The organism is Streptomyces sp. NPDC001770, from assembly GCF_053596135.1.
Genome location: NZ_JBSFFN010000032.1, coordinates 1 through 57,012, shown reverse-complemented (window position 1 = coordinate 57,012; position 57,012 = coordinate 1). Strand labels below are relative to the sequence as shown.

Sequence of the window (57,012 nt, the reverse complement as noted above, 5' to 3'; positions counted from 1 at the left end):
CCCGCACGCCCCGGGACCCAGGGCCCGCGTCCGTATCTCTCCGCGAGGTTCCGGGGCGCGGCGGCGCGACCGCCTCCCGGGCCGCCCCAGAAGAAAGCCCGAGGCCCGGTCATGACGCCCCCTCCCGTTCCGTCTCCTGTGCCCGTCACCGTCATCGGTGAGGCCGTCGCCGACGCCTTCCTCGGGACGACCGCACCGGACGGATCGACCCCGATGACCGTCCACGCGGGCGGCGGCCCGGCCAACACCGCCGTCGCGCTCGCCCGGCTCGGCACCCCCACCCGCTTCGCAGGCCGCCTCTCGAAGGGCCCGCTCGGCACCCTGCTGCGCGAGCGGCTCGCCTCCTCCGGCGTCGACCTCGCCCCCTCGGTCACCAGCGCCCGCCCCGCGACCCTCGCCCTCGCCCGGATCGACGAGTCCGGAGGCGCCTCCTACGACTTCTACGCCGAGGCCACCGCGGACTGGCAGTGGACGCCCGCCGAGCTCACCGCGGCCCTGGCGGCCGAACCGCTCTCCGCCTGCGTCCACACCGGCAGCCTCGCCCTCGCGCTCCCCCCGGGCGCCGCCGCGATCGAAGCCGCCCTCGAACACGCCCGGCACACGTCCACCGTCTGCGTCGACCCCAATGTGCGCCCCACCCTGGTCGACGTGGAGCGGCTGCGCTCCCGGCTGCCGCACTGGTGCGCCCTGGCCGACATCGTCCGCGTCAGCGCCGACGACGTGGAGCTGCTGATGCCGGGGGCCGGGCCGGACGAGGCCGCCGGCCGGCTGCTCGCGGCGGGCGCCGGGCTCGCGGTGGTGACCCTCGGCGGCGACGGCGCCCTCGCCCGCACCCGTGACCTCGACGTCCGGGTGTCCGCGCCCGTGGTGGACGTGGTCGACACGATCGGCGCCGGGGACGCCTTCACCGCCGGGCTGCTGCACCGCCTCGCGGCGGACGGGCTGCTGGGCGGGCGGCTCGACGGCCTGACCGCACCCGCGCTGCGGAGCGCGATGGAGTTCGCCGCCGAGGTCGCCGCCCGCACCTGCGCGGTGGCGGGTGCCCAGCCGCCGTACGCCGCCGAGCTGGCGCACCCCGGCTGAGCCGCCGCCCCGCGCGGTGCTCTCAGGGGGCCGGGTCGCCCCGCAGGATGCGTTGCGGACCGGTGCCCCGGGGGACGGCCCGGTTCAGCGAGAGCGCGTTGGGCTCGCGGTGCGGGGCGCACTCGGCGTCCCGCGCGGGTACCCGGCCCGTCAGCAGGTAGGTCTCCAGGTGGGCGTTGACGCACGCGTTGTCGGCTCCGCCGATGCCGTGCGAGCCCGCGTCCCGCTCGGTGACCAGTACCGCCCCGCTCAGCCGCCGCCGCAGTTCCACCGCGCCCGCGTACGGCGTCACCCCGTCGCGCTCCGCCGCGAGGACCAGCACCGGCGGGAGTCGGCCGCGCCCGGTCCGTACGTCGGGCGGGTCCTGCCGGGGTCCCGGCCAGGAGGCGCACGGCAGGTTCGCCCAGGCGCCCGCCCAGGCGGCGAACGGGGCCCGGAGGGCCGCCCTGGTGTGGTCGCGGTCCCAGACGCGCCAGTCGGCGGGCCACACCCCGTCGTTGCACTCCACCGCCGTGCGGACCGCGTCGGCGTTCTCGTCGCCCTTCGCCGTGTACGGCCGGGGGGACGCCTGCGTGACCAGCGGCTCCGGGTCGCCCTTCGCGTACGCGGCCAGGGCCGACGCCCGCATCGCCCAGTAGTCGTCGTAGTACGCGGCGTTCAGGAAGGCCGCCTGGAGCCGGGCGGTCCCGACCGTGCCGCCCGCCGGGTTCCGCGACACCTCGGTCCGCAGCCGGTCGTACCGCCCGCGCACCGCGTCGGCGGTCGTGCCCAGGCCGTACACGTCGTCGTGGCGGGCGACCCAGGACAGGAAGTCCCCGAAGCGGGACTCCAGGGCCCGCGAGCGGGCCAGCCCCGCCCGGTAGCCGACCCGCCGGGGGTCCGGGTCGAGCGGCGAGTCGAAGACCATCCGGCGTACGTGCGAGGGGAACAGTGTCGCGTACAGCGCCCCGGCGTACGCGCCCTGGTCCGTGCCCATGAAGGTCAGCCGCGGCTCGCCCAGCGCGGCCCGCAGCACGTCCAGGTCGCGGGCGCCGTCGAGGGAGGAGTAGTGGCCAAGCGCCGGACCGGCGGCGCGCACGCACCCGTGGGTGTAGGCCGTAGCGAGGACGATCCGTTCCCGCTTGTACGCGTACGAGGGCTGCTGCGGCGAGTCCGTGGGCGTCCCGGCCGCCTCTTCGGGGCGGCGGCAGGAGAGCGCGGGCGACGGGGCGACGCCGCGCGGGGCATAACCGACCAGGTCGTAGGCGCGGGCGGTCTTCCGCCAGGCCGCCCACTCGCCGACCAGCGGGAACGTGATGCTCGCGGCCCCCGGGCCGCCCGGGTCGTAGACCAGCGCGCCCTGGCGCTCGGCCGCGTCGCCGGTGGCGGCCCGCCGGCTGACGGCGAGTTCGATCTGCGGCCCGAAGGGGTGCGCGTAGTCGACCGGCACGGTGAAGGTCCCGCACCGCAGCGACTCGGGGAGCATCTCGTCCTCCGGGCAGTCGCCGAAGGCGATCCCCCGTTTCCCCGCCCGTCCGGCGGCGATCACCGTCCCCCACGGCTCGGGCACCGTGACGTCCGCCCGGGCCGACGCCCCGGTGACCGAGGGCGCGGTCGTGGCGGATGCGGCGGCGGGCAGCGAGGCGAGGACCATCGCCCCGGCCGTCGCGTACCGCGTGAATGCTCTCACCGGTCGGTCCCTTCGTCCTTGCCCCGCGAGGTGTCCTGAGGGGCGGAAGAGGATCGTCGGGCGCGCGCGGCGGTGGAGTAAAGGACCGGCGGACGGCGTGCGGGAGCGTGTCCCGCGTGACGGACCGGCGCACCCGGTGTCAGTGGGCGTGCCCCGGGCCTCTCGTACGACGGCCCGTCAGCGCGGCGCGGAGCAGGGGGTCCTGCACGGCGCGCAGGCCGCGCACGGCGACGGCGGCCGGCAGGTGGCGCTGAGCGCCGCGCCCAGGGCCGGACGCCCGCATCGAGTCGAGCCACATCTGCCCGGCGGGGGAGGCCCACGGACTGTACGGATGGTTCTCGATCCGCACGATGAGCAGGCAGCCCGCCACGAGCACCAGCGGCAGCGCGAACCAGACGATCGCCGGCCCACCCGGCGAGTGCGCCCGGCCCGGCAGCAGCACGGAGGCGGCCGCCAGCACCACGATCAGCACCGCCGCGCGCCTGACCTCGCCCAGCGCCGCCGCCGTCGCGCCGCGCAGCGCGTGCGGCAGCGCGAGACCGGCCGCCACCAGGCGGTCGGCCAGCGCGCGTACCGGCTCCGCCGCCGCGGCGGCGGCCCGCACCGGCGCGATCCTCGACTGGCCGTCGGGCCCGATGGCCCGGATCACGGTGCGCTCGACCTCGTCCCGGCCCTGGGGGTCCACCACCGTGGCCCAGCCGGTGTGGGCCAGCAGCAGACTCCGCCGCAGGTGCATGGAGACCAGCGCCAGATCGGCGACCCGCTCCGGACCGCCGGCCAGAAAGGCCGTCTCGTACAGGCTCAGGTCGTACGGCGCCGGGTCCGGCCTGCGGGAGGAGGCGGCCGGCGGCTGGGCGGCCCTGGCGGCGGCGAGGCAGAGCCGCAGGCAGGAGAGGGCCGCCGCAGCCCATGCGATCAACAGACATATCAACCAGACCATGGGTGATTTCTATGCGAGCGGGGGAGAGGGCACCCCGGTTCGTTCACCATACGGACACGGATGAGGGGACGAAGTGGACGTCCGCGGTGGTCGTTTCCCGTCCGCGGCCGCGTGGGCCGACGTAGCCTGGGCCGATGATCGTATGGCTCAACGGAACCCACGGTGCGGGCAAGACGACGACCAGCGCCCTCGTGCAGCGGCTGATCCCGGACTCACGGGTGCTCGACGCCGAGAAGGTCGGCGAGACCCTCATGGACATCAAGCCCGGACTGCCCGGGCTGGACAACTTCCAGCACTGGCCGCCGTGGCGCCCGCTCGTGGTCGAGACCGCCCGTCACGTACTCGACTACACCGGCGGCACGCTGGTGATGCCGATGACCGTGCTGGTCGAGGAGTACTGGCGCGAGATCAGCGCGGGGCTCGCCCGCCACGCCATCCCCGTACGCCACTTCGTCCTCCACGCCGACCAGGAGACCCTGCGCGGGCGCATCGAGGGTGACACCGTCATGGGACCCTCCGAGTTCCGGCTGAAGTACCTGGAGCCGTACGCCGAGGCGTCCCGCACCTGGCTGCACCGCGAGGCCGAGGTCATCGACACCACCCACCTCACGCCCGACGAGTCGGCCCGGCGCGTCGCGGAGGCGGTGCGGGGCTGAGGCGCGGTGCGGAGCCGAGCAGCCGGCCCAGGAGCTGGGGCTCCGGTCCGGAGCTGGGAGGCGGTTCGGAGCCGAGCGGCCGACTCGGATCGGGAGGGGCCGGTTCGCCCCACGCTCAACTGCTCCCGCCCCCGCAGCTCGAACCGCCGCCCCCGCAACTGGAGCTGCTGCCGCCGCAACTGGAGCTGCTCCCGCCGCAGCTGGAACCGCTCGATCCGCAGCTGGACCCACCGCCGCAACTGGAGCCGCCTCCACCGCAGCTGGAACCTCCGCCGCCGCAGCTGGACCCGCCGCCCGCACCGCAGCTCGAACCGGGCCCCGAGCCGGACCCCGAACCGCAGCCGCCGCCCGGGCCCGCCCCCGCGCACCACACCACCGGCACCATCGCGGCCCCCGTCACGCCCGTGGCGTGGCCCCCGTAGTGGCGGGCCGAGGATGACCCGCCCCTGCGGCCCGGCCCGGGTGATCCGTACCGCGCGGCGGCCGTCAACTGGTCCCGCAGCGCCGGGTCCGCCGACGCCCGGAGACCGTAGGCCGCCACCAGCTGGGCGGGCGTCCCGCCCGCGGCGCGGGCCGCACGGTACGCCCCCACCGCGGTCATTCCCGCCTTGGTGATCCGCGCCCGGGCGCCCACCGCCGCCACCAGACCGGTCACCCCGCCGAAGAAGATCGCGGGCAGCATCTTGACGACGAACGGGAACGGCATCTCGGCGTAGCCGTCGAGCGTCGCGTACTGGACGAAGGTCGCGATCAGCGAGACGGGGAAGAGCACGAGGCAGACCACGCTCTGGAGGCCGCCCCAGCGGCGGCGCCTGCGGAGCTCCTCCGGCCGGGCCAGCAGTCCCCGGGCCGCCAGCCCGTCGCCGATCTCCTGCACGGCGGGGTGGCGCATGACCGCGAGGCGCAGGAGGTGCAGCGCTCCGTTCGGGGCGAGCGCCAGCTCGTGCAGGACGGCGCGCTCCACCGGGTCCTGGGCATACGGCCGCAGCACGGAGAGGATGCCCGGTCCGCCGATCACGACGCGCCCATCGGTGTGCAGGGCGGTGAGGGCGGTGTCCACGACCCTTGCCGGACCCCCGCCGAGGAAGGCCGCCTCGTGGTCGTCGTACACCGCGGCGCGGGAAGCGGCGTCCCGCGGGCCGCTCCGGGCACGCGCCGAGAGGAGCAGGATGCCGGAGACCACGATTGCGAGTGTCACCAGCAGGGCGATCAGGTTCATGGTCATCGGTTCCCCCCGGAAGATGCTCTGAGTGCGGTGGTGGACGTGACGAGCGCGGCTCGCGCCGCACGGACGAACCGGGTCGTGCGCCGGGGCGGCCGCGCTCCCGCACGCTCCTGCCACCAGTGGGTCAGTCGCAGCCGGGCCGCGTCGTCGGCGGGCTCGCCCGCGACCAGCAGGTACTCGGCGAAGGCGAGCGCGTCACGGCGGTAGCCGGAGGCCGGCGGACGGCCCTCGGCATAGCGGAGGAACGCCGCCCGGTATCCGGTTTTGAGGATTTCCGGCAGCTCCGGCGCCACCTTCGCGACGATGCCCGCCCGTTTGGCGGCCAGCGCCCGGCTCTGTACGCCCAGCCGCTCCGCGTCGAAGCCGGCGGGGACGGGCGCACCGGCGACCAGCGAGGCGAGCAGCCCGGCCTGGGCCCCGGCCAGGCGCTCACGGGCCCCGGCCGCCGTCGCCCTGGTCCCGGCCGCCGCCGTCCGCACCGGAGCGCCGGCACGGGGACGGTGCGCCGCCTCCAACGTCTTACGGATCAAAGCGAGTTCGCCGGCCAGCTCCCCGGCGGGCGGGAAGTCGTCGTCGCGTTCCAGCAGCACCCCGGGCGGGTCCACCCGGGAGCGCAGCTCCGACAGGACGTCCAGCACCGGGGCCGTCACCGGATGGGCGTGCGTGTCGTGCCAGACGCCGTCCTTCTCGACGCCGCCCGCCACATGGACGTACGCGATGGCCTCCACCGGCAGTTCGTCCAGCGCCGCGGCGGGGTCCTCGCCCCGGTTGACGTGGTTGGTGTGGAGATTGGCCACGTCGATCAGCAGCCGGACCCCCGTCCGCTCGACCAGCTCGGCCAGGAACTGGCCCTCCGTCAGCTCCTCGTCCGGCCAGTTGACCAGCGCCGCGATGTTCTCCAGCGCCAGCGGCACCGGCAGCGCGTCCTGGGCTATCCGCACGTTCTCGCACAGCACGTCCAGGGCGTCCCAGGTCCTGGGCACGGGCAGCAGATGGCCCGCCTCCAGCGCGGGTGAACCGGCGGCAGGCCCCCCGGCCCGTACGAACGCGACGTGCTCCGTCACCAGCGGCGCACCGAGCAGCTCCACCCGCGCCGCCAGGTCCGCCAGCCGCCGAGGATCGGGGCGCTCCGCACCGCCGAGCCCCAACGCCACCCCGTGCGGCACGACCGTGACGCCCCGCGCCCGGAGCCGTACCAACGAGTCGGGCAGATGGTCCGCGCAGAGGTTCTCCGCGACGGCCTCCACCCACTCGACGCCCTCCAGCGCCTCCACCGCGTCCGCGATCTCCGGACGCCAGCCGATTCCGACCCCGAGCCTCATCGTGCTCCCCCTCTCCGGGCGATCCGTTCGCTGCCCGTGGAGAGGTGATGACCCCGGCGCACGGTGGCGAACCCGGATGGGGAGACGTTCAGAGGAGGATTTGAGGTTGCGGCGGGAGGGGGCGGGACGGTCGCGCGGTACGGTTCCGCCCGCCCGCGCCGGGCGGCGCCGCCCGGTCAGCCCGTCAGGCGCGCCCGCAGCGCAGGGTGGTCCGCGATCACCGTGCAGGAGCCCGGGGCGATCTCGGTGAAACCGGCGTCCCGCACCACGGGCAGTCCGCTCACGGTGAGACGCCGCCAGGTCTCCGGGTCCGGGGTGGCCACCGAGAGCGGGAAGCCCGCCTCCTGCCACGTCTTGCGCTCCGTGTCCGTCAGCTCCCACCAGGCGAGCTGGGCGCCGTGGCCGGCCTGCGCCATCGTCTTGCCGGCCGACATGCCGAGCTCCGGGTTGAGCCAGAGGACCGGGCCGGCGGTGTCCGGCGCGGCCGGTGGTTCGGGGTCGTCCAGGTCCGTGCCGGAGACCTGGAGCTTCGCCAGCTCCTTGGGCCAGCCGTCCAGCGGGACCGGCGGGTAGACGCGCACCTCGGCGGCGTCCCCGGTGACCGTGATCCCGGGCAGCGCGCACGCCTTGCGCCACTCCGCGCCGCGGGCCCGTCGCACCACCTTGCGTATCCGGGCGTCCTGCCAGTCCCGCATCGCCTGCGCCCACTCGCCCTCGCCGAGCGCGCGGTCGTCGGCCAGGATGGTGAGCACCGCACGGGCCGCCGTCCGCAGCGCGTCCGTGCGGGCGGGCGGGTCGGTCTTCTCGATGTGCACCACCAGCGGCAGTACGAACTGCGGCGCCTCGTCGCGCGGGGTCGGCTCGGTCCGGAACGGGCTGTCCGCCGGAAGCGGTTCGGCGGGCTCGACCGGAGAGGCCGGAGAGGCCGGAACCGGAGAGGTCGGGGCCGTCGCGGGGATGTCGTCGCTGCTCACGGAACCAGTCTGCCAGGCGCCCCGGACACGCCGGGCATCCGTCCGTGCGGTGGGCCCCTTGGCTTCGTGGGCCGTTCCCCGCGAGGATGCGGCGCATGAAGAGCGATCTGTTTTCCAGTGAGCACATGGCGCAGCAGGCCACCGTCCCCGGTATGACGCTGCAGAACGCCAAGTCGGTCAAGTACGCGGTCAACGGGGAGATGCACGCCCGCCAGGGCTCGATGATCGCTTTCCGCGGCAACCTGCAGTTCGAGCGGAAGGGCCAGGGGATAGGCGGCATGCTCAAGCGGGCCGTCACCGGTGAGGGGCTGCCGCTGATGGCGGTCCGGGGGCAGGGCGAGGCGTGGTTCGCGCACGAAGCGCAGAACTGTTTCATCGTGGAGATCGAGCAGGGCGACGTGCTCACCATCAACGGCCGCAACGTCCTCTGTTTCGACTCCACGCTCGCGTACGAGATCAAGACGGTGAAGGGCGCCGGGATGACCGGTGGCGGCCTCTTCAACAGCGTCTTCAGCGGGTACGGGAAGCTGGGCCTGATCTGCGAGGGCAACCCGATCGTGATACCCGTCACACCCCAGGCGCCGGTCTGCGTCGACACGGACGCCGTCGTCGGCTGGAGCGCTCAGCTCACCACCTCGCTGCACCGCTCCCAGAGCTTCGGCTCGATGGTGCGCGGCGGCTCCGGCGAGGCGGTCCAGCTCCGGCTGGACGGCGAGGGCTTCGTCATCGTGCGCCCGAGCGAGCTGAAGCCGGAGAAGACCCCGTCCAGCTGAGCCGGGCGGCCTCCGGGGGCCGTGGCAGGGGGGCGCGGGGCCGTCGTACGCTCGGCACCATGGACGACGACGCGTACTGTGCGACCCCCGCCCCGGCCCTCGGGCCCGCCGTACCGGCCGACACGGGCGAGCCGTACGCCGCGTGCGTGCTCTGCCAGAAACCGACGGAGTACCCGGAGTCGACGAAGGGTGCCACTCTCTGCCCGGTCTGCGCCTGGCAGGAGGCCGGGCGGACCGCCTGCTCCGGCTGATCGGAGCCGGATGGGCGGGGGAAGCCTGGATGGGCGGGGGAAGCCCGGATGGGCGGGGGAAGCCCGGATGGGCGGGGGAAGGCCGACGAGCGCGGGCGGCCCGGCCCGGGGAGAACCCGGACCCGGCCGCCCGTCGGTCGTACTCCGCCCCGTCAGTTCCCCGGGTCGGCCGCCGTCCGCATCAGCTCCGACACCTTCACGAACCGGTAGCCACGTGCCCGGAGTTCGGGGACGATCCGGCGTACCGCCTCCTCCGTGGCCGGGGCGGCGCTGCGGGTGCAGTGCAGGACCACCAGCGAGCCGGGAGTCACGCCGTCCAGCACCTGCTGGGCCACCGCGTCCGAGTCGGTCGCGAACGCGTCGCCCCCGACCACGTCCCACTGGACCGCCGTCACCTTCTCGGGGGCCAGCGCGCGCAGCGCGTCGTCGTCGTAACAGCCGCCGGGGAAGCGGAAGTACGGGACGACGTTGCGCGCCCCCGCCGTGCGGAAGGCGGCGAACGCACGCTCCACCTCGTCCTTCATGCCCTCCTTCGCCACGGTCGGCAGGCCGTAGCAGGGGGAGGTGAAGGCGTAGTGGCTGTACGAGTGGTTGGCGATCTCGAACGTCGGGTCGGTGCCGATCGCCCGGGCCTGGTCGGGGTACTCCTCCGCCCAGCGGCCGGTCATGAAGACGGTCGACTCGACCTTGAGACGGTGCAGCAGCGAGATCAGCGGCGGGTTGTCGAACGATTCGCCCGCCGCCGCCCGGTCCCCCTCGTCGGCCGTCATGTCGGCGTCGAAGGTGAGCGCCACGACCTTCTCGTCCGTCAGGGGCCCGCCCTTCGGACGCCGTTCGAAGACCGGGGTGCGGCCTTCGGGGCCCGGTGCGAGGGTGGGCGGCTTGGCGGGCGGGGCCGGGCTCGCGGACGCGGAGGCGCCGTGCCGTGGCCGCGCGGGGGTGGGGTGCCCGCCCGGACTCTCGCATCCGGCGAGCACCCCACTCAGAACAGCCAGGCCGGCGAGACAGGCAAGGCCGGCCGGAGGCGAAATTTTCCGTGCTGGGACTTTCCGTGGTGAGGTATTCACGCACGGAAAATATAGGACAATATGATTTATATGGGTCAGGTGATCTGCGCGGCGCTCGGAGCGCCCCGATCGGCCGACGTGGCCCCCTCCGCGACCGGCTCGGCTTCCTTCGCGGGTGCGGGCGGTGTGCCTTCCGTCCCGGAGGGCGTACGCCCCCAGGGCGTGTGGTGGAACAGCAGGTTCAGCAGGAAGGCGGTGAACGCCGCCGCCGTGATGCCGCTGCCGAACACGATCTGGACCCAGGACGGGAACTTCGCGTAGATGCCCTCGGACATCTCCGGCAGCAGCCCGATCCCCAGCGCCACCGCCGCGATCGTCAGGTTCTGGCCCCGGTCCAGGTCCACCCGGCGCAGGGTGTTCACGCCGACCATGGTCACCGTGGCGAACAGCACCAGGGCTGCGGCCCCCACCACGGGGCCGGGCAGCGCGGCGACCAGTTCGCCGAGCCTCGGGACCAGGCCGAGTGCGACCAGGAGGCCGCCCGCGACCGCCGTGACGTACCGGCTGGAGACCCGGGTGAGGCGGATGAGCCCGACGTTCTGCGAGAAGAGGGTGTCCGGGAAGGAGTTCATCGCCCCGCCGAGCACGCCCGAGAGGCCGTCAGCCGCGAGGCCGCGGGCCAGGTCCTTGTCCGTGAGGGGCCGTCCGGTCGCCTCGCCCACCGCCAGCATGGTCGCGGTCGACTCGGTGAAGATCACCAGCATCACCACGCACATCGAGACCACGGCGGACACCGGGAACTCCGGGGAGCCGAAGTGGAAGGGGGTCGCCAGCCCCAGCCAGTCCGCGTCGGAGACGCCGGAGAAGTCGGTGAGGTCCAGCGGGACGGCGACGGCCGTGCCGACCACCAGGGCGATCAGGATGCCTATCTGCCCGGCGAACCCCTTGACGAAGCGGCTGAAGAGCACGATGAAGACGATCACCCCGGCGGCCAGCCCGAGCCGGGTCCCCGACGCGTAGTCGGCGGCCTCCGGGTCGTTGCCGGTGATCAGCCCGGCGGCCACGCCGATCAGCGAGAGGCCGATGACGGTGATCACCACGCCGCTCACCAGAGGCGGGAAGTAGCGGACCAGCCGCGCGAACGGCACGGCCATCAGCAGCCCGAAGAGCCCGGCCGCCAGCATCGACCCGTACACGGCCCGCATGCCGTACTCGCCCTGGATCAGGATCATCGGGGTCACCGACGCGAACGTGGCGCCCGTGACGACCGGCAGCCGTACGCCGAGTACCTTGCCGATGCCGAGGGACTGGATCAGCGTGATCACGCCGGCCACCAGCAGGTCCGCGTTGATCAGCAGGCCGATGGTCGAGATGTCGAGCCCGGCGGCGCCGCCGAAGACCAGCGGCACGGTCACGCAGCCGGTGTACATGACGAGCACGTGCTGGAAACCGAAGGCGGCGAGCCTGCCCGGGGAAGGGCGCCGGTCGACCGGATGGACGTCCCGTTCCCTCGGCGGGACCGGTGCGGGGTCTGATACGTCCATGTCATGCCCTCCTGTGCAGGTCGCTGCGTTGGAGTGCATTGAGCCAGCCGTTCTTTGAGAACGTGCGGCCGTGCGATGACGCGGGTGTTACGGAGGCGGGGGCCGGCCTGGGGCCGGGAGTGGCCGACGGTGTGCGACCGGTGGCCCGACGGCCGACGTGGGAGTGACCGGCCGCGCGGGCCGCCGCCACCCCCTAAAAGCCGGGGGCGGCGGCGGCCCGGGGCCGGACGGCCGGTCAGGCGAGGGTGGCCGTCAGGGTGATCGTCGTACCGGACAGCGCCTGGCTGACCGGGCAGTTGGCCTTGGCGTCCTCGGCGGCCTTGACGAAGCCCGCCTCGTCCAGGCCGGGAACCTGGCCCTCGACCGTGAGGTGGATGCCGGTGATGCCGGTGCCGGGCTGGAACGTCACCTCGGCCTTTGTGTTCAGGCTGGTGGGCGGGGTGCCCGCGCCGGCCAGACCGTTGGAGAGGGCCATCGAGAAGCAGCTGGAGTGCGCGGCGGCGATGAGCTCCTCCGGGCTGGTCTTGCCGTTGGCCTGCTCGGCGCGCGAGGGCCAGGAGACGGGGAACTCGCCGACACCGGACGAGTCGAGGGTGACGACACCCTTGCCCTCCAGCAGGTTGCCTTCCCAGACCGTGTGCGCCTGACGCGTGGTAGCCATGGTGAATCCCTTCGGAAAACGGTGTGCGCGGTCGCGCGGTTCCGCGGTACCTCATGTGCCGCGGAACCGGTGAACGACGCGGCCACCCGGAGGAGTCGCGCCGTCACCCCCACGAACCTACTGCGCCACCAGGCCGTGTCCGACCATGCGCGTCGGATCGGCGGCCACCGTCCGCACGGCGGGAATCGTCAGGTGCGGACCAGCCCCTTGGCGTCCCGGGCCAGTGCCGTCAGCCGGGAGATGGCCCGGAAGTACTTCTTCCGGTACCCGCCGTTCAGCATCTCCTCGCTGAACAGCCGGTCGAAAGGTATGCCCGAGGCGAGGACCGGGATCTCACGGTCGTACAGCCGGTCGGCGAGCACCACCAGACGCAGCGCCGTCGACTGGTCGGGCACCGGCACCACGCCGGTGAGGCAGACCGCGCTCACGTCGTCCGTCAGGGCGCCGTACCGGCTGGGGTGCACCTCGGCCAGGTGGCCGAGGAGCGCGGGGAAGTCGTCCAACGCGGCTCCGGCGGTGGCGTATGCGGCCCTGGTGACCTGCTCGTCGTCGAACGGTGGCGGGGCCTCGGGAAGGCCCCGGTGCCGGTAGTCCTGGCCGTCGATCCGCAGCGGACGGAAGTGCGCGGAGAGCCCCTGGATCTCGCGGAGGAAGTCGGCGGCGGCGAACCGGCCCTCACCGAGCTTGCCCGGCAGCGTGTTGGAGGTCGCCGCCAGCGCGACGCCCGCCTCCACCAGCCTGCTGAGCAGCGAGGAGACCAGCACCGTGTCGCCCGGGTCGTCGAGCTCGAACTCGTCGATGCAGAGCAGCCGGTGCCCGCTCAGGGTCCGTACGGTCTGCTGGAAACCCAGCGCGCCGACGAGGTTCGTCAGCTCCACGAACGTGCCGAACGCCTTCAGCGCCGGTTCGGCGGGGGTGGCGTGCCAGAGGGAGGCGAGCATATGGGTCTTGCCGACGCCGTAGCCGCCGTCGAGGTAGACCCCGCGCGGACCGGTCGGGGCGGCGGGCTTCTTCGCGAACCACCTCCGCCTGCCCTCTCCCGACGCGTACGCCCCGCCGAGACCGGCGGCGAAGGAGCCGAGCACCGTGACGGCCTCGCTCTGGCTCGGCTGGGTCGGATCGGGGACGTACGTGGCGAAACGCACCGAATCGAAGCGCGGCGGCGGCACCATCTCGGCGACCAGACGATCGGCGGGGACGTGCGGCCGGCGGGCGCACAAGGACAGCGGAGCCGCGCCGGAGAGGGAGTTTTCCCCCGGAGCGGTGGTGGAGGACGACACAACTGTCAACCTTAAGGGCCGTGCCACACTGCCTGACATGCGAAGCCTGTTCCCTGTGACGGACCTGACAGTCACCGCCGCCCCCGCCCCGGCCGGCGCCGACGACCGCGAGTGGAGTCTCGACGAGCTCGCCGAGGCGTACGCCTACCCGGCCGGCCCGGGGCCCTGGCTGCGCGCCAACATGGTCACCACCCTGGACGGCGCAGCCCAGCACGACGGCCGCTCGCAGGCCATCTCGTCCCCCTCGGACATGCGGATCTTCGGCACCCTGCGGGGCCTCGCCGACGTCGTGATCGCCGGCGCCGAAACGGTACGTACGGAGGGGTACCGGCCCGCCCGCGCCCGTGAGGCGTTCGCCGCGCGGCGAACGGCGGCCGGGCAGTCGCCCGCGCCCGCCGTCGCCGTGGTCAGTGGAAGCCTCGACCTGGACTTCTCGGCTCCGCTCTACACCGAGCCGCTGGTCCCGACGCTGGTGCTCACCGGGTCGGCCGCGCCGGCCGAGCGGGTCGCCGCGGCGGGGAAGGCGGGGGCCCGGGTGGTGGTCGCCGGTGAGGGCACCCGGGTCGACCCCGCGCGAGCCGTCCGGGAACTGGCCGCCCTCGGCCTGACCCGGCAGCTGACGGAGGGCGGGCCCCGGCTGCTGGGCCAGTTCGTCGCCGCGGGTGTCCTCGACGAGCTCTGCCTGACCGTCTCGCCGGTACTGACGGCGGGCGACGCGCAGCGGATCGCGGGCGGCCCGTCCGTACCGGTCCCGGAACGCTTCGCCCTGGCGGGGCTGCTGGAGGAGGACGGGTTCCTCTTCACCCGGTACCGCCGCCCCTGAGGCGGTACCGGACGTGTCCCCGGGCAGCCGGGACATCCGCCGACTCTTAACGGAATTTACCGTTCCGCTTGTCTTCCGCTGGGCACACTTACCTCTGCAATCTCCGTGCGATCACGGGGAAGGATGGTTTCAGCAGCGGCCTCCACGAGGCCGGCCGGATGAAGAAGCGGAAGGGCGCCCGTCGTGTTCACAAGCGTTTTGATGATCGAGAAGCCGCTCACCCCCGAGGACGTCGACTTCGTCACGACCCTCCACGGCGACGAGCGGATCTCGTTCATCGTGCTCATGCAGCCGCGCGGCGACCAGGCCGACGTGCTGCTCCGCGCGATCGACGACGTGGCGCTCGGCGAGCTGCGGGACGCCGCCCGGGAGGGCGAGGAGCCCGAGGGGAAGGACGCGCTCGAACCCGCGCGCCTCGCCCTCGAACACTCACTGCGCACCCTGCGGACGGCAGGCTCCGAAGCGGTCGGCCAGGTCGTGGAGGACCACCCGCTGGACACCCTCAAGACCGTGGTGGACGACGCGGAGGCCGACGAGGTCATCGTGCTGACCGCCCCGCACTACGTGGAGGAGTTCTTCCACCGCGACTGGGCCTCCCGCGCCCGCCACAAGGTCGGCGTCCCGGTGCTCAAGCTCTTCGCGCACAGCGAATAGGCTGGGCACCGGTGCCGGGCCGACCCGGCACCACGACCGACTTCAGGGAGAGAACACGCATGGCACCCGGTATTCCTGCCGCCATGGAACGGCCGCACTTCATCGGCATCGGCGGCGCCGGGATGTCGGGCATCGCGAAGATCCTCGCCCAGCGGGGCGCCGAGGTGGCGGGCAGCGACGTCAAGGAGTCCGGCACCGCCGAGGCGCTGCGCGCGCTGGGGGCGACCGTCCACATCGGTCACGCCGCGGCCCACCTGGCCTCCGACGCGACCTGCGTGGTCGTCTCCAGCGCCATCCGCGCCGACAACCCGGAGCTGGTGCGCGCCGCCGAACTCTCCGTCCCGGTGGTGCACCGCTCCGACGCGCTCGCCTCGCTGATGACCGGTACCCGCGCCATCGCCGTGGCCGGCACCCACGGCAAGACGACCACCACGTCGATGCTGGCCGTCGCCCTCTCCACGCTGAACCTCGACCCCTCGTACGCCATCGGCGGCGACCTGGAGGGTCCGGGCACCAACGCAGCCCACGGCGGCGGCGACATCTTCGTGGCGGAGGCCGACGAGAGCGACCGCAGCTTCCAGAAGTACGACCCCGAGGTCGCGATCGTCCTCAACGTCGAGCTCGACCACCACGCCAACTACGCCTCGATGGACGAGATCTACGAGTCCTTCGAGAAGTTCGCCGGAAAGATCACCCCCGGCGGCACTCTCGTCGTCGCCGCCGACCAGCCCGGCGCCGTCGAGCTCACGCGACGGCTGCGCGAGAACGCCGGGACCGACCTCAACATCGTCACCTACGGCGAGTCCGAGTCCGCCGACGTGCGCGTCCACAAGGTCACCCCGCGCGGCCTGACCAGCGAGGTCACGGTCCTGCTCAACGGCAGGTTCCTCACCTTCACCGTCTCCGTGCCCGGCCGCCACTACGCCCACAACGCCGTCGCGGCCCTCGCCGCCGGCGTCGCCCTCGGCATCCCCGCGCACAACCTGGCCTCCGCCCTCGGTACGTACACCGGGGTCAAGCGCCGCCTCCAGCTCAAGGGCGAGGCCGCAGGCGTCCAGGTCATCGACTCGTACGCCCACCACCCCACGGAGATGACCGCCGACCTGGAGGCCATGCGCGGCGCGGCCGCCGACGCCCGCATCCTCGTCGTCTTCCAGCCGCACCTCTTCTCCCGTACCCAGGAGCTGGGTACGGAGATGGGCCAGGCCCTCGCCCTCGCCGACGCGTCCGTCGTGCTGGACATCTACCCGGCCCGCGAGGACCCGGTTCCCGGCGTCACCAGCGCGCTGATCATCGACGCCGCCCGGGCGGCCGGCGCCGACGTCACCGCCGTGCACGACAAGGCGGACGTCCCGGGGGTCGTCGCGGGAATGGCGAAGCCGGGTGATCTCGTTCTCACCATGGGAGCGGGCGACGTCACCGACCTCGGCCCGCACATCCTGGACCAGCTGTCGAAGTGAGGGAGCGAGCCACCGTGCCGTACGACATCGAGAAGCCAGACGAGCAGTGGCGGGAAGAGCTCTCCCCGGCCGAGTACGCGGTACTGCGCCAGGCCGGTACCGAACCCGCCTTCCGGGGCGAGTACACCGACACCAAGACCGAAGGCGTCTACTCCTGCCGCGCCTGCGGGACCGAGCTGTTCCGCTCCGACACGAAATTCGAGTCGCACTGCGGCTGGCCGTCCTTCTACGACCCGAAGGACACCGACGCGGTCGAGCTCATCGCGGACACCAGCCACGGAATGGTCCGCACCGAGGTGCGCTGCGCCCGCTGCGGCTCGCACCTCGGCCACGTCTTCGAGGGTGAGGGGTACGAGACCCCGACCGACCAGCGCTACTGCATCAACTCCATCTCCCTGAAACTGACGCCCGACGCCTGACGGCCCGCCCGTCACCGGGTACGTACGCGAGAAGGGCCGGTGCCGGGTGGCTCCGGCCCTTCTCGCGTACCCAGGTGGGGGTGGCCGTGGTCAGTGGCCCCCGGCGAGCTCTCCGCTGAGCCGCTCGTGGAGACGGGCGCTCGGCTCGTTCAGCCCGGTGATCCGGACAGCCTTGCCACGCTGGGCGTACCGGGCGGTGATCGCGTCCAGGGCGGCCACCGACGAGGCGTCCCAGACGTGCGCGGCGGACAGGTCGATCACCACCCGATCCGGGTCCCCCGCGAAGTCGAAGCGGCCCACGAGCTCGTTGGACGAGGCGAAGAAGAGCGCCCCGGTCACCCGGTAGACCACGGTGGCGCCGTCCGGGTCGGTGACGGCGGTGACGTCCGCGACATGGGCCACCCGCTTGGCGAAGACCACCGTCGCGAGCAACGAGCCCACGACCACACCGATGGCGAGGTTGTGGGTGGCGACCACGACCACCACGGTGACCACCATGACGGCGATCTCCCCGGCGGGCATCCGCCGCAGCGTCCTCGGGGCGATGGAGTGCCAGTCGAAGGTGGCGAACGAGACCATCGCCATCACCGCGACGAGGGCGGCCATCGGGATCTCGGAGACGACCGGCCCGAAGGCGATGCAGAGCACCATCAGGAACGCGCCGGCGAGGAAGGTCGACAGCCGGGTGCGCGCCCCGGACACCTTCACGTTGATCATCGTCTGGCCGATCATCGCGCAGCCGCCCATGCCGCCGAAGAAACCGGTGACGATGTTGGCGATGCCCTGGCCGACCGACTCGCGGGTCTTGTCGGAGCGGGTGTCCGTGATCTCGTCGACCAGCTTCGCCGTCATCAGCGACTCCATCAGGCCGACCAGCGCCATCGCGAGTGCGTACGGAGCCACCGTCGTCAGTGTGTGGAGGGTGAACGGTACGTCCGGCAGCCCCGGCACGGGCAGGGACGACGGCAGCTCGCCCCGGTCGCCCACGGTCGGCACCGCGATCCCCGCCGCCACGGTGAAGGCGGTGAGGACCACGATCGAGACCAGCGGGGCCGGGACGACCGCGGTGACCTTCGGGAAGAACACCAGCAGCGCCAGACCGGCCAAGATCAGCGGGTAGACCGCCCAGGGCACGTCCCGCATCTCCGGGACCTGCGCCATGAAGACCAGGATCGCCAGAGCGTTCACGAAGCCGACCATCACCGAGCGCGGCACGAACCGCATCAGCCGCGCCACCCCCAGCGCCCCCAGGACGATCTGGAAGACCCCCCCGAGGATCACGGCGGCGACCAGAAAGCCGAAGCCGTGCTCACGGTTGAGCGGCGCGACCACCAGGGACACCGCACCGGTGGCGGCGGAGATCATCGCCCGGCGCCCGCCGACCACGGAGATCACCACGGCCATGGTGAAGGCGGAGAACAGGCCGACCGCCGGATCGACCCCGGCGATGACCGAGAACGAGATCGCCTCGGGAATCAGCGCGAGGCCGACCACGAGACCGGCCAGCACCTCGGTGCGCCAGACCTTCGGGTCGCCCAGCCAGTCGGGCTTCAGGGCGCGCAGCCGCCCGGCCGGGGACCCTGCGGAGACGGCGGGGACAGGGGGGACGGTGAAGGACAAGGCAGCGGGAACCTGTCGTGCTCGGGCACACCACCGGGTCGGGCCGGCCGGGGGCGTGCGTCAGGGCGTGGAGCACCGGGACGGCACCCCGCGGTCGGGCCCGTGACCGGGACCGGAAGCAGAGGGGGAACGGACGGACCAGGGAGGATCCGTGCGGACCGGGGCCGGGCGCGAACGGCACGGGACGGACAGGCAGCGGCGGGTCCACGGCACGCGCGCCCTGCTCTTCCCGGCACGGAACCTCGCGGGACCGGACCTCCACCGGGGGCGGCGTCGGCCCCGGTGCGGTGGCGCGGACGCGCGGAGCGTACCCGCACCACACCGAAAACCCTACCCCGATGTCGGGGCAGGGTTCGGTGGTGGCCGTCACGCGGGCCCGTGAGGGGGCGCTGCCGCCGCGAGGGGGACGGCCGGAGTCCGTCGCCGCGCCCCTCGCGCGGCCGTGCGTCTCTGTCCTGGGGGTGCCGGACCGGGTCAGGCGGCTCGCGCGGGTCAGCGGGTCAGCGGGTCAGCGGGTCAGGCGGCGCGGGCGAGCTCCGCGCGGCCGAAGAGGAGCGCGTACCCCTGGGGGAGCGCCTGGAGCAACCGGGCGAGGAGGTCGGGACCGGCGAGCTGGGCCACCGTGGTCAGGACGGAGCCCGTGTCCCAGCGGGTGGTGGCGGTGCTCGCGCCGCTCGCCAGAGCGAGCGAGGTGACGAAGTCGCGCCCGGTGAGAGGCGTTTCAGGTCTGGCGGCGAGGAAGACGGCGGCGGCCTCCTCCGGAAGCCGGGACGCCAGGATCTCCCGCTCGTCCCCGGCCAGTTGCCCGCCGAGACCGCCCAGTACGAGACGTACCGCTTCTTCGGCGCGTTCCCGGGTCGGGTACGCGCCGTCGTAGCGGACCTTTTCGAGCATCAGGGTGTACGTCATGGCCGGAACGCACTGGGTGGAGTCAGTCGTGTTCTGCATCGTTCGGCAGTCGCCTTTCTCGTCGCAGTGGCCTTCTCGCCCGCGCCGGAGAGGAAACGTACGGAGCCGTGCGCGCGGGGTGCGGGGCTGGTGTTCAGCCGTTACCCCGGTCCGGCCACCTCACACATGCGGGTTCGAAGTGCGGCACGGCCTTCCGTTGACGGGGCGTCGGGCGATTCGCCGGTGGCGCCGCTCCCGGCCCCGCCCCACGGGCTCGTAGAGTCCCGCCCATGAGCGACATCGATCTCCTTGCGGGAATTCTGTCCAAGACCGGGGACCTCGTCGAAGGCGTCCGGCCCGACCAGCTCTCCCGGCCGACCACCTGCGAGTCGTACGACGTGGAGGCGCTGCGCAACCATCTCGTGGGCTGGCTCCGGGTCTTCGAGGCCGGGTGCGAGGACCGCGCGTACGAAGGCGACCCGGCGGACCACGTCTGCGGGGACGATCCGGCCGGCGAGTTCCGGACCGCCGCCGCGGGGCTGGTCGCCGGCTGGCGGACCCACGGATTCGACCGTCAGGTGCGCGTCATGAAGGGCGAGTTGCCCGGCCCGATGGTCTTCGACATGGCACTCATGGAGTACCTGGGGCACGGCTGGGACCTCGCCGTCGCCACCGGGCAGCCGGTCCCGTTCACCGAGGAGGAGGCGGCGCAGGTGCTGGAACGCGCGCGGGTCACGCTGCCACCGCGGTTCCGGGGCGAGGGGCAGGCGTTCGGCGAGATCGTGCCGGTCGCCGAGGACGCCCCGGCCATGGACCGGTTCGTGGGCTTCCTCGGGCGCGATCCCGGAGCCGCCGCGGCGTCCGCCTGACCTCGGACCGGGTGCGCGTGACATCCGCGGAGCCGCCTGACATCCGCGCGACCCCTCGGTGACCCGGCCCCGCCCGCTCCTCAGGTGCGGCGCACCTTGCCCGCCAGACGACGGCCGATCCGGCCGAGCGGGCCCGCCGGCCGACGGTTCCAGGAGCGGAACGCCTCCGTCCGGCCGCTGCTGCCGGCCCGCCCGACAGCCTCCTCGACCGCCTGGACCCCGGCCGCGGAGAGCTCGCGCACGGCGGGGCGCAGCACCTCGTCCAGCAGGGCGCCGCTGGTACGGGCCCAGTGGGCACCCGCGTGCGGATGGGCACTCCAGGTCAGATAGCAGTCGGCGGCGAACGCGGGGTCGGACCGCAGCCGGGCGAGTACGGGCTCCTCCCGCGCGGCCCTGCCGTAGGCGGCGAGCAGGTCAGGGTCGTCGGTGTGCACGAAGGCGTACAGCTCCTCCTCCGGCCGCCCCGGCGCCAGCAGGCAGCGGGCGAGCGCGCCGGAGACATGCTCCAGGACGCCCGGTTCCACCGGTTCCGCGGCCGGGCGCAGGGCGAGCAGCCGTGCCGCCCAGCCCTCCCCGGCGGCGGCCTCGTCCGGCGGCGGCACCGGTGCCCCGTCCGCCTCCGGGGCGGCCCCGGCCGCGCGCATCGCGCGGGCGAAGTCCAGCAGCAGCAGAGCCCCGCGCTCCCGGCCCACGATCTGGTGCGGGAAGCCGCGCAGCAGATCGTGCGCCAGATCGGCCGCGTCGGCGTCGTCGGCCGCCGCGCCGAGCGCCGCGCCGACCAGATGCGACCAGGTGGCCGCACTGCGGTGCGCGTCCGAGGTGGCAGCCTCCAGCAGCATCCGGGCCTCCCCGGCCGTCGGCCCCCGGTCCGCCCAGACGAGTCCCACGGCGGAGCGCAGCACCAGCGGCTCGGCGAACGGCGAGATTCCGGCGGTCCGCAGCACCCGGCCGAGCGCGGCGCCCCGGTCGTCTCCGCAACTCGCCCTGATCGCCCGCGACTCGGCGCACATCCGCAGATGCGGCAGCGACTGCGTCCCGGTGAACGGGAGGGGTACCTGCCCCAACAGCCTTTCCATGGCAGCGGGATCGTCCGGCGCGATCCGGTCCAGCGCCACCAGCAGCGCGGTCCGCACGTCGAACTGCTCGTCGAGCAGCTCCAGCAGGGCCGGGCCCCACGAGAAGCCGGAGGCGGCCGGCAGCGCGGGGGCGACCCGCTCCACGACGGCGGGCAGCAGCTCCGCGCAGTCGACGCCCAGGAGCCTTGCCACCCGGAGGAGCTGGACCGTCCGCGCGATGTCGAAGGCGGCCCCCGCACCGCCCAGTTCGGCGAGGATCTCCGGTGCGAGCGCCTCGGAGACGGCCTTGCCCTCGGGACCCGCGAAGGCGCTCCGGTCGGGGAGCACGAGGGAGCCGTTGCCGCCGCGTACCGCCTCGGTCACCAGCATCGCGGCGAGCGGGGCGGTCGTGGCGGCCGGAGACCTTCCGTCCAGTGCGCCGAACAGCCGCCCCACCGCGTCGAATTCGGCGCCGGTGCGGTCGTCGAGCCCGGGTGCGGTCAGTGCGTCGACCAGCTTGCGGGTCTGCTCCTCGTCCAGTGCGTACGGCCGCTCCGCCGCCCAGTCGGCCGCAGTGGAACGCTCGTCGGGCCCCAGAGCGATACCGGCGCAGAGTGCGGTGACGGCCAACGGCCCCGCGGCGAACGGCTCGCCATGCAACACGCGTGCCCTGTCGAAGAGTTCGGGTGCCCGGCTGCGCCAGACACGGGCGGCCGTCTCCGCCCAGGCGTCACCGGAAGCCGGCGAGGGGCGGCCGTTCGGGGCGCCGCACACGTGCACCCGGACCTCGGCGGCGTCGAGCAGATGGGCGTCCTCCGGGAGCACGCCGACGACCTGCTGCGGCGCGAGCGAGGGCCGCCGGGAGTACGTGGTGAACGTCAACCGCTCCGCGTGGTCCGGCGGCAGCACCGCGGAGGCCAGGCCGATCCAGCGGGCCACGTCCTCGCTCTGCCGCTCCACGAGCGCCACCGGTGCCGTGGGCCCCGACGCACTCTCCACCCGTACGCGCCGCAGATCGGCGAAGACGGCGGCGAGCCACGGGCCCCGGGAGACCGCGAAGTCGCCGAGGGCCTCACGCTCGAGACCGGGGTCGGCGTGCGGCGAGGTGAGCGGGTCGGGTACCGCTCCGCCCGGGGTGACGGACACCCAGCGGGGCGAGCGCCACGCGGCGATCGGCAGCCGGTCGCCCGGCAGGCGCGCCCCGGCCGGCAGCAGCACGGCGTGGGTGTGGAACCTGAGGTCACCGGACCCGCCCGGCGCGGCCAGTGGCACCGCCCGGGCCAGCAGCCTGCTGCCGTCCGAGAGGTGGGTGAAGCTGAACGCCTGTGGCATGGAGCGGAGTTCGGCATCCGTGGGGAGGAACGGCACGTCCCTCGGGGGCTCGTACCCCAGCAGGGGTTCGATCTCCGAGAGCAGTGCCGTGGGTATCCCGTGGGCGACGGCGGTGAACCGTCCCACCGTCCCCTCGTCCCCCGGAGCGGCCGAGGTGTAGTGCAACTGCGCGAGGCTCATGCCCGGGGCCCTTTTCGTCCTGCGGCGACCGTCCCCGAACCCGCGTGCGCGCAGGCCCGTTCCGGTGACGCGCGGGGCCGGCCGGCGACCGGGGCGGGGAGCGTTCCGCAGTCGCGTGGGGGCGACGCTATCAAGCTCCGGCGGGGGCGCGGAGCGATCCGCCGGCCCGGTTCGCCGGGACCCCGCCGGGCCGTCCCCGCAGGGCGCCGAAGGGCACGGGCCGGGGGCGGGGCATGACTCCCCGCACCCCGCGTCCTCACGCGGGCTGGAGCAGGTCCCAGCGGTTGCCGTACAGGTCCTCGAAGACCGCGACCGAGCCGTACGCCTCGTGCCTCGGCTCCTCCAGGAACCGCACCCCGGCCGCCGTCATGCGCGCGTGGTCCCCCGCGAAGTCCTCGGTGTGAAGGAAGAACCCGACCCGCCCGCCCGTCTGCGCCCCGACCGCCGCCCGCTGCTCCCCGTCCTTCGCGCGGGCCAGCAGCAGGCCCGTACCCGCCGCCCCGGAGCCGCGCGGGCGGACCACGACCCAGCGCGTTCCGTCGCCGCGGTCGGTGTCCTCGGCCAGTTCGAAGCCGACGGCGTCCCGGTAGAAGGCGATGGCCTCGTCGTAGTCGTGGACGACCAGGGTGGTCAGGGCGATGTGCGGCATCTCGGCTCCTCGTGGCGGTGTGGGGATGGCTCCCGTTATACGTAACACTAACGAGGGCGTCGCATCGGCCCGCAGAATGCCCCCATGGACACGTACGACCTCGCCCCGCTCGCCGCCCGCGCGCGGTCCCTCATCGTCCCCGGTCACCGCCGGATCCTGGGGATCGCCGGGCCGCCCGGCGCCGGAAAGTCGACCCTCGCCGCCGCTCTGGTCGAGGCACTGGAGGGCACCGCCGTACTCGTCCCCATGGACGGCTTCCACCTCGCGGGCGCCGAACTGGAACGGCTCGGGCGGGCCGCGCGCAAGGGCGCGCCGGACACCTTCGACGCCGCCGGGTACGCCGCGCTGCTGCGACGGCTGCGCGAGGAGGGCGGGGGCGGCGCCCCGGCGTACGCGGCGGCAGAGGGCGAGACGGTCTACGCCCCCGCCTTCGACCGGGCGCTGGAGGAGCCGATCGCCGGGTCCGTCGCGGTGGAGCCCACCACCCCGCTCGTCGTCACCGAGGGGAACTACCTCCTCCACGACGAGGGGCCCTGGGCCCCGGTGCGCGGGCTGCTCGACGAGGTCTGGTACCTGGACGCCGACCCGGACGTACGCGTGCGGAGGCTGGTGGACCGGCACGTACGGTTCGGCAAGCCGAGGCCGTACGCCGAGCGGTGGGTGGCGGGGTCGGACGAGGCGAACGCCCGGCTGGTCGAGGCCGGACGCGACCGCGCCGACCTGGTCGTCGGACCGCGCCCGCGCTGAGCGGCAGCGGGTTCGCGGGACACGGCCGACGGCTCGGGAGCGGCAGCCGGTTCGGGGACCGTGGCCGACGGCTCAGGAGCGGCAGGCCTTCTGGGCGGAGAGCCAGGCCGTGGCGGCCTTCAGGGCCTTGTCCTGCCCGCGCGTCTCGGGGACCTCCACGTCGGGCGTGAGCGGCCCGTCGTGCACGCGCCCGGTGCGGTCGGCCTCGCGGGCCACCGTCACGACGACCATCGCACCGTCGGACAGGCGGTACGCGGAGTTCGCCGTGGGAACCCCCGTGGTCGCCTGCCCGAACGTGCGGGTGCCCGGACGCCCCAGGAAGGAGATGACCACGGCCTCGCCGGCGCTCGAAGTCCTACGGCTCGTCAGGACGGCGACGGGCGGCAGCGGCCGGGCGAGAGGAGTCGCCGGCCCCCAGGTGTCCACGTACTCGCTGGGCGTACCGTCCTGGACGGCCCAGGGTTCCCTCCGGCCGTCCGCGTAGACGCCGGCGCCGGCCTCCCCGTCGCCGAGGATCGGTCCCACGGCGGCGAGCGGAGGCCACATGTCCCCGCCGGTCTCGCCCCGCAGGTCGACGATCCAGCCACAGGCACCCTCCTCGTCGATCCCCGCGACGGTGGAGCGGGCCGAGCGGATGTACGGGGCGGCCACCTCGTCGGAGGCGACCGGAGGCAGCATCAGATAGCCGATGCCACCGGGGAGGCGGCGTCCTTCGGGGAGCATCAGGTCATCGGCGGACGCGTCCCGGGTCCGGGCGACGTCCTGCGGATCGAGGAAGGTGCTGTGCCGGTCGCCCAGGTCCCGCAGAGCCTGCCGGATCGGCCCGTACGTCTCGGCGGGCGTCCGCGCCTTCGCCGCATGGGCGAAGGCGTCCCGGCGGACCTTCGGCCAGTCCACCTCGGCCTTCAGCAGGGAGTGCTTCTCCATCAGGTCCAGCGCGGAGGTGAGATACGCCTTCGCCTTCGGTGCCATGGTGTCCTCCGGTTCCGCACCGCCCCCACTCGTGCATCCGGCCACCACCAGCACGGCCGCCACCAGGGCCGGCCGGGCCGTCCTCGACATCCGTGCTCCCGCCGGAACCCCCACCGCGTACCCCCACCTCTTCGGCGACGCACCCCTGCGGTGACCAGCGCCTGCGCGCACTCTCCTACGGATCGAGGGGCAGGCGCCACCCCTTACGGCGGCAGGCGCTCCCAGCGGGAGACGCGACCTCTTGACCTTCAAGCCGCTTGAGAGCCGACAATCGCGCCCATGGACGACACCGACGCACTGATGAGCATCGGCGCCTTCGCCCGCCGGGTGGGCCTGGCTCCGAGTGCCCTGCGCTTCTACGACGACTGCGACGTGCTTCCTCCCGCGCACGTGGACGCCGCGACCGGCTACCGCTACTACTCCCGGGCGCAGGAATCCCGCGCGGTCCTGGTGCGGCGGCTGCGCGAAGCCGGGATGCCGCTCACCGACGCCTCGGTGGTGCTCGGCGGGAACCGCGCGGAAGCCCGCGCCGCACTCGAGGCCCACGCCAGGAGGGCCCGCGAGTCCGCCGAGGCCGCCAGGTCGGCGATCGAGGAGATCCTCCGGGACCTGCCGGGCGGCCCGCCCCGGGCCACGGCGCGGATCGGCGGGGCGGAGCTGGCCAGTGCGGTCCGGCAGGTCGTTCCGGCGGTGGCGTCGGGGCGCGCGTCCGAGGAGTTCCCGGTACTCGGACGCGTCCTGGTCGAACTCGCGCGCGAGGAGGTGCGGTTCGTCGCCACGGACCGCTACCGGCTGGCGGTCCGCGCCCTGCGGCCCTCCTCCGCCTCCGTCGAGGGGGAAGCCTGCGGGTTCCTGCTCGGCGCGGCGCAGGCGCGGGACCTCGCTGCCTGGGCCGTACGGCTGCCGGACCTCGGGATCGAGGTGGACGGAGAAGGCGTACGGCTCCACGGCGCGACCGACGAGGTGCGCGACCTGGCTGCCGTCGAAGGGACCTTCCCCGACTACCGGATGATCCTGGAGGGCCTGCCGGCCACGCACCACCGGATCGTCGCGGACCGGACCGCCCTGCGTGCGGCGGTCGTCGCCGACGCGTACGACGGGCCCGTCACCCTGCGGACCGACGGGCAGCGGCTCACCGTCGCCTCCCGGGGCACGGTCAGCGCCGCACCGGCCGCCCTCTGCACCGGGCCGCCCGTGCGCGTCGCCTTCGATCCGGCGGTCCTCCTGCCGGCGCTCGACGCGGGCGTCGGCCCCGACGTCCTGCTGGAGGTCTCCTCGCCGGACGGGCCCGTCGTCGTCCGCTCCGCCGACCAGGGCAGCTTCACCACCCTGGTCATGCCGGTCCACGACACCCCGCCCGCGACCTGAAGCATCCGCCCCTCCGCCCACGCACCGAAAGCGAGACCGTGGACCCCGACAACCCCGTCGTCAGACTCTGCGCCCAGGGCATGCAGGCCGAGACCGAAGGCCGGAAAGCCGACGCCGACCGCCTCTTCCACCAGGCGTGGGAGAGCGCCACGGACGACTACGAGGCATGCGTCGCCGCCCACTACCTGGCCCGCCACCAGCCCACGCCCGAGCTGTCCCTGCACTGGAACCGGGAGTGCCTGCACCGCGCTGACCTGGTCGGCGACGAGCGGGTAGCGGCCTTCTACCCCTCCCTGTACGCCAACGTGGCCAAGGCGCACCAGGACCTCGGCGAGCCCGACGAGGCGCGCGAGAACTTCGGGCTGGCCGCCGCCCGTACCGGCGCGTTGCCGCCGGGGCCGTACGCCGACTGGGTCAGGGCGGCGATCGCCGAGGGGCTTCGCACCACCGGGGCGGCCGTACCGGGTGACGCCGGCGGCCTCCTGTCCGCCCTGCTCGCCGGGTTCTGCGCGCGGCGACCTCAGGGCCCTGGGGCTGATCCTCCCCGCCCACCTCGCGGATCTCGGCACGGAGGAGGACCTGGTACGGCTCACCACGTCCCTGCACATGGTGCACGCCGCCCGGTGGCTGCCCGAGGACGAGCAGCGACTTCTCGGCCGGGCCATCGGCGCCCTGGCCGCTCCCGCCCGACGCACGGGACCGTCCGGCTCAGCCCGGTGCGCCGAAGCCGTCGGCGCTCCCGCCCGGCACCTCACGTTCGAACCGGCCGATGGAGACCGTGACCGTCATCCCCGCCCGTGCGTACAGCACATGAGCACCCGTCAGGCTCTCGCTGTCGACGTCCAGCCCGACCGAGGACGCGCCGCGCCCGGCGAAGAGCGCGAAGGAGCTGAGTAGCAGGGACCGTCCGATCCTGAGGCGACGGTCCTCCCGTCGAACCGCCAACTGGCCCACCTCGCCAGCGGGTTCACCCCGGACGTCGCGGAACCGGCAGAGTGCCGCCCCCGCGATCCGGCCCTCGCGTTCCGCGAGCAGCCAGAGCGAGGGATCGAAGCCGTCGTACAGCAGGTCGTCGGCCCAGACGCCGTACGGGCGGGGCCCGCCGCCCCAGCGGTCGCCGAACGCCTCCTCGACGCAGCCGTGCACCGCCCGCAGGTCCTCGGCGGTCCCGGCGCACGCCCGCAGCGTGACCCCGTCCGCCCACACCGGCGCGGCGAGCGGCCCGCCCAGCGCGATCGCCATCCGCTGATGGACCCGTGCCCGGCGGTAGCCGCGCGAGAGCAGCAGCCGTTCCGAAGCGCCGCCGAGGTAGACGTAGTTGACCAGGGAGAGCGTCCGGCCGGCACCGGCCGCCAGCTCGGTGGCCCGGGCCTCCGCCAGTTCCAGCAGCCGGGTGCCGACGCCCGCGCCCTCGTGGCCGGGACGCGTGTACGCGTCGGCGTGGGCGCGGCCCTCGCCGGGCTCGGCGGCCAGGTGCCCGTACCCCGCGATCTCCCCGCCGGGAGCGGTCGCGATCCACGTGTCACGCTCCCGGTCCAGACGCGACCAGATCCGCAGGTACTCGTCGACGGTCTGGGCCGCCGCCGTGGCGTCCCCGGCCCGGCCCGCGGCGTTCACGGTGCAGAGGATCGCCGGGAGGTCGGATTCGAGGGGCGTGCGTATCCCGTATCCCGGCTGCATGGGGGTCCTCGCTCTGGTGATGGTGACGGTGATGGTGGGTGGGCCCGGGCTCGTGCCCGCGCCCCGGTAGGGAACCAGGAAGCGGGGCGGCCCGGCAACCTGTTTTGGATCATGATTTCGCCGGTGTCGGCCCCGCCACGCCCGCCCGGCGCTCGCGTCCCGCGGCGGGCGGCGGCAGGATGCTCCGTGCGGCGCGCGCAGCGGTGCGCCGCCACCGGCATCCGTACCGGCAGCATCTCTGGAGGCCCCCGCATGACCAGCCCGAACCCGCCCGAGCCCTTCACCGCCGACGTCTACCGGGCCCGGATGGCCCGTGCGGCCGACTCCGCCGCCGAGGCCGGGCTCGCCGGTGTCCTGGTGGCGCCCGGCCCGGACCTCGTCCACCTGACCGGCTACCAGCCCGTCAGCACAGAGCGCCTCACCCTTCTCGTGCTGACCCCAGGTCAGGAGCCGGTGCTGGTCGTACCGACCCTGGAGGCGCCCGACGCCGAGGCGGCGACCGGCGCCCCCGCCCTCTCCCTGCGCGACTGGACCGACGCCAGGAACCCGTACGAGGTGGCCGCCCCCCTCCTCGACGCCGCCGGCCGGTACGGGATCAGCGACAACGCCTGGGCCATGCACCTGCTCGGGCTCCAGCAGCTGCTGCCCGGCACCTCCTACGCCTCGCTCACCCAGGTGCTGCCGATGCTGCGCGCGGTCAAGGACGCGGCCGAACTGGAGCGGCTCGCGGCGGCGGGCGCGGCGGCCGACGCCACGTACGAGGAGATCCTGAAGGTCCCCTTCGCGGGCCGGCGGGAGACCGAGGTCTCGGCGGACCTGGCGGAGCTGCTGATCGGATTCGGCCACTCCCAGGTGGACTTCGCCATCGTCGGCTCCGGCCCGAACGGCGCGAACCCGCACCACGAGGCGGGGGAGCGGGTGATCGAGCACGGCGACATGGTGGTCCTCGACTTCGGCGGCCTGCGGTACGGCTACGGCTCCGACACCTCCCGTACGGTCCACGTGGGCGAGCCCACCGCCGAGGAGCAGCGGGTCCACGACGTCGTACGCGAGGCCCAGGCGGCGGGGTGCGCCGCCGTGCGGCCCGGGGCCGCCTGCCAGGACGTCGACCGGGCGGCGCGCGCGGTCATCACCGAATTCGGCTACGGCGACCGGTTCATCCACCGCACCGGCCACGGCATCGGGGTCACCACCCATGAACCGCCCTACATGATCGAGGGCGAGGAGCAGCCGCTGGTACCGGGGATGTGCTTCTCCGTGGAGCCGGGGATCTACCTCCCGGGGCGGTTCGGCGTGCGGATCGAGGACATCGTCACCGTCACCGGGGACGGCGGCAGGCGGCTCAATTCCACCGCCCGCGAGCTCGCGATCGTCGGATAGGGCGCGAACTCCGCCCGCACATTGCTCGAACATCTCCGGAACAGTGACGGAACGCGGCCTGAACGCGGCCTGCAACAGGCCGGGTTCGGCCCCGGGATCACGCGGCGGACCCGTCGCCCCGCCGCCCGGGGGCCGTGGTTCTCCTGCCAGTGGTGATCCATAGGGTTCGCCCATGTCCCACAACGATGAGAGACCCACGGATTCCGGTCGTTCCCTCGACGACCGGTGGAAGACCCTGATGGACGAGTACTCCCGCCCGGCCACCGGCCAGGACGGACCCGAGGCCCCCGAGCCCGGGCCCGCCCGGGTGTGGCCCCGGAACGTGGCGCTCGCGCTGCTCGCGGCGGGCGCCACGTTCGGCGTGCTCCGGTTCACGGGCGGGGAGGCGGACGACGGCTCGAACGCCCGCGTGACCACCGCGACGGCCTCCGCCGCAGCCACCGCCTCCGCCGCAGCCACGGCGTCCGCCGCAGCCACGGCGTCCGCCGCAGCCACGGCGTCCGCCTCCGAGTCCGCCTCCGCGTCGGCCTCGGCCTCGGGCCGGCCGGGATCCGGTGCTGCTGCGGCCGGGCGGCCGATGATTCCCCTCGCCGACGTCTTCCCGGCCGAGGTCGCGGGCGCGTCCGGCACCACCTTCACCAAGGTGGGCGCGACCGCGGTGGGTTCCTGCACCCAGCCGGACCAGGTCGGCGCCGGGCTCATCGCCCTGATCGAGGCCGGTGCGGGGTGCGTGGGCGAGCAGGTCGCGCTCTACAAGGACGACCAGGACAACCAGTTCGACCTGGCCGTGTTCACCATGAAGGATCCGCTGGACACGGTGAAGGTGGTCAGCGGGCTCTCCGGCGCGTTCGACGACTACGAGGTCGCCGTGCAGGCCCCGCCGCCCGGATCGGGCCTGCCCACCCTGCCCGCGGACAGCGGGCTGGTGCAGGCGTTCACGGGCTACGGCCGCGTGGCGACGGTCGGCATGGGGCAGTGGTCGGACGGCCGCACCGCCGACCTCCAGCAACTGGTCGACCGCCTGGGACCGTTGCAGGACGCGGTCTCGAAGAGGATCGAGGCCTACGAGGGCACCGGCTGACCCCCGCCCGCCACCGGAAGCAGCGGGCGGAGGCACCACATCAGCCGCCGCCGCGCCAGTCGCGCCCTCCGCCCCGCCCTCCGACAGGAGACCGGGCCCCGCCGGGTCACCCGTCCGCCAGCACCACGCACGACTCGGCGGGAAGCCGCAGCAGTCCGTCCGCGCCCGGTGCCTCCACCGGCTCCCACGCCGCCAGTACCCGCCCGGTGCCGGCCCGGTTCCGCCCGCCGCCCAGCGGGACGGCGACGGGCCGACCGGACAGGTTGACCGCGATCCGTACGTCGCCCCGGCGCAGCGCCAGCCACCGGGCCTCCTCGTCGAAGGCGACCTTCACCGAGGCGAGGTCCGGGTCGTGCAGGTCGGGCACGGCCCGGCGGAGTGCGATCAGCTCCCGGTACCAGGCGTGCAGCCGGTCGTGCGGGGCGCGTTCGCGTTCGCTCCAGTCCAGGCAGGACCGCTCGCGGGTCGCGGGATCCTGCGGGTCGGGGATGTCCTCCTCGGCCCAGCCATGCGCCCCGAACTCCCGCCGTCTGCCGTTGCGTACCGCCTCGGCCAGCTCCGGGTCGGTGTGGTCGGTGAAGAACTGCCACGGGGTCCGGGCCCCCCACTCCTCGCCCATGAAGAGCATCGGGGTGAACGGGCCGGTCAGCACCAGCGCCGCCGCGCACGCCTGGAGGCCGAGGGAGAGGGAGGCGGCGAGCCGGTCGCCGAGGGCCCGGTTGCCGATCTGGTCGTGGGTCTGGGCGTATCCCACGAAGCGGTGGGCGGGGGTGCGGGTGACGTCGACGGGGCGGCCGTGCGACCGCCCCCGGAAGCTGGAGTACGTGCCGTCGTGGAAGAAGGCCCGCGTCACCGTCCTGGCCAGCGCGGCCAGCGGTGCGGCGGCGAAGTCCGCGTAGTAGCCCTGCGACTCGCCGGTGAGGGCCGTGTGCAGGGAGTGGTGGAAGTCGTCGTTCCACTGGGCGTGCAGCCCCAGCCCGCCCGCCGTGCGCGGGGTCGTGGTGCGCGGGTCACAGAGGTCGGACTCTGCGATCAGCGTCAGCGGCCGGCCCACCTCGGCGGCCAAGGCGTCCACCCCGGCCGCCAGCTCCTCCAGAAAGGTCAGTGCCCGCGTGTCGGCGAGGGCGTGCACCGCGTCCAGCCGCAACCCGTCGAGCCGGTAGTCGCGCAGCCAGGCCAGTGCGCTGCCCAGCAGATACGCCCGCACCTCGTCCGAACCGGGGGCGTCCAGATTGACCGCCGCGCCCCACGGGGTGTGGTGCGTCTCGGTGAAGTACGGGCCGAAGGCGGGGAGGTAGTTGCCGGACGGGCCGAGGTGGTTGTGGACGACGTCCAGCAGCACCGCGAGCCCGAGCCCGTGCGCGGTGTCCACGAACCGCTTCAGCCCCGCGGGGCCGCCGTACGGTTCGTGGACGGCCCAGAGCGACACACCCTCGTACCCCCAGCCGTGGGAGCCGGGGAACGGGCAGACCGGCATCAACGACACGTGCGTGACGCCCAGTTCCGCCAGATGGCCGAGCCGCCGCGCCGCCGCGTCGAAGGTGCCCTCGCCGGTGTACGTACCGACGTGGAGCTCGTACAGCACGCCGCCCGGCAGCCCGCGCCCCCGCCAGTCGCTCCGCCAGGCGTAAGCCTCCTGGTCGACCACCGCGCTCGGCCCGTCCGGACCGTCCGGCTGGCGCCGGGAGCGCGGGTCCGGGAGCAGCGGCCCCCCGTCCACCGAGAAGCCGTACCGGTCGCCGTCGGCCGCGTCCGCCTCGGTCGTCCACCAGCCCGCTCGGGACCCGTCACGCCCCATCGCCAGCCGGGTGCCGGACAGCTGGAGTCCGACCGAACCGGCCCCGGGGGCCCACACCTCGAACCGCATCCGCCACTCCCCGTCCGTCATGTGTCAGTGATTCGTATGAAAAGCCGGAAGCGCCGGAGGGAAGTCCGGACCAGCTTTCATGATCGGCTGAAGTCGCACGCCCCGCCCGGAATACTGGACCGGTTCCGCTGGGCCGACCGAAGGGATGTCCCGTGTTCCGCGCATCGGCGCACAGGAGTACGGATCACCCCTTAAGGTCTGCTCTGATCATTGCCCTGCCCGATCCTGCTCATACGTACGCCGACGTACGGCTGATGGAGGCCGAAATGACCGTGCCGAAGTTCCCTCCCGGCTTCCTCTGGGGAGCCTCCGCCTCCGCGTTCCAGACCGAGGGAGCCGTCGAGGCCGACGGCAAGGGCCTCTCCGGCTGGGACGCCTTCGCCGCCGTGCCCGGCCGCATCAAGGACGGCACCGACACCACCCGGGGGACCGGATTCCACGAGCACTGGCGTGAGGACGTAGGCCTGCTCGCCGGGCTCGGCGCCGACGCCTTCCGCTTCTCCATCAGCTGGCCCCGCGTGGTGCCCGGCGGCAGCGGCGCGGTCAACCCGGCCGGACTCGACTTCTACGACCGGCTCGTCGACGAACTCTGCGCCCGGGGCATCACCCCCGCCCCCACGCTCTACCACTGGGACACCCCGCTGCCGCTGGACGAGGAGGGCGGCTGGCTCAACCGCGACACCGCCTACCGCTTCGCCGAGTACGCGGGCATCGTTGCCGAACGGCTCGCCGACCGCGTCCCCATGTGGATCACCATCAACGAGCCCGCCGAGGTCACCCTGCTGGGCTACGCCCTCGGGCAGCACGCGCCCGGCCGCACCCTGCTCTTCGACGCCCTGCCCGCCGCCCATCACCAGCTCCTCGCCCACGGGCTGGCCGTCCGGGCGCTGCGCGCCGCCGGAGCCTCCAACATCGGCATCGCCGTCTCGCACACCCCCGTCTGGACGGCCGGCGACTCGGACGAGGACCGGGACGCGGCCTCCCTGTACGACACCCTCACCAACTGGCTCTTCGCCGACCCGCTGCTCACCGGCCGCTACCCCGACGAGGGATTCGCCGCGCTGATGCCGGGCCCGGTCGCCGACGACCTGAAGACCATCTCGGCCCCGCTGGACTGGTACGGCGTCAACTACTACAACCCCACCCTCGTCGGCGCCCCCCGTCCCGAAGCGCTCGACTCCTTCGCCGGATTCGAGATCCCCGCCGAACTCCCATTCGGCATCAGAGAGATCGAGGGGTACGAGAAGACGGACTTCGGCTGGCCCGTCGTCCCGGACGGGCTGCGCGAGACCCTCGTCCAGCTCCGCGACCGCTACGGCGACCGGCTGCCGCCGCTCTACATCACCGAGAACGGCTGCGCGGTGGACGACGCCGTCAGCGACACCCGCCGCATCGCCTTCCTGGAGGGCCACTTGGGCGCCCTGCACCGGGCGATCGGTGAAGGCGTCGACGTACGCGGCTACTTCACCTGGTCGCTCACCGACAACGTGGAGTGGACCGAGGGAGCCAGCAAGCGCTTCGGGCTCGTCCACATCGACTACGAGACCCTGCGCCGGACCCCGAAGGAGTCCTACACCTGGTACCGCGACGTCATCCGGGCCCAGCGCGCGCCGGCCGAATCCGTTCCGGCGGGCGAGGGTCCGGCGGGAGCCGGCATCATCGGCCAGTCCACCGCCGGGGCGCTCCCGGAACCGGCCGGCGCCGAGACCGCCGTACGGCCGGGCTGACGCGGGCGCGGGGCGGGAAGGGCTTCCCGACCGGGCCCCGGTGACCGATACTTCGCGCCATGGTTGCTCAATGGTGGACCCAGGCCGGCCTGGGGATATTCGTGCACTGGACGCCCGCGTCGGTCCCCGGCTGGGCTCCGCCCCACACCGCGCCCGCCGACCTCCCCCGGGCCGGACGGGCCGCCCCACTCGCCTGGACCTCGTACGCCGAGTGGTACGAGAACGGGCTCCGCTTCCCCGGCAGCCCGGTCTCCGCCCACCACCGGGCCACCTACGGCGACAAGCCGTACACCGATTTCGGCCGGGAGTTCGAGGACGGGCTGGCCGGCTGGGACCCCTCCGCGTGGGCACGCGCCTTTCGCGCCGCCGGAGCCCGCTACGCCGTCCTGGTCACCAAGCACCACGACGGCTACTGCCTCTGGCCCTCCGAGGTGCGCAACCCGAACCGGGCCGGCTGGCACACCACCCGTGACGTAGTGGGCGAGTTCGCCGAAGCGGTCCGGGCCGAGGGGCTGCGCTTCGGCGTGTACTACTCCGGCGGGCTCGACTGGACCTTCGACAGCCGCCCGGTCGGCACCGCCGCCGACATGCTCGCCTCCGTACCGCGCGGTGCGTACCCCGCCTACGCCGACGCCCAACTGCGGGAACTCATCAGGCGGTACCGCCCGGACATCCTCTGGAACGACATCGCCTGGCCGGCCGGCACCCCCGAGGTCCGCCGGCTGATCGACTTCTACCGCTTCACCGTCCCGCACGGCGTGGTCAACGACCGGCTGCTGCCGCGCTCGCCGCTCTGGCGCACCTTCGCCCTCCCGGGTGCCGGGGCGCTGTACGACCGCTGGGAGCGGCGGACGATCGCCCAGGACGAGGGGTTCGTCCCGCGCAAGCCGCCCTACTACGACTTCCGTACACCGGAGTTCGCCCGCTACACGGGCCCCGACCCGTACGAGATCACCCGCGGCATCGACCACAGCTTCGGCTACAACCGCAACTCCCCGCCCGGTGCCTTCCTCGGCCGCGAGACCCTCGCCGCACTGGTCCGGGACACCGCGGCCGACGGCGGCAACCTACTGCTCAACGTCGGACCGCGCGGCGAGGACGCCGCCATCCCCGAGGAGCAGCTGCAGCGTCTTGAATGGCTCGCGCAGGACCGGGCGGCGGAGGCGGAGGCGGCCGGCTGACCACGGGGCGGGTGGCTCGGTCCCGGACCGGTTCAGTCCCAGACCATGTTGAGCGCCCGCTCGAAGTTGACGTACCCCAGCCGCCGGAACGCCCGGGCCATCGGCTGGTTGCCGAGGTCCGTGGCGGCCCGGACGCGCTCGACCCCCTCCTGGGCGGCGAGCACCCGGGTCCCCTCGGCGAGCAGCTCGTCGACGTACCCCTGCCCGCGACGGCCGGGCAGCACCCCGATGTACGCGATGACCGGGTTGTAGTTGTTGCGTGCCGGGACGACGAACCCGATGGGCTCCCCGTCCGGGAGCTCGCCGACGCGCCACCAGTCGCGGGGGGTCGAGTAGCGCGCGAGCTCCTCGTCGTAGTGCCGCTCGGCCGCCTCGCGCGCCGACAGCCCGGCCGCCAGGTCCTGCTTCCCGTGCGCGTCGAGGGTGCCCTCCATCACCGGGGTCATCAGAGCGACCAGGTCCTCGCGGTCCCTGACCGGCCGGAACCGCAGGCGCCCGGTGTCCTCGGGCACCGGGGTCCCGGCCCGCCACTCCAGCCGCAGCCGCTCCACCAGCAGCCGCGCCCCGGTCGACTCCAGAGCGCCGGTCCGCGCCTCGACCACCGCCCGCGCGGCCGGGTCCTCCCGCCAGTCGGGCGGCACGAAACGCTCGTACTCCGGCCGAGGGGCCCCCGGGGGCACCACGGCGGCCGTGGCGGCCTCCACGAGGGCGGCGCCGACCCGGAGGCGCTCGGCCGCGGGCAGGGTGTCGTCCACGTCGAAGAAGTCGAGCAGCGCGGGAGCGCCACCGGAGCCGCTCCACCACCCGGCCCGTGCCACCACCCGGTCGCCGTCCAGGGCCACCCAGAGCCACGACGGACTCCGCCGCCCCGCCTCGATGTCGTCGGCCACCTCGTGGTCGAGGACGTAGGACAGGCTCTGGAAGAGGGGGAGTTCGGCGGAGCCGGAAAGCGGACGGAAGGTCAGGTCGGGTACAGCGGGTGTCACGTTGCTCCAGGGGATCGTCGGCCCCGGTGATCACCGGGCGCTCGCGGCGGCAGACGATAGCAGCGAGGCGGACGCCCACGCACCGTCTTTTGTCCCCGGTGCCCGGCTCAGTTGCTGACCGCGGGGCCTCGCGCAGACGGGTGCGGTCGGTCACCTGGCCGAGCGGGAAGGAGACCATGTCGGCACGGCGGAGGGAGGGGCCCACCACCCCGTGGCCGTAGTACCCGGCCTCGATCTCTCCGGGGCCCTGCCCTCCGGCCGGGTGGCCCTCCTCGCCCCGGTCCTGCACCGTCCCTTCTGGACACCCCGGGGCGCCCGGCCCGACAATCACCCTGTGACGTCCTCCTCCGAGTTCCACACGTATTCCGCGCGGGTGTCCGACGCCCAGCGCGACCGTGTCCTCGGCGTGCTCAGAGAGGGCGCCGCGCAGGGCCGCCTCTCCCACGACACCTTCCTGCGCCGGATGGAACTCGCCCTCGCCGCCCACCGCCCCGAGGACCTGGTGGCTCTCACCGCGGACCTGCGCGAGGAACGCGCCTGGAGCCAGGGGCTGATGCGCGCGGTGGGCGGCGTCTCGGGCTTCCCGGGGCGGCTTCGGATGGCCTGGCGGGCCGGAAAACTGCCCCAACTCCTGCTGCCCGCCCCGGGACCGTACCCGCTGCTCATCGGACGCGACCCGGGCAACGGGCTGCGGCTCAACCACGAGACGGTCTCCCGCAACCACGCCGAACTCACCGCGCGGGGGCGAATCTGGCTGCTCCGCGACCTCGGCTCGACCAACGGCACCTGCGTCAACGGGCAGCGGGTCGTCGGCCTGGTTCCGGTCCGGGAGGGCGACCAGGTGAGCTTCGGTCACATGACCTTCCGCCTGACCGCGCCCCCGCCCCTCCCGCCGGACCGGCCGGCGGCCCTCCCGCCCGGTGACCTGCCGTCCCTCTGAGGCCGGGCCGTCCGCTGTCCGTCCGATCGCGGCCCAGCCTCGCGCTACCCCCGAGGCCCCCTCCTGAGCAGCGCGACCGGGCGTGCGGCGAAGAGCTCGGCGGCCTTCACCTCGCCGCCGCCGAACTCCCCCTCCGCGGCGAGGAGATCGTGCCAGGGGCCGGCGTCCGGGAGCGGCAGGACCGTGTCGGCCCAGCCGCCCGCCTCGGCGAGCCGGAGCGAGAGCCGGGTCACCGCCGTGACCACCTCGCCCGACCGGCAGAACGCCACCGCGTGCTCCGCCGCCGCACCCCGCGCGGTGAGGGGAGTGTACGTACCCGACTCGCCGAACACGTGCGGGAGTTCCGCGCGGAGCCGGAGCGCGGCGGCGGTCAGGCGAGCCTTCTCGTCCGAGGTGCCGGAGCCTCCGGTGGCCGCCGAGGGGCCTGCTCCGGGCTCCGGCTCCGTGAAGGGGCGCCGGTTGTCCGGGTCCACCAGGGCGAGGTACTCACGCTCCGTGCCCTGGTAGAGATCGGGGACTCCCGGCATCGTCAGGTGGACGAGCGCCGCACCCAGCACATTGGCCCGCACCTGAGGGGCGAGCGAGCGGGCGAAGGTGGCGAGGAGGTCCCGGGAGGGCCCACCGGCGCTGCCGGGGCCCGCGGCGACGAAGTCGGACACCGCACGCTCGTAGGAGGCGTCGGACTCGGTCCAGGTGGTGTGGAGGCCCGCCTCGCGCACCGCCTTGAGCAGCGCGGGCTCCAGCCTGCCCGCCGCCTCGGAGGCAGGCAGGTCCACGCACCCGAGGGCCGACTGCCATGCCTGCCATGCGAGTTGGCCGTCCGGCGCCTTCGCCGAGGTCGCCCCCGTCGCCTGGCCCACCAACTCCGCCCACCGGGAGGGGCATTCGGAGAGGGCGGCGATCCGGGCGCGGACGTCGGCACTGCGCTTCGTGTCGTGCGTGGTGAGCACCGTGCCGGTGGACGGCCAGTCACGCGCCAGCCGGGCGCAGAACGCGTGGAAGGCGGCGGGATCCACCGCGGGCCTGCCCGGCCGGCCGCCCACCTCGGTCGCCGAGATCAGCGGGACGTACTGGTAGAACGCCTTGTCCTCCTCGGACTTGGCGTGCAGGGCGGATGCGGTCTGGGCGAACCGGGCGCAGAAGGACACTTGTTCGGGACCGTCCCCCAGCCTCCCGAGCGCCAGCTCCCGCACCACGTCCACCGCCGCGGCCTCCTCGGGTACGGAGAACGCGGCCTTCGCGTCCCGAACCGCCGCATCCGGGAGAGCCGCTTCGGCGGACTCGGTGACCGGTCCGCCCGCCGCGACGTACGGCCGGTACACCGGGACACGTACCAGCAGTTCGGTCACGGCGGTGCGCAGCGCCCACGGGGCGTGGTCACGGAGCAGGGGGTCCCGGGCGCAGATCCGAACGGCCAGCCGGGTGAGCCAGGCCGTCTCGGCGGCGAGGTCGTGACCGGCGACGCGCCGTGCGGCCCGCCGCGCGGTCTCGGGCCAGGAGCCGCCCTCGTCGGCGGAGGGGGCGGCGAACGCGCGGTAGTGGCCGAGGAGTTCGGCCGATCCGAGCGGATCGGTGAAGAGGCCGTCGACGCGGTGCAGCGCGTCGTAGCCGGTGGTTCCGGCCACCGCCCAGCCGGCCGGGAGGGTCTCCTCGCCGGTGAGGATCTTCTCCACGACGGTCCACCGGCTGCCGGTCCCCGCGGCCAGCCGCTCCAGATATCCGGCAGGGTCGGCGAGGCCGTCCGGATGGTCGATGCGCAGCCCCTCGACGACGCCGTCCCGGACGAGTCCGAGGATCTTGCCGTGGGTGGCGTCGAAGACCTCGGGGTGCTCGACCCGTACGGCGATCAGGTCCGAGATGGTGAAGAACCGCCGGTAGTTCAGCTCGGTGCGGGCCAGCCGCCACCAGCCGAGCCGGTAGTGCTGGGCATCCAGCAGTCCGGGCAGCGCCAGACCCTCGGTTCCAGGGCGCAGCGGGAACTCCTGCTCGCCGTAGCGCAGCACGCCCCCGTCGACGGCGAGCCGCCCCAGCTCGTCGCCGACCGGGCCCGCGAGCACGGGCAGCAGCACCTTTCCGCCGCCGCCCTCCCAGTCGATGTCGAACCAGCGGGCGTACGGCGAGGACGGCCCCTCGCGGAGCACCTCCCACAGTGCCCTGTTGTGGCGCGGGGAGGCGGCCATGTGGTTCGGCACGATGTCGACGACCAGCCCCATCCCGTGCGCGCGAGCGGTCGCCGCGAGCCCTCGCAGCCCCTCCTCGCCGCCCAGCTCGGCGCGGACCCGGCCGGGATCGGTGACGTCGTACCCGTGGCGCGACCCGGGCACCGCCTCCAGGACGGGCGAGAGGTGCAGATGGGAGATGCCGAGCGAAGCGAGGTACGGGACCGCCTCCCCGGCGTCCGCGAAGGTGAAGTCCGGTTGGAGCTGGAGCCGGTACGTGGCGGTGGGCGTCATGACCGGTTGAGTACCCACTCGCGGCCCGTCCGTGTCATCCGCCGCGCTTCCGGCTGCCCGTGACCGCACGGATGCACCCGGGGAGGTTCACCCGGACGGCGGGTGCGGGACACCGGTCCCGCACCCGCCGTCCGGGCGCTCAGGCGGGGCGCTTGAGGACGGTGAGGCTCCGGCCGATCAGCGAGAGGTGCTCGCCCGCCGCGACCTTGGGCCCGCTCCCGGGAGGTACCCCCTCCGGGCGGCCCGTGTCGACCACGACCTCCCACTGCGCGCCGTGGTTGACGGGCACCGCGAAGTCCAGGGTCTCCGCGCCCGCGTTGAACATCAGCAGGAAGGAGTCGTCGAAGATCCGCTCACCGCGCGGTCCGGGCTCCGAGATGGCGTGCCCGTTGAGGAAGACGGTCATGGCCTTGGCGTGCGCGGCCTGCCAGTCCCGCTGGGTCATCTCCGCGCCCTCGGGCGTGAACCAGGCGATGTCCGAGAGCTCGTCGTGGGTGCCCTCGACGGGGCGTCCGTGGAAGAAGCGGCGGCGCCGGAACACCGGATGGTCCCGGCGCAGCCAGACCATGGCCCGGGTGAACTCCAGCAGCCCGTCGCCCGGCTTCCGTACGGCCTCCGTACCGTCGGCCGCCTCCTCGTCCGCACCGGTCTCGCCCGGCCTGGGCGCGGGATCGGGCCAGTGGACCCAGGAGAGTTCGTTGTCCTGGCAGTAGGCGTTGTTGTTGCCGTTCTGCGTACGCGCGAACTCGTCGCCGTGGCTCAGCATCGGCACGCCCTGCGAGAGCATCAGCGTGGCGATGAAGTTGCGCATCTGCCGCGCCCGCAGCTCCAGCACCCCGGGGTCGTCGGTCTCACCCTCCGCACCGCAGTTCCACGAGCGGTTGTGGCTCTCGCCGTCGCGATTGCCCTCGCCGTTGGCGTCGTTGCGCTTGTCGTTGTACGAGACGAGGTCGTGCAGGGTGAAACCGTCGTGGCAGGTGGTGAAGTTGATCGAGGCCAGCGGGCGGCGGCCGTCGTCCTGGTAGAGGTCGGAGGAGCCCGTCAGCCTTCCCGCGAACTCCGCCAGCGTCCTCGGCTCGCCCCGCCACAGGTCGCGCACGGTGTCGCGGTACTTGCCGTTCCACTCGGTCCACAGCGGCGGGAAGTTGCCGACCTGGTAGCCGCCCTCGCCGACGTCCCAGGGCTCCGCGATCAGCTTGACCTGGCTCACCACCGGGTCCTGCTGCACCAGGTCGAAGAAGGACGACAACCGGTCCACCTCGTGGAACTGGCGGGCGAGCGTCGCCGCCAGGTCGAAGCGGAACCCGTCCACGTGCATCTCGGTCACCCAGTACCGCAGCGAGTCCATGATCATCTGGAGTACGTGCGGGGACCGCATGAGCAGCGAGTTCCCGGTGCCCGTGGTGTCCATGTAGTAGCGCTGGTCGTCCGTCAGGCGGTAGTACGAGGCGTTGTCCAGCCCCCGGAAGGAGAGCGTCGGCCCCAGGTGGTTGCCCTCGGCGGTGTGGTTGTAGACCACGTCGAGGATCACCTCGATGCCCGCCTGGTGCAGCGCCCGCACGGCCTGTTTGAACTCCAGCACCTGTTCCCCGCGGTCGCCCCAGGAGGCGTACGCGTTGTGCGGGGCGAAGAAGCCGATGGTGTTGTAGCCCCAGTAGTTGGCGAGTCCGGCATCGGCCAGACGGTGGTCCTGGACGAACTGGTGCACCGGCATCAGCTCGATCGCGGTGACGCCCAGCTCCGTCAGATGGGCGATCACCTCGGGATGCGCCAGGCCCGCGTAAGTGCCCCGCAGCTCCTTCGGCAGACCCGGGTGGAGCATCGTCAGGCCCTTCACGTGGGCCTCGTAGATCACCGTGCGGTGGTAGTCCGTACGCGGCCTGCGGTCGTCGCCCCAGTCGAAGTACGGGTTGACCACGACGGAGCTCATCATGTGCGGCGCCGAGTCGAGGTCGTTGCGCGCGTCGGGCTGCCCGAAGGGATAGCCGTACACCGCCTCGCCCCACTCGATCTTCCCGGCGACGGCCCGCGCGTAGGGGTCGAGCAGCAGCTTCGCGGAGTTGCACCGCTGCCCGTTCTGGGGTTCGTAGGGCCCGTGCACGCGGAAGCCGTACCGCTGTCCCGGCATGATGCCGGGCAGGTAGGCATGACGGACGAACGCGTCGGTCTCGCGGAGCTCGACCGCCGTCTCGGAACCGTCGTCGTGCAGCAGACACAGCTCGATGCGGTGGGCGGCCTCCGAGAAGACCGCGAAGTTGGTCCCGGCGCCGTCGTACGTGGCGCCGAGCGGATACGCCTGTCCCGGCCAGACCTGCATAGATATGACTCTTCCACTTCTGATCCGGGTGTGGTGCGGTTCTTCAGCCAGATAATCCCCGAAAGAGGCGCGCACACCTAGTACGTCGGCCGGTGCGGTCGCGAACGGGAGGCGTCGTGCGCCGTGTACCCCCGCGCGGGCCGTCAACACGCCGCACCGCGCGACACTCCTCCGGCCCGGACGGGTCCCGCGGACCCTCGCCACCGACCCGAACACCGGCCCCCCGCTGGTCACCTCACTATGAATCAGCTCACTCCCTCCCCGCCCCAACCAGGGAACCCGTGCTTCGGGTGCGCCAGTTGACGGAGCGTCCTCGGCGGGGGGCTGCACGGGTCCGTGCTCGCGGAGTACCCTTCCGTGATCGTTGGGTGGGGGAGTGGAAGGCGGTGCACGGGTGAGCTCGGGAGGGTTCGAGCTGCCTCCGGGTGACGTGAGTCACGAGGGGGAGCCGAACGACGGACCGCCCGGGACGGTATCCCTGGCGCAGCCCCTGGAGATCGGCGCGGAGCTGGGATGGAGCGCCGAGGACTGGGACGAGGTGCGGACCCGTGCCCAGCGCGCCGGGCGTGCGTACATCTGGCTGAATCTCGTCGAACAAAGGCTCCGCGCGGTCGTCGCCGCCGTGCTGCGCCCCGTCTACGCGCCGGTCAACGGCGAGGACTGGGTGGTGGCCGCCGCCGGGCCCGCGGGGCAGGAGTGGGTGCAGCGGGCCGTCGCGGTGCGTGAGGTGTCCCGCAGGAAGGGCTATCTGCTCGACCCGGCCGACGACAACGTCCTCAGCTTCCTCACTCTGCCTCAGCTGCGCGAGCTGATGGTCCAGCACTGGCCCTGCTTCGAACCGTACTTCGACGACCGGCGGGACGTGGAGCTGGCCCTCGACGAGCTGGAGGTCGCGCGGAACGTCGTCTCCCGCAACCGCGCCCTCAACGAGGCCGTCCACGCCCAGGCCGAGCGCGCCTCCCAACGGCTCCTGACCATCCTCGGCGGCGGGGCCGCCGTCCCCTCCTCCGACCGGCTGCCCGTCGACGCCGTCGAGTCCCTGGTCGGCGACCGGTACGCCGACGTCGTCCAGGTCCACCCCGACCGGGTCAGGCTCCAGCGCCAGATGCCCGCCGAGGACCTCTTCGGCAACTCCCGACGGCTCGACGCCATCGGCATAGGGCTCAACCTGCTCGTCCAGAACTTCTCCGGGCGGCGCCTGGTCCGGCTCGCCGAGACCGGCTGCCGGGTCAGGCTGCTCTTCATCAACCCGGCCAGCAGCGCGGTCCGCCGCCGCGAACGGGAACTCAACCTCCGCAAGGGCGAGCTGAGCCGGTCGGTGGAGATGAACATCCTGCACATGCGACGGGTACGCGCCAGACTCCGCGACCCGGGAGCCTTCCAGATCCAGGTGTTCGACGAGACCCCGCGCTTCACCGCCTACCTGGTGGACGGCGACGGCCCCGACGCGGTCGGCGTCGTCCAGCCCTATCTGCGCCGCGCGCGGGGGATGGAGGCACCCGTCCTGGTCCTCAGGGGCGGCGGGCGTGCGGTCGTCCGCCCGGGGCAGGAGGCCGAGCACGGGCTGTTCGAGACGTACCGCGAGGAGTTCGAGTCGGTGTGGACCGACTCCCGTCCGGTCTCCTGAGGCTTCCGAAGTCCGTCCGGAGTCCCCGGGCCGTCTTCGGGGGCGGTACTGGACCGGCTTCCGCGCGGCACCGGGCCGGCTTCGGGGCGGCTCGGGCCGGGCCGCCCGCCGACCGGTGTGTCAGTGGCGCGTGGCAGGGTGTCCCTCACTGGGAGTAAGCACCACGGAGGAGGTACAGGATGAGCTGGATCAGTGGGCCGCTGGTGGCCTTCGACCTGGAGACCACGGGCACCGACGTCGAGACCGACCGCATCGTCACGGCGGCGGTCGTGCGGCTCGACCCGGACGGCACGGTCGCGGAGGAGCACACCTGGCTGCTCGATCCGGGAGTGGTGATACCCGAACAGGCGTCGGCGATCCACGGCATCTCGACGGACCACGCCCGCGAGCGCGGAGTGCCCGCCGCCGCCGCCGTCGAGGAGATCACACGGACCGTCGCCGACGGACTGCGCTCGGGCACGCCCCTGGTGGTGATGAACGCGCGTTACGACCTCTCCCTGCTCGACCGCGAATGCCGGCGGTACGGCGTCGAGTCGGTCAGCGAGCGGCTGGGCGGTGCGCCCTCGCCCGTCATCGACCCGCTCGTGATCGACAAGCACGTCGACAAGTACCGGAAGGGCAAGCGGGCCCTCCACGCCCTGTGCGCCCACTACGGGGTGCCGCTCGACGCCGCCCACGACGCGAAGGCGGACGCGGTGGCAGCCGCCCTGGTGGTGCGCCGGATGGCGGAGAGGCACCTGCCGGTCGGGGCTATGCCGCTGGCGGACCTGCACGACCTCCAGGTGCGCGCGGCGGCCGAGCAGTCGGTCTCCTTGCAGGCCTATCTGCGGCGTACCGCCGACCCGGCGGCCGTCGTCGAGCCCGCCTGGCCACTCCTTCCCCGGCAGCGCTGACCGCCCCCGGTCAGTGCGCCCCGGGGCGAGCGCCTGCCGGTGGGATGCGTGATCCGATGCCGAGGAAGGTCCACCTCCACGATCTTCACCGTGAGCCGGTCGCCGACCCGGACCACGTCCTCGGGCCGGTCCGCACGTCCGTCGGCCGGTTCGGTGACGTGCACCAGCCCTTCGGGTCCGTCCGCCCTGACTTCGAGGCGTACGTAGACGCCGAACGGCACGAGGCCGGTCACGGCGCCGGTCATGACCCGGCCCGCCCGCCGAAGCGGGCGATACCGGTGTCTGCCGGGTGACGATCTGCCCGAGCCGGAGCGTCCTCGGAACGGTCCCGCCCCGGTCGCTCCGCGTCGGCTCGGTCCGCCACCGCGCAGGACGCCGTCGCCGTCGGGCAGGACCGCCGTGAACAGGGGGATGACACTCGTCGACGGCCAGGCCCCTGCGTCATGGCGCCGTACCCGCACGGGCCTGCGAGACGTCCTCCGGGCCCGGCGGCTCCACAGCTCCGCGCCGGACCTTACGGTCCATCTCGCGCCATTCCGGCCGCAGTCCGGCCAGGTTCGTGGTGAGGAAGTACAGGGCCCCGCAGGCGAGCAGTACCGGTGTGAGCCCGGCAGCGGTCACCGCCGCCCCGGCCAGCAGTCCGCCGAGAGGGATGCCGGCCCAGGCCAGTGAGTCACCGAGCGCGTTGACCCGGCCCAGCATGCGGCGCGGCACCCGCTCGACGAGAACGGCTCCCAGCACGGGGTTGATGAAGCCCCCGCCGAAGCCGGCGACGGCGAAGACGGCCATGACCGTCCACAGCGGGGCGCCCGAGGCGAGGACCATGAATCTCGGAGCCCCGATGAGGAGGAATCCGCCGAGGACGACCGGCCTGCGCCGGAGCCGGTGCGCGCCGGCCGCAGCGATCAGGCTTCCGGCGACCGCCGCGACGCCCATCGCACTGCCGGTCAGACCGATCGCGACCGGACCGTGGCCGGACTCCCGGGCCCAGAGGGGGATGAGCACGGAGTTGACCGCGGCGTCCAGCAGGTTGGTGATGCCCACCGTGACGATGACGGTGAGCAGCAGGGGTTCGCCGCGGAGGAAGGTGAAGCCCTGGCCGAACCGCCGCCAGTAGCCCGGTTCCCCGGAGCCGGCCGTCGCCGGTTCCTGGCGGGCCGCCCGCCCGACGCCGCGGGGCAGCGCGACCCCGATGATGACCGATCCGAGAGCGAAGGAACCGGCGTTGAGGGCGAGTCCGGTCAGGGGGCCGAGCAGTGCCACCAGGGAACCGCCGACGGCCGGCCCGAGAGTGGACGCGAGGCGCTCGATCACGCCGGACACGCCCATGGCACGCTCCAGCGGTACTCCGGCGCGCTCGGCCGCCTCGGGCACCATGACTTCCTTGGCCAGGTCGCCGGGGCCGCGGGCCGCGCCGACCACCGCGACCAAGGCCAACAGGAGCGGAAAGGAGAGCAGGTGCAGCGCGTGGAGGAGAGGGACCAGAGCGGCGGCGACCGCACTGACCGTGTCCGTCGTCCAGGAGACGACCCGCGGGCCGATGCGGTCCACCACCGGCCCCGCGAGCGCCTTGACCACGACGTACGGAGCCATCTCGCAGAAGGCGACCAGTCCGGTCCGGGTGGCGCTGCCGGTCGTGACCAGCACGAACCAGGGGAGTGCCACGGCCGAGACACGCGTACCCGTCAGCGATACGGCCATGGCCGCGAGCACCCCGCACAGCGGGCGTAAGGACCGGCCGCCGGATATGCCACCGCCGGCCGGGGCGGCCCCCGTCACGGCGCCTCCGTCGCGGTCCCGTGGCCGGTCCGCTCCCCGGGCCGGACGGACGTGTCCGGTCCGGGAAGGATGTGCGTGATGAGGTCGACCCGCTGCGCCCCCTCCGGGGCATGCGCGGCGGCATCCGGGCCGTCCGCCCGGTAACGGGCGACGACCGCCCTCAACTCCTGTCGCAGGGAGACGGCTTCGTCGGGGGTGAGCCACAGGGACCAGTCGCTCATGTCGAAGGTCCCCCGCCACGCCTCGGGCAGGGTAGGCACCTCGTTCAGCGTGCGCTGGGCGCGCAGGGTGTAGGTGGCCGCGACGGACCGCAGGTACGCCAGTGCGGCCTCCGGCTCCTGGTCGACGAGGCTCCGGTCGCTGAGCTCGGTCGTCCGATGGACCGAACGCCACCAGCGCTCCCGTGCGTTGCCGCGCTCCGCGTCCTCCTCGACGAATCCGGCCGCACCGAGTTGACGCAGGTGATAGCTGGCCGTCCCGGAGTTCACCCCCAACCGCTCCGCGAGGCGCGTCGCGGTCGACGGGCCGTGGCCGCGGAGCACCTCGACCAGCCGCACGCGCAGCGGATGTGCCAGGGCGCGAAGTCCCTTGGCGTCCAGGACAACCGCGTTCTTCTCGGTGGAACCGTCGGCTCTCTCCGTGGCATCGGTCATGGCGCACACAGTAGACCGCAAAGGTTTCTTCGCAAAGGGTTGTTCGCAAAGAAACCTTTGCGGTCTCGGTCCGGCAGGAGACCGGGGGCCGGTCGTCACACCTCAGAAGGGGTACCACCGCACTTCCGGGTCGCCGTCCCGGAGCGAGGCGACCCGGCGTCGGAACTCGGCGAGCGCCTTCGGGCTGGCCGGAGCGTGCTGTGCGACCCAGGCGCAACTCGCCGTCTCCCGCGCCCCGCGCAGCACGGGGCAGCCGTCCCACTCCCGTACGTCCCAGCCGTAGGCGGCGGTGAACGCGTCGTACGCCTCGGCGGGCAGCCCGTACCGGTCGCGGGAGAGCGCGAGCACCACGAGGTCGTGCTCGCGCAGGTCGAAGGAGAAGGTCTCCAGGTCCACCAGCACCGGGCCGTCCGGGCCGACATGGACGTTGCGCGGCAGCGCGTCGCCGTGCACGGGGCCGGGCGTCAGGTGCGGTACGAGGGCGGCGGCGGCAGCCGCGAAGCCGTCCCGGCGTGCGCGCAGATAGTCGGCGTCCGCCGGGTCGATCGCGTCGCCCGCCAGGTGGAGCCAGCGCTCGACCCCGCCGAGCAGCTCGCGGCGGGGCAGGGTGAAGCCCTCCGGTGCGGGCAGCGCGTGCACCAAGGTCAACAGGGGGGCCAGATCGCGCGGTTCGGGCGCCCGTACAGCGTCCGGAAGCCGCTGCCAGAGGGTCACCGGATGCCCCTCCACCAGGCGGGGCGCGGGCTCGGCGGCGCGTACGGCGGGGACCCCGGAGTCCGCGAGCCAGCCGGCCACGGCGACCTCGCGTGCGGCGCGTTCGCGCAGCTCCGGGTGGTGCGTCGCGTCGCGGCCGACCTTGACCACCAGGTCGCCCACGGCGAAGGCCGCGTTCTCGCCCAGTGCGAGGAGCTCCGCCCCGGAAGCGGGACCGGAAGAGCCGTTTCCGGCCAGTCCCGCGGCGGTCAGTACCTCGCGTGCTCGCTCTTCGTTCATGGCCCGATTTTCGCATTCCCGCAGGCCACCTTGACGAACGGTCGGCTCGTCAGGACCATGACGGAGGCCGGGTGAGCGGCCAGAGCGGCAGAAAGCCGATCACATGAGACAAAGAGGGCAGACAGTGACATTGGCGACTCCGGCCGCGACGGAGCGGACGGGCGGCCGGTGGCCGGGGCAGCGCCGCGCGGGCGACGGACGCGGCGGCGACCGGGCCGCCCGCGACCGGGCCACCTGGTTCCTGGTGCTGCCCGCGCTCGTCCCGATCCTCGTCCTCAGCGTCGGACCGCTGCTCTACGGCGTCGGACTCGCCTTCACCGACGCGCAGTCCGGCCGCACCCGCTCCACCCAGTGGATCGGCGCGCTGAACTTCCAGGACCTGCTGCACGACACCCTCTTCTGGGACTCCTTCCGGATCGGACTGCTCTGGGCGGTCGGCGTCACCGTCCCCCAGTTCGTGCTGGCCCTCGGCCTCGCGCTGCTGCTCAACGAGAACCTGCGGATGCGCTGGCTGGCCCGCGCGCTGGCGATCATCCCCTGGGCGATGCCCGAGGTCGTCGTCGGCATCATGTGGCGGCTGGTCTACAACCCGGACGCGGGCATCCTCAACGAGACCATCCGAGACCTCGGCCTCGGCGACGGCCGCGACTGGCTCACCGGCTTCGGCACCGCGCTGCCCGCCGTGATCGTCGTCGGGATCTGGGCCGGGATGCCCCAGTCCACCGTCGCCCTGCTGGCCGGACTCCAGAACACCCCGCACGAGCTCCACGAGGCCGCCGCCCTCGACGGCGCCGGGGCCTGGCGCCGCTTCCGTACCGTCACCTGGCCCGCGCTCAAGCCCGTCGCGCTCTCCATCACGGCGCTCAACTTCATCTGGAACTTCAACTCCTTCGCCCTGGTCTACGTCCTGACCAGCGGCGGACCTGGCGGACGGACCCGGCTGCCGATGCTCTTCGCGTACGAGGAGGCCTTCCGCTACGGGCAGTTCGGCTACGCGGCGGCGATGGGCTGTGTGATGGTCGCGGTGATCTCCGTGATCCTCGCCGTGTACCTCGCCGGCCGGCTCCGGGGAGGGGACGACAAGTGAGCATGCGCACCGGACGCGCCACCCGCGCGGGGCAGTACCTCGCGCTCACCGGCTACCTCGTCTTCCTGGCGTTCCCGTTCCTCTGGCTGATCTCCACGGCCTTCAAGCCCGCCCGCGAGCTGGGCTCGCTGCACCCCACCTGGATTCCCCGGCACCCCACCCTCGACAACTTCCGCCAGGCGTTCGCCGAGCAGCCGCTGCTCCAGGCCGCCGGGAACTCCCTGCTCGCCGCCGTCAGCGCCGGAGTGATCTGCGTCCTGATCGCCACCCCGATGGCCTATGTGATGGCCCGCCACCGCGGCAAGCTCTCGGCCGCCGCCACCGGCTGGGTCGTGATCAGCCAGGCGTTCCCCTTCGTCCTGCTGATCATCCCGCTCTTCCTCATCCTCAAGAACCTGCACCTGATCAACTCGCTGGCGGGCCTGATCATGGTCTACGTCGTCTGGTCGCTTCCCTTCGCGCTCTGGATGCTCGTCGGCTACGTCCGCGCCGTCCCCGCCGAACTGGAGGAAGCGGCCTCCGTCGACGGCGCCGGACGCCTGCGCACCCTCGTCTCGGTCACCGCCCCGCTGCTGGCCCCCGGGATCGTCGCCACCGCCCTCTTCGCGTTCATCACCGCCTGGAACGAGTTCTTCTTCGCCCTCGTCCTGCTCAAGACCCCGGAGAAGCAGACCTTGCCGGTCGTCCTCACCCACTTCATCGGCGCCGAGGGCGCGGCCGACCTCGGTCCGCTCGCCGCCGCCGCGTTCCTCGCCACCCTGCCCTCGCTCCTCCTCTTCGCCTTCATCCAGCGCCGGATCACCGGCGGCATGCTGGCCGGGGCGGTGAAGAGCTGATGCGCGCGCTCACCAGGGCGGCCGCCGCGGCGGCCACCGTGCTCACCCTGCTCCTCGCCGGATGCTCCGGCGGCGGGGCGGACGGCACCGGCGCCGACGGGACGGTGCACCTGCGCTTCCAGTCGCTGGCCTGGCAGACGGAGTCGGTCAAGGCCAACAAGGAACTCGTCGCGGAGTGGAACGCCACCCACCCGGACATCCAGGTGGACTACGTGCAGGGCAGCTGGGACAGCGTCCACGACCAGCTGCTCACCTCGTTCGAGGGCGGCGAGGCGCCCGACATCATCCACGACGCCTCCGACGACCTCGCCGACTTCGCGTACGGCGGCTACCTCGCCGATCTCCGTACCCTCCTGCCCGGCCGGCTGACCGCGGACATCCCGGCGGCCTCCTGGTCCACCACCACCTTCGACGGCGGCATCTACGGCGTGCCGTTCCTCCAGGAACCCAAGGTCCTCATCGCCAACACGAGGATCCTCAAGGCCTCGGGCGTCCGCATCCCCACCGCCGGCCGGCCGTGGAGCTGGGAGGAGTTCCGCCAGGTCACCAAGGAACTCACCGGCAAGGGCCGGTACGGGGTCGCCTGGCCGCTCAAGGAACCCGTCTCCGTCACCCTCAACCTCGGACTCTCGGCCGGAGGGCAGCTCTTCCACCGGGGCGAGGACGGGAAGGTGGACCTCCGCTTCGACGAGGGCGACGCCGTGGTGCCCCGGACCATCCACGACCAGGTCACCGTCGACCACAGCGCCGCCCGGACGGCCCTCGGTATGGGCGGCTCCGACACCCTGCCCGGGTTCTTCGGCGGCAAGTACGCCATGGTGCCGCTCGGCTTCGCCTACCGGCAGCAGGTCGTCGAACAGGCCCCCGAGGGCTTCGAGTGGAGCGTGCTGCCCGCGCCCGCCGGCAGCGACGGCACGGCCCAGGGGGTGAGCCCGCAGACCCTCTCCGTCGCCGAGGACAGCCCGCACAAGAAGGAGGCGGTGGAGTTCATCGACTTCCTGCTCGACCCGCCCAACATGGTCCGCCTCGCCAAGGGCGACTGGATGCTGCCCACCGGCACGAAGGCCCTCGCCGACCCCGCCCTGCACACCGAGGACCAGGGCTGGGCCACCGGCACCGCACTCGCCCAGCAGCTCCGCCCGGCCCCCGCCCAGTCCGTACGCGGCTACCCGGAGTGGAAGGACAAGGTGGCCACCCCCGCGCTCCAGGAGTACTACAGCGGCACGATCGGCCTCGACGAGCTGACGGACCGCCTGGTCGGCGACGGCAACCGGGTCCTCGCCCGCTACCAGCGCTGATCCCGCCGGGCTCCCGCTCGCGGGTGACCGGACGCCGCCCGCACGGTGGCCGGACCCTGCTTGCGCGCGGGGCTGTACGGCGGAGAGCGGGCGACCGCGAACCAGCCGCGGGCGGGGGCGCTCGCGCCGGATGCGAGGTGTGCACTCCTGGCCCCATCAGCCGTACTTTTGGGCGCCGTTGCGCCGTCCGGCTCGGTGCCGCGGGGAAACGGGCGCACCATCGGGGTGTATCCCTTTCCTGACGTGGAGGCAGATCATGCAGAACGACAACGAGATCGTCGAGATCACCGAGGAAGAGCTCGTCATCGAGGACTTCGACGGGCGTACCGAGCGCTCTTTCTGCAGTCCCACCTGGTAGAGCCCGACGGCGGCCACCGCCCGTCACGCGTGGGCCCGCAGCCGGTCTGCGGGCCCACGCCGGTTTCCGGCAGAGAGTTGCCCGTTGTCATGAATGACCCCATCCTGCGGTTCCCCCGCCATGTGCGCGTGGCGACGCACTCCGGTACAGGAGCGCGCCTCGTGTCCGGGGAGCGGCACACTCTTCTGCGCGGTGCGATCGCCGAACGACTCGCTCCGCTGCTCCGCCGGGGCGCCACCCGCGCGGCTCTGCGTGAAGCCCTGGGCACCTCCTTCTCCGCGGCGGCGGTCGACCGTGCCCTGGACCAGCTCCTCACCGCGGGCATGGTGGTGGAGCGGGTGGCCGGCCGGGAGAGCCACGACAGCGGCCTGTGGGAACTGGCCGGCCTCGATCCGGAAGCGGTCGGCGACGCCATGCGGAGCCGGGCGGTCCGCCTGATCCCCGTCGGCGACCCGGGGACCGGGACGGCGGCGTCCCTCGCGGAGGCCGCACGGGAGCAGGGTCTTCAAATCGACACCGGGGAAGGGGAGGAGGCCCTCCGCGTCGTGATGGCCGACGACTTCCTCGACCCCCGCCTCACGCCCCTCCACGCCCAGGCCCTCGAAGACTCCACCGCGTGGATGGTCGTCAGGCTGACCGGAGCGTCGGCGTGGATCTCGCCCGTCATGGAGGCCGACGGCGACGGCTGTTGGCTCTGCCTCACGCAGCGGCTCAGGAGCCATCGAGAAACCGACCCCCTGCTCGCCGCAGGAGCCACCGAGCAGTACCCGGTACGGGGAAGCGACACCGGGTCCGCCACGGCGACCGGGCTGGCCGCGCGGCTGGCGGTCCTCCGTGCCGCCCGGTGGATCGCCGGACTGGGCGAACCGGCGCCGACCCTGCTCAGCTTCGACGCCCTGACGCTGGAGACCGGCCACCACCGCGTCACACGCCGCCCGCAGTGCCCCGGCTGCGGTGATTCCGCCATGGTGGCGGCGCAGGCCCACCGGCCCCTGGAACTGCGCGGTCGCGCCACGGCGCAGGAAACCGACGGCGGATACCGGGCCGCCGGCCCCGACCGCCTGCTGCGCACCTACGGGCACCTCGTCAGCCCCGTCACCGGGGTGGTCACGCGGCTGGACAGGATGGAGACCCATTCCGACCTGCTGCACGTCTACTCCGCCGGGCACAACTTCGCGACGAGCCCGCCACGGGATGCCGAGTCCGTACGCCGGGTGCTGCGTACGGAGAGCGCCGGCAAAGGGATGACCGACGCCCAGGCCCGGGCGAGCGCGCTCGGCGAGGCCGTCGAGCGCTACTGCGGAGTCTGGCAGGGGGACGAGGCACACGTGACGGCGTCCGCCCGCTCCCTCGGGGACGACGCCGTACGGCTGGACACCCTTCAGCACTTCAGCGCGCGGCAGTTCCGGGAGCGGGAGGAGTGGCGCCGGCGGGGGAGCGGCTTCACCTGGGTGCCCGACCCGCTCGACGAGACGCGGGAGATCTCCTGGACGCCGGTATGGTCGCTGACCGAGAACCGGCACAAGTACGTGCCGAGCTCCTACCTCTACTACCGCTTCCCCGCCCCGTCCGGCCCGGTGCACGCCCTCGCCCACTCCAACGGAAACGCGGCGGGGGCCGGCCGGGAGGACGCGGTCCTCCAGGGCTTCCTCGAACTGGTCGAGCGGGACAGCGTCGCCCTGTGGTGGTACAACCGGGTCCGCCGGCCGGCGGTCCGCCTCGACGACACGACCCTGCCCTACCTGGCCCGTTGGCGGGCCGCGTATGCCGAGCGGAACCGGGAGGTGTGGGTCCTCGACCTGACCTCGGATCTGGGCGTACCGGTCGCCGCCGCCGTGTCGCGGCGCGTCGGGGGCGGCAGCGAGGACATCCTCTTCGGATTCGGCGCGCACTTCGACCCGGCCGTGGCCGTCTCCCGGGCCCTGACGGAGATGAACCAGTTCCTGGCCCAGTTGATCGAGTTCCGCTCCGGGCCGCACCAGTCCCAGGGCGGCCCGGACGCGCACTGGTGGGACACCGCGACGCTGGAGAACCAGCCCTACCTCGCACCGGACGGCTGGTCCGAACTTCTGACGGGCCCGCACCGCCGGCCCGCCGGCGAGCACGACCTGTCGGCCGAGCTGAAGCGGGCCCGCGGCCTCGTCGAGGAGAGAGGGATGGAGATGCTGGTACTGGACCAGACGCGTCCCGACATCGCCCTGCCCGTGGTCAAGGTCATGGTGCCCGGACTGCGGAGCTTCTGGCCGCAGTTCGCCCCGGGAAGGCTGTACGACGTGCCCGTTTCGCTGGGGTGGGTGCCCGCGGCGACACCGGAAGCCGGACTCAACCCGGTCCCCATGTTCCTGTGACCGGGGGCAGGGTGACGCCGCCGGGGAACCGCCCGTCGTCCCGGTGGCCGGAGGCGCGTTCCCGGGGACGCCGTACCCTCTGCGGCCGCCGTGCCGGGCCGGGAGCGCTCCGCCCGAGCCGGCCCACCCGTAAGGAGAGCTGATGTCCCACGACAACCCCACCGTGTCCGCGACCGGCCCCGCCGTGTCCGCGACCGGCCCCGCCGTGTCCGCGACCGGCCCCACCGTGTCCGCGACCGGCCCCACCGTGTCCGCGACCGACCCCACCGTCTTCGACGCCGGCGAGACCTTCCTGCTACGGGTGCCGGTCCTCTCCCACGAGCCGGCCGACGACGGGCGGAGCGGCCTGGTCGCGGCCTCCCGGCGCGATCCGCTGGTGGCGGAGGCGCTGCTCGTGTCCAGCCCCTCGTTGTACGGCGCCCTGGAGGAACTGCGCGCGGGGCGGCCTCCGTCTCCGACGCGCATGCGTCGGCTGTCCCGCTCGATGCTGCGCTACCAGCTGCGGATGACACGCAGGGCCACGCCGTTCGGCCTGCTCGCCGGAGTCGCGCTGGGCACCTTCGGCGGGGCGCCCCGCGCCCGTCTCACCGGCCGCCGTACCCGGCACGTCCAACCCGACCACGCGTGGCTGGGCGCGCTCCTGGACGCGCGCGACAGCAGCTCCCCGCCCGACGACACGCGCGTCGTCCTCAACAACACCGCGCGGGTCAGGGGCGACCGGATCCTCCTGGGCCTGGGACTCCGGTCCGGCCGACCGGTGCGGCGCGCGCTCCGGCGGACCTCGCCCGTGGAGGCGGTCCTGCGGGCGGCCCGGCGGCCGGTACGCCTCGGCGACCTCGCCGGGGCGGTCCTCGCCGACTGCCCCGGCCTCACCCGCGAGAAGGCCGTCGGGCTGCTCACCCGCCTCATCGCCCTGGAGTTCCTGCTCACCGACAGTGCGCCGCAGCCGGTCGATCCCGACCCGTTCGAGCACCTCGCACGCACGGCACCCGAACTGTCCGTCCTCGGCGAATACACCACACGGGTCCGCGCCTACACGGCACGGGCCGTCGGAGAGGGAACCCGTGCTCTGAGGGCGCTCCACGCCGCCGCCGGCTCACCCGACTGCCTGCACGTCGACCTGGCGCTCGGCGCCGACGTACGACTTCCTCCGGAAGTGGCGGCGGAGGCGGCCCGCGCGGCCTCGGTCCTGTGGCGCTGCGCCCCGCCGCAGACAGCTGAACAGCGCGCCCTGGCGGCGTACCACCTGGAGTTCCTGGAAACCTACGGGCAGGGCGAACGGGTGCCGGTGACCGCACTGCTGGCGCCGGGCAGTGGTCTCGGTCCGCCCGCCGGCTACGCACTGCCGGGAGGCGGACGCCCACTGCCCGGTCCGCCGCCGGACGCCGCCCGGACGGCAGCCCTCAACGCGCTCTACGCCGGGGCGCTCATGTCGGGTGCCACGAGCGCGGAACTCGACGAGGAGACACTGCGCGCGCTCGCCACCGGCCGGGGAGAGGCGCCCGCTTCCGCGGATTTCCCGGTCTCGCTGCTGGCCGGCTCCCTGGCGGACGTGGCTGCCCACCGCTTCGTGCTGGAAGTCGCGCCCTTCCGCGTCGGCCGTCCGGCCGGGACCCTGTGGGGGCGCTTCTCCCAGCTGCTGGGCGCTCAGGAGCACATCGCCGGGTTCGCCCGCCGCGCCCGCGCGGCCGAAGGAGACGGACCGAAGCCCGTCCGCGTCGACTACGCGCCGCGCGAGCGCCGCCTGCTCAACGTCATGCGGGTGCCCGATCCGCCGGGGTGGCCCAGCGCACGCCTCGCCGTGGGGACGCACGCGGACCCCGGCGCTCCCGGGAGCGTCGACCTCGCCCAGGTCCTCGTCCACGCGGACACCCGGCGCTTCCATCTGGTCGACGCGTCCGACGGGCGCCCGATCAGCCCCTATGTCCCGCACGCGCTCAACCACGCGTGCGCTCCGGACATCGCGCGCTTCCTGCTGGAGGTGCCTCTGATGGGGGTCACCCAGGTGACCCCGTGGGACTGGGGGCACCTCGCCGACGCCCCCTTCCTCCCGGCCGTCCGGCACGGCCGGTCGGTACTCTCGCCGGCCACCTGGCGCGTCCCCGCCGTAGCGGCGGAGGACGATCCCGGGAGACACCTGGCACTCAGGCGCGCCCGCTGGCGGATTCCCGACCGGGTCCGCCTGGCGCGCGAGGACCAGCACCTGGCCCTGGACCTGCGCCTGCCGGAGCACCGGGAGCTGCTGTACGAGGAGGCCGCCGCACAAGGGGAGGCCGTCCTGCACGAGGATCTGTCCGCGGCGGCCTCGGGGTGGCTGCGCGGGCCCGGCGGCGCCCACGACGCCGAGATCGTCGTACCCCTCTTCGCCCGCCCCGCGCCCCGCCCGCACCGGCCGCGCAGCGGGGCGGCAGACGAACCGGCCTCCCGCCCGGTCGGCCCGGCAGACTCCGCCGCGTCCGTGTCCGGGGACGCTCCGGCGCCGGTGGGGCCGGGTACACCGGCCACGCCCACCCAGGCCGTCGCGGGACGGACGGCCGGGCGGACGGCCGGCGACCCCGCCGGCACGCCCCCCGCCGCGGTCACGGCACATCTGCCCGGCGGCGAGTGGCTCTCGGTCCACATCCCCTCGGCTCCCGAGGACCAGTCCCGCATCATGACCGCGTATGTGGAGCCGTGGCTGCGCACCGTCTCCGGCGAGGTCGACCACTGGTTCTTCCTCCGCTACCGCGAGCCCGGAACCCACATGCCCCATCTGCGGCTGCGCCTGCACGGTGCTCCCGCCGTCCTCACCCGGCAGGTGCTGCCGAGCCTGCACGAGCGGATGCGCGACCTCATGACGGACGGCCTGGCACGGACCTGGTCCCTGACGGAGTACCGCCCCGAAACCGACCGGTACGGCGGCCCGGCTGCCATCGGCCTGGCGGAGAAGTTCTTCCACCAGGACAGCAGGCTGGCCCTGAACCGCCTGCCCGCGGATGCGGACCCGCTGCCCGTCGCGGCCGACCTCGTCCGTCTCGTCCGCGGGTTCCACGCCGAACAGGGTCAGGAGGACGGCGAACGATGGCTGCTGGACCAGTACGCCAAGGACCCTCGGCGGCACAGGATGT

At 73.5% G+C, this 57,012-nt stretch carries 47 protein-coding genes; 24 read left to right on the top strand and 23 right to left on the bottom strand.

The annotated features are described in order from the left end of the window. Positions 1-111: 111 nt before the first annotated feature. Positions 112-1,083 carry a carbohydrate kinase family protein gene (locus ACWCSV_RS25755; RefSeq protein ID WP_451146011.1) on the top strand — a complete coding sequence of 324 codons (972 nt, stop codon included), beginning with the start codon at positions 112-114 and terminating at the stop codon, positions 1,081-1,083. A gap of 22 nt (positions 1,084-1,105) precedes the next feature. Here the strand turns inward: ACWCSV_RS25755 and ACWCSV_RS25750 are convergent, their stop codons facing one another. After that, entirely contained in the window at positions 1,106-2,752 is a 1,647-nt protein-coding gene (locus ACWCSV_RS25750; protein ID WP_451146009.1) for an alpha/beta fold hydrolase, read from the bottom strand. 139 nt (positions 2,753-2,891) lie between these two features. Then, positions 2,892-3,692, bottom strand: coding sequence for a TIGR04222 domain-containing membrane protein (locus ACWCSV_RS25745; protein ID WP_451146007.1), 801 nt, complete (start codon positions 3,690-3,692; stop codon positions 2,892-2,894). 134 nt (positions 3,693-3,826) lie between these two features. Here ACWCSV_RS25745 and ACWCSV_RS25740 point away from each other — a divergent pair, with 134 nt between their 5' ends. Next, entirely contained in the window at positions 3,827-4,348 is a 522-nt protein-coding gene (locus ACWCSV_RS25740) for an AAA family ATPase (RefSeq protein ID WP_451146005.1), read from the top strand. Positions 4,349-4,463: 115 nt separating this feature from the next. Here the strand turns inward: ACWCSV_RS25740 and ACWCSV_RS25735 are convergent, their stop codons facing one another. The 3 genes from ACWCSV_RS25735 to ACWCSV_RS25725 all read right to left on the bottom strand — a co-directional run bounded on the left by ACWCSV_RS25735 (position 4,464) and on the right by ACWCSV_RS25725 (position 7,869). Then, the gene (locus ACWCSV_RS25735; RefSeq protein ID WP_451146086.1) at positions 4,464-5,567 is read right to left on the bottom strand and encodes a TIGR04222 domain-containing membrane protein; all 1,104 of its coding nucleotides are present in this window, start codon (positions 5,565-5,567) and stop codon (positions 4,464-4,466) included. 2 nt (positions 5,568-5,569) lie between these two features. Further along, entirely contained in the window at positions 5,570-6,895 is a 1,326-nt protein-coding gene (locus ACWCSV_RS25730; RefSeq protein ID WP_451146003.1) for a DUF692 domain-containing protein, read from the bottom strand. 176 nt (positions 6,896-7,071) lie between these two features. Next, positions 7,072-7,869, bottom strand: coding sequence for a peptidyl-tRNA hydrolase (locus ACWCSV_RS25725; RefSeq protein WP_451146001.1), 798 nt, complete (start codon positions 7,867-7,869; stop codon positions 7,072-7,074). A gap of 95 nt (positions 7,870-7,964) precedes the next feature. On the opposite strand from ACWCSV_RS25725, the gene ACWCSV_RS25720 reads away from it, so the two are divergent. Next, entirely contained in the window at positions 7,965-8,642 is a 678-nt protein-coding gene (locus ACWCSV_RS25720; protein WP_451145999.1) for an AIM24 family protein, read from the top strand. A 59-nt stretch (positions 8,643-8,701) separates the two neighbouring features. Then, positions 8,702-8,893, top strand: a complete 192-nt coding sequence (locus ACWCSV_RS25715) for a hypothetical protein (RefSeq protein ID WP_451145997.1) — start codon at positions 8,702-8,704, stop codon at positions 8,891-8,893. Positions 8,894-9,045: 152 nt separating this feature from the next. Here ACWCSV_RS25715 and ACWCSV_RS25710 read toward each other — a convergent pair whose 3' ends face one another. The 4 genes from ACWCSV_RS25710 to zapE form a co-directional block, all read right to left on the bottom strand. Beyond that, the gene (locus tag ACWCSV_RS25710) at positions 9,046-9,870 is read right to left on the bottom strand and encodes a polysaccharide deacetylase family protein (RefSeq protein WP_451145995.1); all 825 of its coding nucleotides are present in this window, start codon (positions 9,868-9,870) and stop codon (positions 9,046-9,048) included. 125 nt (positions 9,871-9,995) lie between these two features. Next, positions 9,996-11,444, bottom strand: coding sequence for a nucleobase:cation symporter-2 family protein (locus tag ACWCSV_RS25705; protein WP_451145993.1), 1,449 nt, complete (start codon positions 11,442-11,444; stop codon positions 9,996-9,998). 235 nt (positions 11,445-11,679) lie between these two features. Continuing rightward, positions 11,680-12,105 (bottom strand): OsmC family protein, encoded by a 426-nt coding sequence (locus ACWCSV_RS25700; protein ID WP_450773315.1) that lies wholly within the window; start codon positions 12,103-12,105, stop codon positions 11,680-11,682. Between the two features lie 188 nt (positions 12,106-12,293). Then, positions 12,294-13,385 carry a cell division protein ZapE gene (gene zapE / locus ACWCSV_RS25695; RefSeq protein WP_451145991.1) on the bottom strand — a complete coding sequence of 364 codons (1,092 nt, stop codon included), beginning with the start codon at positions 13,383-13,385 and terminating at the stop codon, positions 12,294-12,296. Between the two features lie 37 nt (positions 13,386-13,422). On the opposite strand from zapE, the gene ACWCSV_RS25690 reads away from it, so the two are divergent. From ACWCSV_RS25690 to msrB, 4 genes are all read left to right on the top strand, one after another. After that, a complete protein-coding gene (locus ACWCSV_RS25690) occupies positions 13,423-14,208 on the top strand; it encodes a pyrimidine reductase family protein (protein WP_451145989.1) in 786 nt (261 codons plus the stop codon). A 201-nt stretch (positions 14,209-14,409) separates the two neighbouring features. Then, on the top strand, positions 14,410-14,862 hold the full coding sequence (locus ACWCSV_RS25685) for an indole-3-glycerol phosphate synthase (protein ID WP_451146084.1): 453 nt from the start codon (positions 14,410-14,412) through the stop codon (positions 14,860-14,862). Positions 14,863-14,921: 59 nt separating this feature from the next. Beyond that, positions 14,922-16,322, top strand: a complete 1,401-nt coding sequence (gene murC / locus ACWCSV_RS25680) for a UDP-N-acetylmuramate--L-alanine ligase (protein WP_451145987.1) — start codon at positions 14,922-14,924, stop codon at positions 16,320-16,322. A 14-nt stretch (positions 16,323-16,336) separates the two neighbouring features. Continuing rightward, positions 16,337-16,741, top strand: a complete 405-nt coding sequence (msrB, locus tag ACWCSV_RS25675; protein WP_451145985.1) for a peptide-methionine (R)-S-oxide reductase MsrB — start codon at positions 16,337-16,339, stop codon at positions 16,739-16,741. A 90-nt stretch (positions 16,742-16,831) separates the two neighbouring features. Here msrB and ACWCSV_RS25670 read toward each other — a convergent pair whose 3' ends face one another. Beyond that, complete coding sequence (locus ACWCSV_RS25670; protein ID WP_451145983.1) at positions 16,832-18,361, bottom strand: SulP family inorganic anion transporter; 1,530 nt, start codon at positions 18,359-18,361, stop codon at positions 16,832-16,834. Positions 18,362-18,877: 516 nt separating this feature from the next. Next, entirely contained in the window at positions 18,878-19,309 is a 432-nt protein-coding gene (locus ACWCSV_RS25665) for a DUF2267 domain-containing protein (RefSeq protein ID WP_451145981.1), read from the bottom strand. A gap of 230 nt (positions 19,310-19,539) precedes the next feature. On the opposite strand from ACWCSV_RS25665, the gene ACWCSV_RS25660 reads away from it, so the two are divergent. After that, entirely contained in the window at positions 19,540-20,118 is a 579-nt protein-coding gene (locus ACWCSV_RS25660; RefSeq protein ID WP_451145979.1) for a TIGR03086 family metal-binding protein, read from the top strand. Between the two features lie 80 nt (positions 20,119-20,198). On the opposite strand, the gene ACWCSV_RS25655 is transcribed toward ACWCSV_RS25660, so the two are convergent. Beyond that, positions 20,199-22,685 carry a GTPase-associated protein 1-related protein gene (locus ACWCSV_RS25655; protein WP_451145977.1) on the bottom strand — a complete coding sequence of 829 codons (2,487 nt, stop codon included), beginning with the start codon at positions 22,683-22,685 and terminating at the stop codon, positions 20,199-20,201. Positions 22,686-22,941: 256 nt separating this feature from the next. Next, positions 22,942-23,334, bottom strand: a complete 393-nt coding sequence (locus tag ACWCSV_RS25650; protein WP_451145975.1) for a VOC family protein — start codon at positions 23,332-23,334, stop codon at positions 22,942-22,944. Between the two features lie 84 nt (positions 23,335-23,418). Between ACWCSV_RS25650 and ACWCSV_RS25645 the strand changes: the two genes are divergently transcribed. Further along, positions 23,419-24,081, top strand: coding sequence for a nucleoside/nucleotide kinase family protein (locus ACWCSV_RS25645; RefSeq protein ID WP_451145973.1), 663 nt, complete (start codon positions 23,419-23,421; stop codon positions 24,079-24,081). Positions 24,082-24,153: 72 nt separating this feature from the next. Here the strand turns inward: ACWCSV_RS25645 and ACWCSV_RS25640 are convergent, their stop codons facing one another. Further along, entirely contained in the window at positions 24,154-25,053 is a 900-nt protein-coding gene (locus ACWCSV_RS25640; RefSeq protein WP_451145971.1) for a S41 family peptidase, read from the bottom strand. Here ACWCSV_RS25640 and ACWCSV_RS25635 point away from each other — a divergent pair. Together ACWCSV_RS25635 and ACWCSV_RS25630 are read left to right on the top strand one after the other, a co-directional pair. Continuing rightward, entirely contained in the window at positions 25,052-25,207 is a 156-nt protein-coding gene (locus ACWCSV_RS25635; protein ID WP_451145969.1) for a hypothetical protein, read from the top strand. The two genes, ACWCSV_RS25640 and ACWCSV_RS25635, sit on opposite strands and share 2 nt — an antisense overlap. Positions 25,208-25,332: 125 nt before the next feature. Next, positions 25,333-26,421: a DNA polymerase III subunit beta family protein gene (locus tag ACWCSV_RS25630; RefSeq protein ID WP_451145967.1), complete on the top strand. Its 1,089-nt coding sequence runs from the start codon at positions 25,333-25,335 to the stop codon at positions 26,419-26,421. A gap of 708 nt (positions 26,422-27,129) precedes the next feature. On the opposite strand, the gene ACWCSV_RS25625 is transcribed toward ACWCSV_RS25630, so the two are convergent. Beyond that, positions 27,130-28,101, bottom strand: a complete 972-nt coding sequence (locus tag ACWCSV_RS25625; RefSeq protein ID WP_451145965.1) for a GNAT family N-acetyltransferase — start codon at positions 28,099-28,101, stop codon at positions 27,130-27,132. A gap of 252 nt (positions 28,102-28,353) precedes the next feature. On the opposite strand from ACWCSV_RS25625, the gene ACWCSV_RS25620 reads away from it, so the two are divergent. Together ACWCSV_RS25620 and ACWCSV_RS25615 are read left to right on the top strand one after the other, a co-directional pair. Continuing rightward, positions 28,354-29,481, top strand: a complete 1,128-nt coding sequence (locus ACWCSV_RS25620) for a M24 family metallopeptidase (RefSeq protein WP_451145963.1) — start codon at positions 28,354-28,356, stop codon at positions 29,479-29,481. Positions 29,482-29,653: 172 nt separating this feature from the next. Next, positions 29,654-30,562: a hypothetical protein gene (locus ACWCSV_RS25615; RefSeq protein WP_451145961.1), complete on the top strand. Its 909-nt coding sequence runs from the start codon at positions 29,654-29,656 to the stop codon at positions 30,560-30,562. Positions 30,563-30,668: 106 nt separating this feature from the next. Here the strand turns inward: ACWCSV_RS25615 and treZ are convergent, their stop codons facing one another. Continuing rightward, a complete protein-coding gene (gene treZ / locus ACWCSV_RS25610; RefSeq protein ID WP_451146082.1) occupies positions 30,669-32,429 on the bottom strand; it encodes a malto-oligosyltrehalose trehalohydrolase in 1,761 nt (586 codons plus the stop codon). A gap of 266 nt (positions 32,430-32,695) precedes the next feature. Between treZ and ACWCSV_RS25605 the strand changes: the two genes are divergently transcribed. Together ACWCSV_RS25605 and ACWCSV_RS25600 are read left to right on the top strand one after the other, a co-directional pair. After that, positions 32,696-34,156: a GH1 family beta-glucosidase gene (locus ACWCSV_RS25605; protein ID WP_451145959.1), complete on the top strand. Its 1,461-nt coding sequence runs from the start codon at positions 32,696-32,698 to the stop codon at positions 34,154-34,156. Between the two features lie 59 nt (positions 34,157-34,215). Further along, positions 34,216-35,337: an alpha-L-fucosidase gene (locus ACWCSV_RS25600; RefSeq protein WP_451145957.1), complete on the top strand. Its 1,122-nt coding sequence runs from the start codon at positions 34,216-34,218 to the stop codon at positions 35,335-35,337. Positions 35,338-35,369: 32 nt separating this feature from the next. On the opposite strand, the gene ACWCSV_RS25595 is transcribed toward ACWCSV_RS25600, so the two are convergent. Further along, a complete protein-coding gene (locus ACWCSV_RS25595; RefSeq protein ID WP_451145955.1) occupies positions 35,370-36,323 on the bottom strand; it encodes a GNAT family N-acetyltransferase in 954 nt (317 codons plus the stop codon). A 334-nt stretch (positions 36,324-36,657) separates the two neighbouring features. Here ACWCSV_RS25595 and ACWCSV_RS25590 point away from each other — a divergent pair, with 334 nt between their 5' ends. Then, the gene (locus tag ACWCSV_RS25590; protein ID WP_451146080.1) at positions 36,658-37,263 is read left to right on the top strand and encodes an FHA domain-containing protein; all 606 of its coding nucleotides are present in this window, start codon (positions 36,658-36,660) and stop codon (positions 37,261-37,263) included. 44 nt (positions 37,264-37,307) lie between these two features. On the opposite strand, the gene treY is transcribed toward ACWCSV_RS25590, so the two are convergent. Further along, a complete protein-coding gene (gene treY, locus ACWCSV_RS25585) occupies positions 37,308-39,716 on the bottom strand; it encodes a malto-oligosyltrehalose synthase (protein WP_451145953.1) in 2,409 nt (802 codons plus the stop codon). A 139-nt stretch (positions 39,717-39,855) separates the two neighbouring features. Beyond that, positions 39,856-42,033, bottom strand: coding sequence for a glycogen debranching protein GlgX (gene glgX, locus ACWCSV_RS25580; protein ID WP_451145951.1), 2,178 nt, complete (start codon positions 42,031-42,033; stop codon positions 39,856-39,858). 394 nt (positions 42,034-42,427) lie between these two features. Here glgX and ACWCSV_RS25575 point away from each other — a divergent pair, with 394 nt between their 5' ends. Further along, a complete protein-coding gene (locus ACWCSV_RS25575; RefSeq protein ID WP_451145949.1) occupies positions 42,428-43,660 on the top strand; it encodes an SAV2148 family HEPN domain-containing protein in 1,233 nt (410 codons plus the stop codon). Positions 43,661-43,839: 179 nt separating this feature from the next. Then, positions 43,840-44,553: an exonuclease domain-containing protein gene (locus ACWCSV_RS25570; RefSeq protein WP_451145947.1), complete on the top strand. Its 714-nt coding sequence runs from the start codon at positions 43,840-43,842 to the stop codon at positions 44,551-44,553. On the opposite strand, the gene ACWCSV_RS25565 is transcribed toward ACWCSV_RS25570, so the two are convergent. The 4 genes from ACWCSV_RS25565 to ACWCSV_RS25550 all read right to left on the bottom strand — a co-directional run bounded on the left by ACWCSV_RS25565 (position 44,481) and on the right by ACWCSV_RS25550 (position 47,978). Beyond that, positions 44,481-44,798, bottom strand: a complete 318-nt coding sequence (locus tag ACWCSV_RS25565) for a S1 RNA-binding domain-containing protein (protein WP_451145945.1) — start codon at positions 44,796-44,798, stop codon at positions 44,481-44,483. The genes ACWCSV_RS25570 and ACWCSV_RS25565 overlap by 73 nt on opposite strands. Before the next feature lie 196 nt (positions 44,799-44,994). Beyond that, a complete protein-coding gene (locus ACWCSV_RS25560; protein ID WP_451145943.1) occupies positions 44,995-46,254 on the bottom strand; it encodes an MFS transporter in 1,260 nt (419 codons plus the stop codon). A 74-nt stretch (positions 46,255-46,328) separates the two neighbouring features. Beyond that, positions 46,329-46,985, bottom strand: a complete 657-nt coding sequence (locus ACWCSV_RS25555; protein ID WP_451145941.1) for an ArsR/SmtB family transcription factor — start codon at positions 46,983-46,985, stop codon at positions 46,329-46,331. A 102-nt stretch (positions 46,986-47,087) separates the two neighbouring features. Next, positions 47,088-47,978: a phosphotransferase enzyme family protein gene (locus tag ACWCSV_RS25550; protein WP_451145939.1), complete on the bottom strand. Its 891-nt coding sequence runs from the start codon at positions 47,976-47,978 to the stop codon at positions 47,088-47,090. Between the two features lie 124 nt (positions 47,979-48,102). On the opposite strand from ACWCSV_RS25550, the gene ACWCSV_RS25545 reads away from it, so the two are divergent. The 5 genes from ACWCSV_RS25545 to ACWCSV_RS25525 all read left to right on the top strand — a co-directional run. Next, positions 48,103-49,065, top strand: a complete 963-nt coding sequence (locus tag ACWCSV_RS25545; protein WP_451145937.1) for a carbohydrate ABC transporter permease — start codon at positions 48,103-48,105, stop codon at positions 49,063-49,065. Further along, positions 49,062-49,901: a carbohydrate ABC transporter permease gene (locus ACWCSV_RS25540; protein ID WP_451145935.1), complete on the top strand. Its 840-nt coding sequence runs from the start codon at positions 49,062-49,064 to the stop codon at positions 49,899-49,901. Before ACWCSV_RS25545 ends, ACWCSV_RS25540 begins: the two co-directional genes overlap by 4 nt. Continuing rightward, positions 49,901-51,199: an ABC transporter substrate-binding protein gene (locus tag ACWCSV_RS25535; RefSeq protein ID WP_451145933.1), complete on the top strand. Its 1,299-nt coding sequence runs from the start codon at positions 49,901-49,903 to the stop codon at positions 51,197-51,199. The genes ACWCSV_RS25540 and ACWCSV_RS25535 overlap by 1 nt, the downstream gene beginning before the upstream one ends. A 447-nt stretch (positions 51,200-51,646) precedes the next feature. After that, a complete protein-coding gene (locus ACWCSV_RS25530) occupies positions 51,647-53,905 on the top strand; it encodes a TOMM precursor leader peptide-binding protein (protein ID WP_451145931.1) in 2,259 nt (752 codons plus the stop codon). 142 nt (positions 53,906-54,047) lie between these two features. After that, a partial coding sequence (locus ACWCSV_RS25525; protein WP_451145929.1) for a thiopeptide-type bacteriocin biosynthesis protein occupies positions 54,048-57,012 on the top strand: 2,965 nt, incomplete at its 3' end.

What these genes read in the sequence shown, in the direction of transcription:
- murC (WP_451145987.1), top strand. Translation starts at nt 14,922, where the DNA reads ATGGCACCCGGTATTCCTGCCGCCATGGAACGGCCGCACTTCATCGGC.
- ACWCSV_RS25560 (WP_451145943.1), bottom strand. Translation starts at nt 46,254, where the DNA reads ATGGCCGTATCGCTGACGGGTACGCGTGTCTCGGCCGTGGCACTCCCC.
- ACWCSV_RS25685 (WP_451146084.1), top strand. Translation starts at nt 14,410, where the DNA reads ATGATCGAGAAGCCGCTCACCCCCGAGGACGTCGACTTCGTCACGACC.
- ACWCSV_RS25715 (WP_451145997.1), top strand. Translation starts at nt 8,702, where the DNA reads ATGGACGACGACGCGTACTGTGCGACCCCCGCCCCGGCCCTCGGGCCC.
- ACWCSV_RS25755 (WP_451146011.1), top strand. Translation starts at nt 112, where the DNA reads ATGACGCCCCCTCCCGTTCCGTCTCCTGTGCCCGTCACCGTCATCGGT.
- treZ (WP_451146082.1), bottom strand. Translation starts at nt 32,429, where the DNA reads ATGCGGTTCGAGGTGTGGGCCCCCGGGGCCGGTTCGGTCGGACTCCAG.
- ACWCSV_RS25570 (WP_451145947.1), top strand. Translation starts at nt 43,840, where the DNA reads ATGAGCTGGATCAGTGGGCCGCTGGTGGCCTTCGACCTGGAGACCACG.
- ACWCSV_RS25665 (WP_451145981.1), bottom strand. Translation starts at nt 19,309, where the DNA reads ATGCAGAACACGACTGACTCCACCCAGTGCGTTCCGGCCATGACGTAC.
- ACWCSV_RS25635 (WP_451145969.1), top strand. Translation starts at nt 25,052, where the DNA reads ATGGTGTCCTCCGGTTCCGCACCGCCCCCACTCGTGCATCCGGCCACC.
- ACWCSV_RS25740 (WP_451146005.1), top strand. Translation starts at nt 3,827, where the DNA reads ATGATCGTATGGCTCAACGGAACCCACGGTGCGGGCAAGACGACGACC.
- treY (WP_451145953.1), bottom strand. Translation starts at nt 39,716, where the DNA reads ATGACGCCCACCGCCACGTACCGGCTCCAGCTCCAACCGGACTTCACC.
- ACWCSV_RS25530 (WP_451145931.1), top strand. Translation starts at nt 51,647, where the DNA reads ATGAATGACCCCATCCTGCGGTTCCCCCGCCATGTGCGCGTGGCGACG.
- ACWCSV_RS25565 (WP_451145945.1), bottom strand. Translation starts at nt 44,798, where the DNA reads ATGACCGGCGCCGTGACCGGCCTCGTGCCGTTCGGCGTCTACGTACGC.
- ACWCSV_RS25660 (WP_451145979.1), top strand. Translation starts at nt 19,540, where the DNA reads ATGAGCGACATCGATCTCCTTGCGGGAATTCTGTCCAAGACCGGGGAC.
- ACWCSV_RS25650 (WP_451145975.1), bottom strand. Translation starts at nt 23,334, where the DNA reads ATGCCGCACATCGCCCTGACCACCCTGGTCGTCCACGACTACGACGAG.
- ACWCSV_RS25640 (WP_451145971.1), bottom strand. Translation starts at nt 25,053, where the DNA reads ATGGCACCGAAGGCGAAGGCGTATCTCACCTCCGCGCTGGACCTGATG.
- ACWCSV_RS25625 (WP_451145965.1), bottom strand. Translation starts at nt 28,101, where the DNA reads ATGCAGCCGGGATACGGGATACGCACGCCCCTCGAATCCGACCTCCCG.
- ACWCSV_RS25600 (WP_451145957.1), top strand. Translation starts at nt 34,216, where the DNA reads ATGGTTGCTCAATGGTGGACCCAGGCCGGCCTGGGGATATTCGTGCAC.
- ACWCSV_RS25745 (WP_451146007.1), bottom strand. Translation starts at nt 3,692, where the DNA reads ATGGTCTGGTTGATATGTCTGTTGATCGCATGGGCTGCGGCGGCCCTC.
- ACWCSV_RS25720 (WP_451145999.1), top strand. Translation starts at nt 7,965, where the DNA reads ATGAAGAGCGATCTGTTTTCCAGTGAGCACATGGCGCAGCAGGCCACC.
- ACWCSV_RS25735 (WP_451146086.1), bottom strand. Translation starts at nt 5,567, where the DNA reads ATGAACCTGATCGCCCTGCTGGTGACACTCGCAATCGTGGTCTCCGGC.
- ACWCSV_RS25655 (WP_451145977.1), bottom strand. Translation starts at nt 22,685, where the DNA reads ATGAGCCTCGCGCAGTTGCACTACACCTCGGCCGCTCCGGGGGACGAG.
- ACWCSV_RS25605 (WP_451145959.1), top strand. Translation starts at nt 32,696, where the DNA reads ATGACCGTGCCGAAGTTCCCTCCCGGCTTCCTCTGGGGAGCCTCCGCC.
- ACWCSV_RS25615 (WP_451145961.1), top strand. Translation starts at nt 29,654, where the DNA reads ATGTCCCACAACGATGAGAGACCCACGGATTCCGGTCGTTCCCTCGAC.
- ACWCSV_RS25555 (WP_451145941.1), bottom strand. Translation starts at nt 46,985, where the DNA reads ATGACCGATGCCACGGAGAGAGCCGACGGTTCCACCGAGAAGAACGCG.
- ACWCSV_RS25730 (WP_451146003.1), bottom strand. Translation starts at nt 6,895, where the DNA reads ATGAGGCTCGGGGTCGGAATCGGCTGGCGTCCGGAGATCGCGGACGCG.
- ACWCSV_RS25690 (WP_451145989.1), top strand. Translation starts at nt 13,423, where the DNA reads ATGCGAAGCCTGTTCCCTGTGACGGACCTGACAGTCACCGCCGCCCCC.
- glgX (WP_451145951.1), bottom strand. Translation starts at nt 42,033, where the DNA reads ATGCAGGTCTGGCCGGGACAGGCGTATCCGCTCGGCGCCACGTACGAC.
- ACWCSV_RS25630 (WP_451145967.1), top strand. Translation starts at nt 25,333, where the DNA reads ATGGACGACACCGACGCACTGATGAGCATCGGCGCCTTCGCCCGCCGG.
- ACWCSV_RS25620 (WP_451145963.1), top strand. Translation starts at nt 28,354, where the DNA reads ATGACCAGCCCGAACCCGCCCGAGCCCTTCACCGCCGACGTCTACCGG.
- ACWCSV_RS25645 (WP_451145973.1), top strand. Translation starts at nt 23,419, where the DNA reads ATGGACACGTACGACCTCGCCCCGCTCGCCGCCCGCGCGCGGTCCCTC.
- ACWCSV_RS25550 (WP_451145939.1), bottom strand. Translation starts at nt 47,978, where the DNA reads ATGAACGAAGAGCGAGCACGCGAGGTACTGACCGCCGCGGGACTGGCC.
- ACWCSV_RS25700 (WP_450773315.1), bottom strand. Translation starts at nt 12,105, where the DNA reads ATGGCTACCACGCGTCAGGCGCACACGGTCTGGGAAGGCAACCTGCTG.
- ACWCSV_RS25535 (WP_451145933.1), top strand. Translation starts at nt 49,901, where the DNA reads ATGCGCGCGCTCACCAGGGCGGCCGCCGCGGCGGCCACCGTGCTCACC.
- ACWCSV_RS25705 (WP_451145993.1), bottom strand. Translation starts at nt 11,444, where the DNA reads ATGGACGTATCAGACCCCGCACCGGTCCCGCCGAGGGAACGGGACGTC.